The 57671-nt window shown below is 42.9% G+C and carries 57 protein-coding genes and 2 tRNA genes (1 of these 59 running past the window's edge); 39 read left to right on the top strand and 20 right to left on the bottom strand.

The window, feature by feature from the left end:
• The 4 genes in view from glgB to E2R65_RS16085 are tightly spaced (at most 59 nt apart) and all read left to right on the top strand, a layout consistent with a single transcriptional unit that may run on beyond the window.
• Positions 1–683: the final stretch of a 1,4-alpha-glucan branching protein GlgB gene (gene glgB, locus E2R65_RS16100; protein ID WP_134337518.1), read on the top strand. It extends 1480 nt beyond the left edge of the window; the window shows 683 of its 2163 coding nt (coding positions 1481–2163); the start codon falls outside the window, past its left edge; the stop codon is at positions 681–683.
• A 1-nt stretch (position 684) separates the two neighbouring features.
• Entirely contained in the window at positions 685–876 is a 192-nt protein-coding gene (locus E2R65_RS16095) for a hypothetical protein (protein WP_134337517.1), read from the top strand.
• A 59-nt stretch (positions 877–935) separates the two neighbouring features.
• Positions 936–1835: an AraC family transcriptional regulator gene (locus E2R65_RS16090; RefSeq protein WP_134337516.1), complete on the top strand. Its 900-nt coding sequence runs from the start codon at positions 936–938 to the stop codon at positions 1833–1835.
• Between the two features lie 51 nt (positions 1836–1886).
• The gene (locus E2R65_RS16085; protein WP_134337515.1) at positions 1887–2609 is read left to right on the top strand and encodes an SDR family oxidoreductase; all 723 of its coding nucleotides are present in this window, start codon (positions 1887–1889) and stop codon (positions 2607–2609) included.
• 107 nt (positions 2610–2716) lie between these two features.
• Here the strand turns inward: E2R65_RS16085 and E2R65_RS16080 are convergent, their stop codons facing one another.
• On the bottom strand, positions 2717–3595 hold the full coding sequence (locus E2R65_RS16080) for a polyphosphate kinase 2 family protein (RefSeq protein WP_134337514.1): 879 nt from the start codon (positions 3593–3595) through the stop codon (positions 2717–2719).
• A 173-nt stretch (positions 3596–3768) separates the two neighbouring features.
• Positions 3769–3842 (bottom strand) — tRNA-Arg (locus tag E2R65_RS16075).
• Positions 3843–4309: 467 nt separating this feature from the next.
• Here E2R65_RS16075 and E2R65_RS16070 point away from each other — a divergent pair.
• Positions 4310–5170 carry an N-acetylglucosamine kinase gene (locus tag E2R65_RS16070; RefSeq protein ID WP_134337513.1) on the top strand — a complete coding sequence of 287 codons (861 nt, stop codon included), beginning with the start codon at positions 4310–4312 and terminating at the stop codon, positions 5168–5170.
• A 134-nt stretch (positions 5171–5304) separates the two neighbouring features.
• On the top strand, positions 5305–7044 hold the full coding sequence (locus tag E2R65_RS16065; RefSeq protein ID WP_134337512.1) for a glycoside hydrolase family 13 protein: 1740 nt from the start codon (positions 5305–5307) through the stop codon (positions 7042–7044).
• An 88-nt stretch (positions 7045–7132) separates the two neighbouring features.
• On the opposite strand, the gene E2R65_RS16060 is transcribed toward E2R65_RS16065, so the two are convergent.
• Positions 7133–7828, bottom strand: coding sequence for an NUDIX hydrolase (locus E2R65_RS16060; protein WP_134337511.1), 696 nt, complete (start codon positions 7826–7828; stop codon positions 7133–7135).
• Positions 7829–7960: 132 nt separating this feature from the next.
• Here E2R65_RS16060 and pfkA point away from each other — a divergent pair, with 132 nt between their 5' ends.
• From pfkA to E2R65_RS15995, 13 genes are all read left to right on the top strand, one after another.
• A complete protein-coding gene (gene pfkA / locus E2R65_RS16055) occupies positions 7961–8947 on the top strand; it encodes a 6-phosphofructokinase (RefSeq protein WP_183500398.1) in 987 nt (328 codons plus the stop codon).
• Entirely contained in the window at positions 8947–9795 is an 849-nt protein-coding gene (locus E2R65_RS16050) for a hypothetical protein (protein ID WP_134337509.1), read from the top strand. Before pfkA ends, E2R65_RS16050 begins: the two co-directional genes overlap by 1 nt.
• Before the next feature lie 5 nt (positions 9796–9800).
• Positions 9801–10796, top strand: coding sequence for a type I glyceraldehyde-3-phosphate dehydrogenase (gene gap / locus E2R65_RS16045; protein ID WP_134337508.1), 996 nt, complete (start codon positions 9801–9803; stop codon positions 10794–10796).
• Positions 10797–11070: 274 nt separating this feature from the next.
• Complete coding sequence (locus E2R65_RS16040; protein WP_134337507.1) at positions 11071–13476, top strand: GumC family protein; 2406 nt, start codon at positions 11071–11073, stop codon at positions 13474–13476.
• Positions 13477–13488: 12 nt separating this feature from the next.
• A complete protein-coding gene (locus E2R65_RS16035) occupies positions 13489–14844 on the top strand; it encodes a lipopolysaccharide biosynthesis protein (RefSeq protein ID WP_134337506.1) in 1356 nt (451 codons plus the stop codon).
• A gap of 3 nt (positions 14845–14847) precedes the next feature.
• A complete protein-coding gene (locus tag E2R65_RS19965; RefSeq protein ID WP_308472303.1) occupies positions 14848–15540 on the top strand; it encodes a CatB-related O-acetyltransferase in 693 nt (230 codons plus the stop codon).
• A 6-nt stretch (positions 15541–15546) separates the two neighbouring features.
• Positions 15547–16197 carry an acyltransferase gene (locus tag E2R65_RS16025; protein ID WP_134337505.1) on the top strand — a complete coding sequence of 217 codons (651 nt, stop codon included), beginning with the start codon at positions 15547–15549 and terminating at the stop codon, positions 16195–16197.
• 23 nt (positions 16198–16220) lie between these two features.
• Positions 16221–17453 carry a hypothetical protein gene (locus tag E2R65_RS16020; RefSeq protein WP_134337504.1) on the top strand — a complete coding sequence of 411 codons (1233 nt, stop codon included), beginning with the start codon at positions 16221–16223 and terminating at the stop codon, positions 17451–17453.
• Positions 17454–17467: 14 nt separating this feature from the next.
• Positions 17468–18238, top strand: coding sequence for a glycosyltransferase family 2 protein (locus tag E2R65_RS16015; RefSeq protein WP_134337503.1), 771 nt, complete (start codon positions 17468–17470; stop codon positions 18236–18238).
• 4 nt (positions 18239–18242) lie between these two features.
• The gene (locus tag E2R65_RS16010; protein WP_134337502.1) at positions 18243–19547 is read left to right on the top strand and encodes a glycosyltransferase; all 1305 of its coding nucleotides are present in this window, start codon (positions 18243–18245) and stop codon (positions 19545–19547) included.
• A 1-nt stretch (position 19548) separates the two neighbouring features.
• Entirely contained in the window at positions 19549–20697 is a 1149-nt protein-coding gene (locus tag E2R65_RS16005; protein WP_134337501.1) for a glycosyltransferase family 4 protein, read from the top strand.
• Positions 20666–21385, top strand: a complete 720-nt coding sequence (locus tag E2R65_RS16000) for an acyltransferase (RefSeq protein ID WP_134337500.1) — start codon at positions 20666–20668, stop codon at positions 21383–21385. Before E2R65_RS16005 ends, E2R65_RS16000 begins: the two co-directional genes overlap by 32 nt.
• On the top strand, positions 21382–21924 hold the full coding sequence (locus tag E2R65_RS15995; RefSeq protein WP_134337499.1) for an acyltransferase: 543 nt from the start codon (positions 21382–21384) through the stop codon (positions 21922–21924). Before E2R65_RS16000 ends, E2R65_RS15995 begins: the two co-directional genes overlap by 4 nt.
• 1 nt (position 21925) lies before the next feature.
• Here E2R65_RS15995 and E2R65_RS15990 read toward each other — a convergent pair whose 3' ends face one another.
• A complete protein-coding gene (locus E2R65_RS15990) occupies positions 21926–22591 on the bottom strand; it encodes an acyltransferase (RefSeq protein ID WP_134337498.1) in 666 nt (221 codons plus the stop codon).
• Positions 22592–22943: 352 nt separating this feature from the next.
• On the opposite strand from E2R65_RS15990, the gene E2R65_RS15985 reads away from it, so the two are divergent.
• From E2R65_RS15985 to E2R65_RS15975, 3 genes are all read left to right on the top strand, one after another.
• Positions 22944–24101: a DUF1972 domain-containing protein gene (locus E2R65_RS15985; protein ID WP_134337497.1), complete on the top strand. Its 1158-nt coding sequence runs from the start codon at positions 22944–22946 to the stop codon at positions 24099–24101.
• Positions 24102–24902, top strand: a complete 801-nt coding sequence (locus E2R65_RS15980; protein WP_134337496.1) for a polysaccharide biosynthesis/export family protein — start codon at positions 24102–24104, stop codon at positions 24900–24902. It begins immediately after the preceding gene.
• Positions 24903–25055: 153 nt separating this feature from the next.
• Positions 25056–26441, top strand: coding sequence for an undecaprenyl-phosphate glucose phosphotransferase (locus E2R65_RS15975; protein WP_134337495.1), 1386 nt, complete (start codon positions 25056–25058; stop codon positions 26439–26441).
• A gap of 70 nt (positions 26442–26511) precedes the next feature.
• On the opposite strand, the gene E2R65_RS15970 is transcribed toward E2R65_RS15975, so the two are convergent.
• The 6 genes from E2R65_RS15970 to E2R65_RS15945 form a co-directional block, all read right to left on the bottom strand.
• Positions 26512–26599 (bottom strand) — tRNA-Ser (locus E2R65_RS15970).
• An 87-nt stretch (positions 26600–26686) separates the two neighbouring features.
• The gene (locus E2R65_RS15965) at positions 26687–27667 is read right to left on the bottom strand and encodes a YihY/virulence factor BrkB family protein (RefSeq protein WP_134337494.1); all 981 of its coding nucleotides are present in this window, start codon (positions 27665–27667) and stop codon (positions 26687–26689) included.
• Between the two features lie 11 nt (positions 27668–27678).
• On the bottom strand, positions 27679–28086 hold the full coding sequence (locus tag E2R65_RS15960; RefSeq protein WP_134337493.1) for an acyl-CoA thioesterase: 408 nt from the start codon (positions 28084–28086) through the stop codon (positions 27679–27681).
• On the bottom strand, positions 28086–29105 hold the full coding sequence (gene mltG, locus E2R65_RS15955; protein WP_134337492.1) for an endolytic transglycosylase MltG: 1020 nt from the start codon (positions 29103–29105) through the stop codon (positions 28086–28088). Before mltG ends, E2R65_RS15960 begins: the two co-directional genes overlap by 1 nt.
• A 21-nt stretch (positions 29106–29126) precedes the next feature.
• Positions 29127–29435: a rhodanese-like domain-containing protein gene (locus E2R65_RS15950; protein WP_134337491.1), complete on the bottom strand. Its 309-nt coding sequence runs from the start codon at positions 29433–29435 to the stop codon at positions 29127–29129.
• Complete coding sequence (locus E2R65_RS15945) at positions 29419–30213, bottom strand: PASTA domain-containing protein (protein ID WP_134337490.1); 795 nt, start codon at positions 30211–30213, stop codon at positions 29419–29421. Before E2R65_RS15945 ends, E2R65_RS15950 begins: the two co-directional genes overlap by 17 nt.
• Positions 30214–30550: 337 nt before the next feature.
• Between E2R65_RS15945 and E2R65_RS15940 the strand changes: the two genes are divergently transcribed.
• Positions 30551–32923 (top strand): ABC transporter permease, encoded by a 2373-nt coding sequence (locus E2R65_RS15940; RefSeq protein WP_134337489.1) that lies wholly within the window; start codon positions 30551–30553, stop codon positions 32921–32923.
• Positions 32924–33009: 86 nt separating this feature from the next.
• Here the strand turns inward: E2R65_RS15940 and E2R65_RS15935 are convergent, their stop codons facing one another.
• Positions 33010–33903: a helix-turn-helix domain-containing protein gene (locus E2R65_RS15935; RefSeq protein ID WP_134337488.1), complete on the bottom strand. Its 894-nt coding sequence runs from the start codon at positions 33901–33903 to the stop codon at positions 33010–33012.
• 139 nt (positions 33904–34042) lie between these two features.
• Between E2R65_RS15935 and E2R65_RS15930 the strand changes: the two genes are divergently transcribed.
• The 9 genes from E2R65_RS15930 (at position 34043) to E2R65_RS15890 (ending at position 42134) form a co-directional block, all read left to right on the top strand.
• Entirely contained in the window at positions 34043–34894 is an 852-nt protein-coding gene (locus E2R65_RS15930; protein ID WP_229704680.1) for an aldo/keto reductase, read from the top strand.
• Between the two features lie 20 nt (positions 34895–34914).
• Positions 34915–35376: a cupin domain-containing protein gene (locus E2R65_RS15925; RefSeq protein ID WP_134337487.1), complete on the top strand. Its 462-nt coding sequence runs from the start codon at positions 34915–34917 to the stop codon at positions 35374–35376.
• A 22-nt stretch (positions 35377–35398) separates the two neighbouring features.
• Positions 35399–35908, top strand: coding sequence for a nuclear transport factor 2 family protein (locus E2R65_RS15920; RefSeq protein WP_134337486.1), 510 nt, complete (start codon positions 35399–35401; stop codon positions 35906–35908).
• Positions 35909–36271: 363 nt separating this feature from the next.
• Positions 36272–37261 carry a D-alanine--D-alanine ligase gene (locus E2R65_RS15915; RefSeq protein ID WP_134337485.1) on the top strand — a complete coding sequence of 330 codons (990 nt, stop codon included), beginning with the start codon at positions 36272–36274 and terminating at the stop codon, positions 37259–37261.
• A 77-nt stretch (positions 37262–37338) separates the two neighbouring features.
• Positions 37339–37974, top strand: coding sequence for an MgtC/SapB family protein (locus tag E2R65_RS15910; RefSeq protein ID WP_134337484.1), 636 nt, complete (start codon positions 37339–37341; stop codon positions 37972–37974).
• A gap of 88 nt (positions 37975–38062) precedes the next feature.
• Complete coding sequence (locus E2R65_RS15905) at positions 38063–39106, top strand: NAD(P)-dependent alcohol dehydrogenase (protein WP_134337483.1); 1044 nt, start codon at positions 38063–38065, stop codon at positions 39104–39106.
• A 99-nt stretch (positions 39107–39205) separates the two neighbouring features.
• Entirely contained in the window at positions 39206–39793 is a 588-nt protein-coding gene (locus E2R65_RS15900; RefSeq protein WP_134337482.1) for a C40 family peptidase, read from the top strand.
• A gap of 107 nt (positions 39794–39900) precedes the next feature.
• The gene (locus E2R65_RS15895) at positions 39901–41721 is read left to right on the top strand and encodes a PAS domain-containing sensor histidine kinase (protein WP_134337481.1); all 1821 of its coding nucleotides are present in this window, start codon (positions 39901–39903) and stop codon (positions 41719–41721) included.
• A gap of 44 nt (positions 41722–41765) precedes the next feature.
• Positions 41766–42134, top strand: a complete 369-nt coding sequence (locus E2R65_RS15890; protein ID WP_134337480.1) for a DUF1304 domain-containing protein — start codon at positions 41766–41768, stop codon at positions 42132–42134.
• A 15-nt stretch (positions 42135–42149) separates the two neighbouring features.
• On the opposite strand, the gene E2R65_RS15885 is transcribed toward E2R65_RS15890, so the two are convergent.
• Positions 42150–43328: a GAF domain-containing sensor histidine kinase gene (locus E2R65_RS15885; protein WP_134337479.1), complete on the bottom strand. Its 1179-nt coding sequence runs from the start codon at positions 43326–43328 to the stop codon at positions 42150–42152.
• 173 nt (positions 43329–43501) lie between these two features.
• On the opposite strand from E2R65_RS15885, the gene E2R65_RS15880 reads away from it, so the two are divergent.
• Positions 43502–43951: a KTSC domain-containing protein gene (locus tag E2R65_RS15880; RefSeq protein WP_134337478.1), complete on the top strand. Its 450-nt coding sequence runs from the start codon at positions 43502–43504 to the stop codon at positions 43949–43951.
• A gap of 81 nt (positions 43952–44032) precedes the next feature.
• Positions 44033–44683 carry an START domain-containing protein gene (locus E2R65_RS15875; RefSeq protein WP_134337477.1) on the top strand — a complete coding sequence of 217 codons (651 nt, stop codon included), beginning with the start codon at positions 44033–44035 and terminating at the stop codon, positions 44681–44683.
• An 81-nt stretch (positions 44684–44764) separates the two neighbouring features.
• On the opposite strand, the gene E2R65_RS15870 is transcribed toward E2R65_RS15875, so the two are convergent.
• The 3 genes from E2R65_RS15870 to E2R65_RS15860 all read right to left on the bottom strand — a co-directional run bounded on the left by E2R65_RS15870 (position 44765) and on the right by E2R65_RS15860 (position 48788).
• Positions 44765–47623 carry a M16 family metallopeptidase gene (locus tag E2R65_RS15870; protein ID WP_134337476.1) on the bottom strand — a complete coding sequence of 953 codons (2859 nt, stop codon included), beginning with the start codon at positions 47621–47623 and terminating at the stop codon, positions 44765–44767.
• A gap of 136 nt (positions 47624–47759) precedes the next feature.
• Positions 47760–48344 carry a sugar O-acetyltransferase gene (locus tag E2R65_RS15865; RefSeq protein WP_134337475.1) on the bottom strand — a complete coding sequence of 195 codons (585 nt, stop codon included), beginning with the start codon at positions 48342–48344 and terminating at the stop codon, positions 47760–47762.
• A gap of 33 nt (positions 48345–48377) precedes the next feature.
• On the bottom strand, positions 48378–48788 hold the full coding sequence (locus E2R65_RS15860) for an acyl-CoA thioesterase (protein WP_134337474.1): 411 nt from the start codon (positions 48786–48788) through the stop codon (positions 48378–48380).
• Between the two features lie 132 nt (positions 48789–48920).
• Between E2R65_RS15860 and E2R65_RS15855 the strand changes: the two genes are divergently transcribed.
• Positions 48921–50723: a M61 family metallopeptidase gene (locus tag E2R65_RS15855; protein WP_134337473.1), complete on the top strand. Its 1803-nt coding sequence runs from the start codon at positions 48921–48923 to the stop codon at positions 50721–50723.
• A gap of 21 nt (positions 50724–50744) precedes the next feature.
• Here E2R65_RS15855 and E2R65_RS15850 read toward each other — a convergent pair whose 3' ends face one another.
• Together E2R65_RS15850 and E2R65_RS15845 are read right to left on the bottom strand one after the other, a co-directional pair.
• Positions 50745–51026, bottom strand: a complete 282-nt coding sequence (locus tag E2R65_RS15850; protein ID WP_134337472.1) for a type II toxin-antitoxin system YafQ family toxin — start codon at positions 51024–51026, stop codon at positions 50745–50747.
• Between the two features lie 3 nt (positions 51027–51029).
• Entirely contained in the window at positions 51030–51230 is a 201-nt protein-coding gene (locus E2R65_RS15845) for a hypothetical protein (protein ID WP_134337471.1), read from the bottom strand.
• Between the two features lie 161 nt (positions 51231–51391).
• On the opposite strand from E2R65_RS15845, the gene rpsO reads away from it, so the two are divergent.
• The 3 genes from rpsO (at position 51392) to E2R65_RS15830 (ending at position 54369) form a co-directional block, all read left to right on the top strand.
• Positions 51392–51670 carry a 30S ribosomal protein S15 gene (rpsO, locus tag E2R65_RS15840; RefSeq protein ID WP_134337470.1) on the top strand — a complete coding sequence of 93 codons (279 nt, stop codon included), beginning with the start codon at positions 51392–51394 and terminating at the stop codon, positions 51668–51670.
• A gap of 129 nt (positions 51671–51799) precedes the next feature.
• Entirely contained in the window at positions 51800–53941 is a 2142-nt protein-coding gene (pnp, locus tag E2R65_RS15835; RefSeq protein WP_134337469.1) for a polyribonucleotide nucleotidyltransferase, read from the top strand.
• A 158-nt stretch (positions 53942–54099) separates the two neighbouring features.
• On the top strand, positions 54100–54369 hold the full coding sequence (locus E2R65_RS15830) for a hypothetical protein (protein ID WP_067062801.1): 270 nt from the start codon (positions 54100–54102) through the stop codon (positions 54367–54369).
• A gap of 65 nt (positions 54370–54434) precedes the next feature.
• On the opposite strand, the gene E2R65_RS15825 is transcribed toward E2R65_RS15830, so the two are convergent.
• From E2R65_RS15825 to E2R65_RS15815, 3 genes are read right to left on the bottom strand one after another with little or no spacing between them, the layout of a single operon-like run.
• Entirely contained in the window at positions 54435–55070 is a 636-nt protein-coding gene (locus E2R65_RS15825) for a uridine kinase family protein (protein WP_134337468.1), read from the bottom strand.
• Positions 55063–56076: a LysM peptidoglycan-binding domain-containing protein gene (locus E2R65_RS15820; RefSeq protein ID WP_134337467.1), complete on the bottom strand. Its 1014-nt coding sequence runs from the start codon at positions 56074–56076 to the stop codon at positions 55063–55065. Before E2R65_RS15820 ends, E2R65_RS15825 begins: the two co-directional genes overlap by 8 nt.
• 21 nt (positions 56077–56097) lie before the next feature.
• Positions 56098–56859, bottom strand: a complete 762-nt coding sequence (locus E2R65_RS15815; RefSeq protein WP_134337466.1) for a DUF4905 domain-containing protein — start codon at positions 56857–56859, stop codon at positions 56098–56100.
• Positions 56860–56993: 134 nt separating this feature from the next.
• On the opposite strand from E2R65_RS15815, the gene E2R65_RS15810 reads away from it, so the two are divergent.
• On the top strand, positions 56994–57473 hold the full coding sequence (locus E2R65_RS15810) for a Dps family protein (protein ID WP_134337465.1): 480 nt from the start codon (positions 56994–56996) through the stop codon (positions 57471–57473).
• Positions 57474–57671 lie beyond the last annotated feature (198 nt).

Below are 57671 nucleotides of genomic sequence, written 5' to 3'. Positions count from 1 at the left end.
TATATGCCTTTACAGAAAACTTTATGCTGCCTTTCTCGCACGATGAGGTAGTTTATGGTAAAGGTTCGATGCTGAACAAGATGCCCGGAGACGACTGGCAAAAATTTGCCAATCTGCGTTTGCTATACAGCTTTATGTACACGCACCCCGGTACCAAATTGTTGTTTATGGGCAGCGAATTTGGCCAGGTTGCCGAATGGAATTACAAACAATCTTTAGATTGGCATTTGCTGGAGCATGCCAGCCACCAGGGTTTAAAAGAGGCTGTTAAAGCAATTAATTATTTGTATAAAAATGAGCCTGCATTGTATGAAAAAAGCTTTGACTGGACAGGCTTTGAATGGATAGATGCCGGCAACCTTGATGATTCTATCCTGATTTATACCCGTAAAGGGGTAGCGCGAGAGAACGAGCTGGTTATTGTGCTGAATATGACGCCTGTTCCGCATTATAACTATCGTGTGGGTGTGCCCGCAGCCGGCGAATGGCAGGAAATATTTAATTCTGATAGCGAAAAATTCTGGGGCAGCGGTATCATTAATTTTGATGCAATAGCCAGCGAGCCTACCGCGTGGCATGGCAGGGATAATTCTATAGCCGTTACAACGCCGCCGCTTGGTGCCGCAATATTTAAAAAAGTAATCGCAAAGCAGGCTGTTAAAAAAACAAAAAAGCTTAAATAACATGGCCGGGAAATTTTTTTATTTATACCTGGTTGGTGGCACGGTTGCCCTGGCCTTATTGATCTACAGCATCATAGCAGCTTACCCGGATTTTAACGGACAGGGGGCATTTTTTTATGTGATACCAACACTGCTGCTTTATTACATGGCCTACAAAACCTGGCATGTAAAGAATGATAGCGAGTTGATGTAGAAAATAGGCTGCCGCAAGCGTTGCGTTTGTGGCAGCGATAGATTTAATACATTTGTACTATGTCCGTATTAACAGCGCCCGAAAACCATACTATTAAAAGCTACCCGTTAGTAACCGTTGATGGCGGTAAACCCACCATGATAGAGGTGCACCAAGCTAACGGCATCGACGTGATCATCGAGGATGCTTTTTTGCTTCCCCATCGTAAAGATTACTACTTTTTTGCCTTCGTAGAACAGGGCGACAGTCGCCATTGGATAGATTTCACATCGTACACCGTAAAGCCGGGGCATTTTTATTTCACGGTACCACAGCAGATTCATTTAAAGGAAGAAAGTAAGCCTGTAAAAGGATACATCGCCGGTTTTACAGAGGAGTTTTTACTGCTCGAAGAAAACCGAATGCTGCGCCAGTTACCTATTATCCAAAACCCCGCAGACGCGCATGAGATCTTTTTGAGCACTGATGAGATCGAATACATAGAAGATGTTATGCGCAAAATGACGCATGAATACAAAACCGGAGGTGCCTGGCAAAACCAAATGCTGGCATCGTGGCTGCGGGTGCTTATTATTTATCTCAGCAGGATCTACACCGAACAGTTTGGCGAGAGTAAGATAACCCACAATCACCGCCTGTTAAAAAGTTTCCAGGAGTTAATAGGGGAGAACCATACCCATTTGCATGATGTTGCGGGTTATGCCAATTTATTAAACCTGTCGCCGGGATATTTGAATGATATGGTGAAACAGCAAAGCGGCAAAACAGCCATCAGCCATATACATAACCGGTTGGTAGTAGAGGCTAAACGTAAACTATTACACACCGATCTGTCTGTTAAGCAAATAGCTGATGAATTGGGCTTTGAAGATGCCGCGTATTTTAACCGTTTCTTTAAACGCCTTGCCGAGAGCACCCCGATAGCCTACCGCCAGCAAATCCGCGAAATGTACAGTTAATGCCCTGCTATGTGCAGTGATATTGAGCTTGTGTTGCTGTAATTTTGCTTTATGGAAAAACAGACAGTATTAATAACCGGTGCTAATAAAGGTATTGGCCTGGAAACCGCCCGCCAACTGGCAAATGCAGGCTACCATGTATTTTTGGGCTGCCGCGATAAACAACGGGGCGACGAAGCTGTATCGCTGCTGCACAGCGAAGGTTTAAAAGATGTTGAATTGGTGCTGATAGATGTAGTGGACGATCAATCGGTACAGCAAGCCTATGATGCTCTGGCCAAACGCATCGATCATTTAGATGTGCTGATCAACAATGCAGGTATCCCGGGCAGTATCCCTCAGCCGGTTTTAGAAACCCCCATAGAGACTTACAAAAAAGTATATGAGGTAAACGTTTTTGGGGTTGCCCGTGTAACAAAAACATTCGTTCCGCTGATGCAAAGTTCACCCAATCCCAGGATAGTTAACGTTACATCAGACCTTGGTTCGCTTGGCCTGCACACCGACCCAGCCTGGAGGCATTATGAGGTTAAAACCGCAGCTTACGGCCCATCAAAAAGTGCTTTAAATGGTTACACGATCGCTTTAGCTTACGAACTGAAAAACTTTAGGGTAAACGCTGTAAACCCCGGCTACACCGCAACGGATTTTAACAATAATCAGGGTTATAAAACAGTAGCAGAGGGCGCAGCACCAATTGTTAAGTATGCCATGATCGACAAAGACGGCCCAACCGCCGGTTACTTTAGCGATTACGGTGTAACACCATGGTAAGTAAATAACACGTTGTTGTGAGCGTAGCAATCCCCGATAGAACAGCCGGCGACAAGCATGCCGGGGATTGCCACGTTGCTATGGCTTACAGTAATGCCGATAGCAAATTATTCTTTCTCTAATATCCTTTTGGTTTCTGTTAATTTCTCCATTTCTTCCTTAGGCAGTACCGGGTATTCCAGTTTCATGTCCTTAAGTGTTTGCAGGATAATGGTAGATATGGCTATCCGTGTAAACCATTTTTTATCAGCAGGCACCACATACCAGGGGCTATCTGCTGTACTGGTTTCTTTGATGGCCGTTTCATAGGCCTCCATATAATCATTCCACAAGGCGCGTTCTTTAATATCGCCGGATGCAAACTTCCAGTTCTTTTCCGGGTCGGCAATGCGTTTTAAAAAGCGTTTTTTCTGCTCTTCTTTAGATAGATGAAGAAAGAATTTAACAATTACCGTCCCGTTAGCGGTTTGATGTTTCTCAAAATCTCGAATACTCTCATACCGTTGTTCCCAAAATTTTTTATCGATATCTTTTACCTTATTAATGCCTGGAATGTTCTCCTTCAGGATAAATTCCGGATGTACTTTGGTCACCAGCACGTTTTCGTAATGCGAGCGGTTGTGGATGCCGATGCGGCCACGCTCTGGCAGGGCTTTATAATGCCGCCACAAAAAGTCGTGCTCATAATCTTCGGACGTCGGCTGCTTAAAACTATATACCTGGCATCCCTGCGGGTTTAAGCCCGACATGGTATGCGCTATGGCGCTATCCTTACCTGCCGCATCCATCGCCTGGAAAATAATGAGCAGCGACTTACTGTTAGCGGCATAAAGTTCTGTTTGTAATTTAGCGGTTTCTTTTATCAGATCGGCCAGCAGTTCTTCGGCACTTTCTTTTTCATAGCCGGCGGTGTCATCAGTATCGTATTTTTTTAAAGAGAAGTTTTTGTGATCACTGATCTTGAAGCGGGTAAGGATACTTTTCATAAACGATATTATAAGTAACAAAGCAGGGGAGGCACCGAAAGGTTTTAAAATCAGGTTAAATTTTAAAATTTAGCTGATTTGTAATGAACCTGGGAATTGATGCGGATAGAAACAGCATCTCCTGAAAGAAAATGAGGTATTTGAAATTAATTTCTCTTCGGAAAAAGAGATTGTGATCCCATCAGGATTCGAACCTGAGACCTACTGATTAGAAATCAGTTGCTCTATCCAGCTGAGCTATGGGACCATCTGCGATTTTTTTCGCGGTGCAAATATGCAAAAATTGCTTTAAACAGGCAATAGGTATCTAAGCAAACTTTTTTATAGTGAATTTTGCTTGCATAATTAACACCATTTTAAATGCTAAATGCCATTCATTCAACTCCAAACGGCATTTTTAACTAATATTATGGTGTATAAAAAACACTCATAATATTTAATTGTTAAAAAATTACATATAATTGCATATAATTATAAACCGGCACCAATTATATGGTGCTTTATATGTAAAACAGACAATTAAAAACCAATTGCATAACTTATTAAATGGATAAATCGGTGTTAAAATAATTGAGGTGGTAGAAGTTGCTTTTAAGCATGTAAACATAGATTTAACCTCTGCTAAACCTTAATTTTACTTTTTAAAATATCGAAGTGTTTTTTTTACAATAAGTTAATCATACTTTTAACCCAATTTTTTAAAAAAACTTATTTATGATCATAATTGCTGACGGTGGCTCCACCAAAACTAACTGGTGTTTGGTTACCGAAGAAGGTAAAAAGGTGTACTTTAACACTGAGGGCTATAATCCATACTTTTCTGGGACTGATTACATTATTAAATCGTTGACTGAAAGCCTGCCTACCGATCTGGAGAAGGATAAAATTACGGAGGTTAATTATTATGGTGCGGGTTGTTCTACACCAGAGATGAGAAAGGTTGTAGAGGATGCCATGCAAGTAGTTTTTTCAAAATCCAAAGTTAATATTGGGCACGATCTGCTTGCCGCCGCGCGTGCCCTGCTGGGTAACAACGAAGGTTTTGCTGCTATTTTGGGCACAGGTACCAACACCTGCCTTTACAATGGTAAAGAGGTAACCAATAACATAGATTCGGGCGCATATATCCTGGGTGATGAAGGCAGCGGCTGCCACATAGGTAAAAAGCTGTTGGTAGATTATTTACGTGGCTACATGCCAGAAGCCGTACGCCAAAACTTTTGGGATACCTTTAAGCTTACGCCCGATGATATTAACGAGATTGTTTATACACAGCCGCGTGCCAACCGTTTTTGTGCCAGCTTCAGCAAGTTTGTTTATGATAATATTGTAAACATCGAATACTCGCGCAACCTGGTGCGTACTTCGTTCGAAGATTTTTTCCGTAACCTGGTTACGCATTATCCTGATTATCAAAAATATACCTTTAATTGCATAGGCTCTGTAGGTTACAATTTTCGTAACGTACTGGAAGAGGTTTGTATAGAAAACGGCATGACTGTTGGTAACATCATTCGCTCACCTATAGATAACCTGGTAAAATACCACCTGGAACTTGCGCCAAGCCAGTTGTAAGCAAAATAAGATTAGGAAGCCAAAATACAATAATCAAAACTTTACAAAATAAACAAGCCGCATCGTGATCGATGCGGCTTGTTTATTTGCCCTGATGCCTTTTTTAATTATCTTTAATAACCAATATTACTTTAATGCCTATCCATAAATTATTAAGTATTTGCGCCGCAGGCTGTTTGCTGCTCGCCAATTGTAAACAGGCTGATGATAAGCCGAAAAATATACAAAAAAACAACCCCGGCGAACAGCAATGGTGGAAAGAAGCCGTTGTTTATCAGATTTATCCCCGCAGTTTTAAAGATAGCGATGGTGATGGCATCGGCGACCTGAAGGGCATTACATCTGAATTGGATTACATCAAAAGCCTTGGGGTTAATACCGTTTGGTTAAACCCGGTTTACAGTTCGCCAAATGATGATAATGGATACGATGTGAGTGATTACCGTAACATCATGAAAGATTTTGGCACCATTCAGGATTTTGACGCCTTGCTTAAAGGCATGCACAGCCGTGGTATTAAACTGGTGATGGACCTGGTGGTAAACCACAGCAGCGACGAGCATGAATGGTTTAAACAAAGTAAAAGCTCGCGCGATAACCCTTATCGCAACTACTATCACTGGTGGAACGAGGAGCAGGGCAAGCCTGCATACCGGTATAGCTTGTTTGATATTAACCACGATGCCTGGCGGTACGATTCGCTCACCCGGTCATATTACCTGCACTATTTTTCGCGCAAGCAGCCCGATCTGAACTGGGAAAATCCTAAATTGAGAAAAGAGATCTATGATATTATGCGTTTTTGGGCGGATAAAGGTATAGATGGTTTCAGGCTGGATGCTTTTCAGTTTGCTGCTAAAGACACCACCTTCCCGGCCTTCCCTAAACATTTCGAGAAAAATTTTAACCAGTACTACGGCGTACAAGGTAACCTGCACGGCTATCTGCAGGAAATGAATAAAGAGGTTTTGAGCAAATACAACGTGATGAGCGTTGCAGAAGGATCTGGCAATACCCTGGAAGATGCACACAACATGGTTGATGCCGACAGGCACGAGCTAAATATGGCCTATGCTTTTGAAGGCGTAAGTATAGCACAACCCAACGGTTACAGTTTGCTGCATTTTAAAGATGTTTTTACCAAATGGGATAGCGCCTTTGCGCAAAAGGGCTGGCTTTCTATCTTCCTGGCCAATCATGATCAGGCCCGCCTGGTAAGCCGGTTTGGGAATGATAACCCGCAATACAGGGAGGTATCATCAAAAATGCTCACCACATTTTTAATGAGTATGCGCGGTACACCATATTATTACAACGGCGATGAACTGGGCATGACTAACGCCGGCTTTACTAAAATTGAGGATTACAAGGATATGCCTACCCTTAACGAATATAAGCACTTAAAACAAACCGGCGGCGATATCCCTGCATTTTTAAAACGCCAGCAGTTTGAATGCCGGGACAATGGCCGCACCCCGTTCCAGTGGGATAACACAGCCAACGCAGGCTTTACAAAGGGGGCGCCCTGGTTAAAAGTTAATGCCAATTACACTGCCATTAATAAAGCCGCGCAAGAGAAAGACCCTAACAGCTGCCTTAACTATTTCCGTAAAATGGTAAAGTTGCGTAATGATAACAAAGTACTGGTTTATGGCAAATACACCCTGCTTGATAAAGCAAACCCCGATGTTTACGCTTACACGCGCGAAACGGGTGGCACAAAAATGCTGGTTTTGTTAAACTTTAAAAACAAGCCGGCTACGGCAAATACAGGCATCAACCTAAGCAAGGCAAAACTATTGATCAGCAACTACGCCAAGGCGGGCGGCACCACGCTGCAACCTTACGAAGCTGCAGTTTACCAGCTAAATTAAGCACAATAAGAAAGGCGCATCGGTAAGGATGCGCCTTTCTTATATTTTGTATCTTGATTCTTAACGCTAATAATTTTTACGTTCTGCTTTATTTATCAAGGTTAAGGTCATTCTGGAAAATTTTGGTGTACTTGCGGCGGTCGAATTTATAAAGCTTGGCAGCACGGTAGGATACCCCTTTTTGCTTCTCATCCAATTCTTTCAAAAAGCCGTAACTCAGCATTTTTTTACGGAAGTTACGCTTATCCAGCTTTTTGTTCAACACGGCCTCGTAAAGCGATTGCAGCTGGGTGAGGGTGAATTTTTCTGGCAGTAATTCAAATGCAATGGGCTGGTAATTGAGCCTGCGGCGAATTTTATTGAAACCCGTTTCAAAGATCTCGCTATGGTCAAACGCCAGCTTGGGCAACTCGTTAACCGGGTGCCAGAAAGCGCTTTTAGCATATTGTGTAACCGGTTTTACTTCTTTTTGCCCGTTTATACGTATCAGCGCATAATAGGCAACGGTAATTACACGCCCCTGGGGGTGGCGGTTAACTTCGCCAAAGGTATGAAACTGCTGCATATGCAGGTCGCGCAGGCCCGTTAATTCATATAAAATACGTTCTGCAGCATCGTCAATACTCTCGTCCTGCTCCACAATATATCCGGGTAATGCAAGCCAGTCTTTAAAAGGCTCTTCATTACGTTCTATTAGTAATATTTTCAGTTCTCCGGCTTCGAAGCCAAAAATGACACAGTCAATAGAAAAAACTGAGTTAAATGTAGGTAACTTTACTTCCAAGGGATTAGAATGTATTTAGGTTAATTGTGCTTAAATATATCGCTTAATTTTTAATCTAAAAATAAATAAATAAATTTAATGGTGTAAATTTGACACACTATATTCGCACCCATAAATTTACTTCTGTAAATAATGCAAAAAATCAAAAAAATAGCAGTTCTTACTTCAGGCGGTGATGCCCCGGGCATGAATCCCTGTATAAGGGCTGTTGTACGTACCGCTATTTATAACGGCCTGCAGGTTGCAGGTATCCGCCAGGGCTATCAGGGGCTTATCGATAATAACATGTATGATATGAACACCCGGTCGGTAAGTAATATCTTAAACCTGGGTGGTACCATCTTAAAAACCGCCAGGTGTTTGCCGTTTCGTACCGATGAAGGTATGGAGATAGCCTATCAAAACCTTAAAGCAAGTGGTATAGACGGCATTGTGGTAATTGGCGGTGACGGTACTTTTACCGGCGCGCTCCGTTTCTCCAGAAAATACCCGGATATTGCTGTAATTGGGGTACCCGGTACTATAGATAATGATTTGTATGGTTCAACCTATACTTTAGGTTTTGATACGGCCACCAATACCGTTATCGAGGCTATTGACAAGATCCGCGATACGGCTGATGCACACGACCGTTTATTTTTTATAGAAGTGATGGGACGCGATTCGGGCGCGATTGCCTTACGGGCAGGCATATCCTGCGGTGCAGAGGCAATTTTACTGCCCGAGCGGGATACCGCTATTGATCACCTGATAGAAAACCTGAAGGCCGGCCAGTATAACAAAAAGTCATCCAGCATCGTGATTGTGGCTGAGGGAGATAAGTGCGGCGGCGCCTATGATCTGGCCGAAGCAGTTAAAAAACAAATCAAGTTTTACGATATAAAAGTTACTATATTAGGCCACTTGCAGCGCGGCGGCAGCCCATCGGCATTTGACAGGATACTGGGCAGCCGTTTGGGTTTTGCAGCAGTAAACGCCATGATAAATGGCGCAACACAAATGATGGTAGGGCTTGAAGCCAACCACATAAAATTAACAAGCCTTGAAGAGGCCTTAACCCAGCATCAGTTTAAGTTAGAAGATGACCTGATGCAGATGGCAGATATATTATCAATTTAATGATTGCAGTTGTTTATAGTGGATCTAACAATGCCGGCTGGCGATTAGCCGATAAGGGACGAACGATAGCCTCGTTCAATACCAATGCTATTAATCCCTATTTTAACGACGAAAAGTATATCGTTCAGCTCTTTAACAAAAATATCAACCTGATACATCACGCCGAAGAAATAAAACGGATTTACTTTTTTGGCGCCGGCGCCTCTTCAGATGAGTTGAAGCAGATCGTACATAATGCATTTGCAGCATTTTTTAAATTTGCTAAAATTACCGTTGGGCACGATATAGAGGCTGCTGCCATTGCCTGCTGCCGTAACGCACCCGGTATTGTTAGCATTTGCGGCAGCGGCAGCAACGCCGCCTGGTACGATGGCAAAAAGGTAAAACCAAATAATTATGGTTTAGGTTATATACTGGCCGACGAAGGATCTGGCAACTGGCTGGGCAGGCAGCTGATAAAAGGTTTTATGAGCGAGACCCTGCCGCAAAACATTCGTAAAAAGTTTGTACAGCGCTATGATGCAGACCGTAAAACCTTGCTGGAAAAGGTTTATCGGCAAAAACAACCGGCCTTGTTCCTGAGTTCTTTCAGCGATTTTTTTGTGGATAACAAGCAGGACGCATATATTAAAAACATGATCACAACCGGCTTTGATAAGCTGGTAAAAACCTACCTGGTACCGCTGAATGAACAGCATCCCGGGGCTTCTGTACATTTTGCAGGCACAGTTGCAGCCAACTTTCAGGATTATTTAAAAGAAGCTGCAATGGCCAATGGTATCACCATTACGGATATTATAAAAGAACCCATAAACCATTTATTGACATATTATTCTAATAAAAATTAAAAATCATGAAAATAGGAATTAACGGCTTTGGCCGTATCGGCCGTTTAGCTTTCAGGGCCGCAATTGAAAGAGAAGGCGTTGAAGTTGTAGGTATTAATGACCTTGTTGAGCCTGATTACATGGCTTACATGTTAAAATATGATTCTACCCACGGCCCTTTCAAAGGCACTATCGCTGTAGAAGGCGGCCATTTGGTGGTTAACGGTAAAACTATCCGTGTAACTGCCGAAAAAGACCCTGCAAACCTTAAATGGAATGAAGTAGGTGCAGAAGTGATCATCGAGTCTACCGGGTTATTCTTAACCATAGATACTGCACAAAAACATATTGATGCCGGCGCTAAAAAAGTGGTTATGAGCGCACCAGCAAAAGATGATACCCCTACATTTGTAATGGGTGTAAATCATAAATTGCTAAAACCAGAGCAAACTATCGTATCAAATGCATCATGTACTACTAACTGTTTAGCGCCGATTGCTAAGGTTTTAGATGATAAATTTGGTATCGAAGAAGGCTTGATGACCACTGTACACGCGGTAACAGCTACCCAAAAAACAGTTGACGGCCCATCGGCAAAAGACTGGAGAGGCGGCCGTGGCGCTTACCAGAACATTATCCCTTCATCTACCGGTGCTGCCAAAGCAGTGGGTTTAGTATTACCGCAATTAAAAGGTAAATTAACCGGTATGTCGTTCCGTGTTCCGGTTGCCGACGTTTCTGTTGTTGATTTGGTTGTGCGTTTAAAAACCCCAACTTCATACGAAGGTATCAAAGCCGCTATGAAAGAAGCTTCAGAAGGTGAATTGAAAGGTATTTTAGGTTACACCGAAGATGAAGTTGTATCTGAAGATTTTAAAGGTGATGCACGCACATCAATTTTTGATGCAAAAGCAGGTATCGCACTTAACGATAACTTTGTTAAAGTTGTATCATGGTACGATAACGAGTGGGGTTACTCGAACAAACTGATTGACCTTGTTCAGGAAATTGGCAAACTGTAAGTTTAGCCAACCTTCAAATATCAAACGCCCTGCGATTTTATCGCGGGGCGTTTTGTTTATGTGCTTTTTTAATGAGTTTTTGAGTGGCATACTACCTGCCGATATTTATTTTGTTCATTCGTTATATAGCTGTTCAGTTTGTTCAACAAGCCTTAAATTGATAATAAAGGCGTTTTACTGATTAACTTTCCAAAACGGAAACAAGGGATAGCCAAAAAGGCTCTGCAACACCACTCCGCCGGGTATTTATCATCTAACGTTATATAATAGGCTTATGAATAAAGTGGACATCTTAGCAGATAAGCTTGACTTTACTTACAAAAAAGCAGAAAGCGGCGGCGATTTAAGAAGTATAATTGCCATTGGCCTTAATTATTGGTATGTATTTGTAATAAGCGTGGCAATTTGCCTTTTTGCCACATTTATTTACGTACAGCGTTTACCCAATAAGTGGAATGTTGTAAGTAAAATTATAGTAGAGGATGACAAAAACAGCCCGGCAAAATCCTTAACCGGTGGTAGTAACGGCGATCTGGCTTCGCTGTTAAGCATTAAAAGCAACGCCGATAATGAGGTGAAGATCTTAAAATCAAGCAGTTTGCTTAAAAAGGTTATCGCCGCCTTGCAGCTTAACGTTCATCTATATAAGCATACCGGTTATAAAGATGTGGAGATTTATAACAATGCGCCATTCACCGCTTTTATAAGTAACAAACAGGATTCTGTAGCATCTGGCAATTTTAAAATAACTATTCTGAATGATAAGGCTTATCATTTGCAGGAAAAAAAGGGCGACCTGGAGTTAGACGGCGTTTTTGGCCGGCCTGTAAAACTGGATGGTTACACGCTTACACTTAATAAAACACCGTGGTTTAAATCGTCGGGAGATTTTGAGCTGGCAGTTGAAACAATAAAAAAAGCCGAGCGCACCTTGTCAGAAAATTATAACGTACTGCTGGATGATAAGCAGGCTACCGTTATAGACCTGCAATTGAGCTATAATAACCCTAAAAAAGGCGAACAGATCTTGCAGAAGATGATGGAGATCTACCTCGCGGATAATCTTACCAAAAAGATCCGTATTGCAGACAGCACCATGAAGTTTATAGACAATCGCCTGGTTGTTGTAGGCTCTGAGTTGAATAAGGTAGAGAAAAGCCTGGAACAGTATAAAGTTAAAAATAAAATTTCGGATATAGGGGCACAGGCCAAGGCATTGGTTGCCGGGGCCGAAGATTACCAGGATAAGCTAAATGCCAACCAGGTACAGCTGGATGTAGTGAACAACCTGTATAGATATGTTAACGATGGCAATAACCCCCAGGTGGTGCCTACATCGCTGGTTATAAAGGATGTGTCTTTTGGTACCGCTATTAACGCCTATAATGAAATGTTGCTGCGTAAAGAGCAACTAAAGTTAACGTTGCTGGAAACAAGCCCCGTTATTCAGAATCTGGATGAGCAAATAAAATTGAGCCGTAAATCGCTGCTTACAGGTTTAAAAAACTATCGTAACAGCTTGCAGGTTTCTCAGTCGGCCTTTAAAAGGCAAAATTCAGTAATAGCCGGCAACATGTCCGAAGCGCCGGTTAAAGAGCGCATTTACCTGGATTATTCGCGCCAGCAAAGCCTTAAGCAGGAGTTGTATCTTTTCCTTTTGCAAAAGCGGGAAGAAACCGCCATTGCGCAAACGGCTACCATATCTAATTGCAGCATACTGGATAACGCCGAAAGTGATGAGGCGCCCTATACGCCTAAAATACCTACCCTATACTTAATTGGCAGCTTTATAGGGTTGTTTATTGCCGTTACAGGGCTTTGCATCAAAGAGATGCTCAATATCCGGATAAATACAAAATCAGATATAGTGAGGCATACGGATGTGCCGCTGTTAGGCGAAATAAGCCGTGGTTTGCATAACAATAGCCGCAAGCTGCTGTCTAACAACGATGCGCATTCTATTATTTTAGAAGAGATCCGCGCCCTGCGCACCGGTTTAAGATATGTAACAGATAAAGGCAAATCAAACGTTATCCTGTTCACCTCCAGCATGAGCGGGGAGGGCAAATCATTTATATCGTTAAACCTGGGCAATTCTATCGCATTATCAGGCAAAAAGGTAGTACTGCTGGAGCTTGATCTGCGTAAGCCTAAATTAATGGATAACCTGGGTTTGGATGAGGAGTATGGCTTTACCAACTTTGTGATCTCGCAGGATAAGGATTGCATAGATACCCTTATCAAGCCATCTACTTTTAATGATAACTTCTTTTTCATCTCTTCGGGGCCAATCCCGCCAAACCCGGCAGAACTGCTGATGAGCGATCGCCTTAAAACGCTGATAGAGGAGTTAAGAAACAGATTTGACTATGTAATTATTGATTCGGCACCGGTAGGTTTGGCCTCTGATGCGCTGCTGATAGAGGAGTATGCGGATATCACCTGCTATGTGGTAAGGCAAAATTATACCTATAAATCGCAGTTGGGCATTGTTAACGATCTGTATAAAGAGAAAAAAGTTAAGCAGCTGTACCTGATAGTTAACGGTATAGAAACAAGCAAGAATAACATTACCGGCTATGGGCATGGCTACGAAAGCTATGGCTACGCTATGGAAGAGAACCGTAACAATAACGTGTTTTCATCCGTGTTAAATAAATTAAGGCCGGGTACCCGATAATTGTGAACTGCTATGATACAAGCTATACAAAGCAATATTTATAATTTTTTAAACCGGGGGCATCAGCGGTCCGTCAGGCTGAAGAAGAATATTATTTTTTCGGTGTTTTTAAAAGGCGGCAGTGTGGTGATATCGCTTGTTTTAATACCGCTTACCATTGGGTATGTAAACCCTACGCAATATGGTATTTGGTTAACCCTTAGTTCGGTAATAGCATGGGCGGCATTTTTTGATATAGGCCTGGGTAACGGGCTTAAGAACAAGCTGGCCGCCGCCATAGCCATGGGCGACTATACCCGTGCACGCAGTTACGTTAGCACAACCTATGTTTTGCTGGGTGGTATAGCGGTGATACTATTTGCAGTTTTTTACCTGCTAAACCCCTATATTAACTGGCAGCAAATATTAAACGCACCGCAAACCGCAGGGCTTAACCGGTTAGCATTAATGATGTTCGGCTTTTTTTGCCTGCAATTTGTAGTGCAGCTTATTAATATAGTTTTAACGGCCAATCAGCAACCGGCTATCAGTTCGTTACTGAATGTTGTGGGGCAGGCCCTTATGCTGCTGGCTATTTTTGTTTTAACCCGGGTAACGCAAGGGTCGCTTATCAACCTGTTGCTGGTAATGGCAGGCATGCCTTTAATAGTTTTAGCCGTGGCCAGTTTGTGGTTATATAAAGCCAGTTACAAGCTAATGGCCCCTTCATTAGCCCTTGTTAACCTTAAATACACCCGGGAAATGTTAGGTTCGGGCAGTGCTTTTCTGGTGATACAACTGGGGGCGCTGGTACTTTTCGAAACGGATAATATTGTTATTACGCAGCTTTTTGGCCCGCAGGAAGTAACAACCTTTAACATCGCATATAAGTTATTTTCGGTGATACTGATGCTGTTCACTATTATTATTACACCATTTTGGAGTGCATTTACCGAAGCTTACACCAAGCAGGATTACAGCTGGATAAAAACCACTATGCAAAAGATCCATAAAGTTTGGGTAGCCCTAAGCTGCGTAACCTTACTGATGCTGGCGCTTTCCCCTTTATTGTACAACCTTTGGCTGGGCCACAAAGTAAGCGTTCCGTTAAGCCTTTCTGTTAGCATGTGTGTATATATCATTGCTTCCCTCTGGCAAATCATCCATGTTTACCTGCTAAACGGTGTTGGTAAGATAAGGCTGCAGCTGTACCTGGTTTTGGGCAGTGCGCTCATCAATATCCCGCTGGCTGTTTTTTTAGGTAAACAGATAGGTTTAGCAGGGGTAACCTTATCTAACGCGCTGCTTTTTATAGTGATGGGCGCAATTTTCAGCATCCAAACCAAAAAAATAATAAACGGTACAGCTAAGGGCATTTTTAATACTTAAAGTATGAAAGCTTACGTAGATAGGTCGCTGTTTAAAAACCCTTTGGGCGAGTATTTAAGCTGGCTGAAATTAAAATGTGGCTTGCAGCTGCAGTACTGGGGCAGGCACTTGCGCATAGGCTATTTAAGTGTGATCAATAATTGTGTGTTTGGAAAGTACAACTGGATAGGCGAGCACTGTGTAATTATCAACTCCCAGCTTGGCGATTTTAGTTACATCAACAGCTACACCTACATTATGCATACTAAAATGGGTAAATATTGCTCGGTAGGCCCTCATGTTAAAATAGCGCCGGGCATGCATCCAACCTCAAAATTTGTAAGTACGCACCCGGTAACCTTTAACAACCAGGGTAATTTTGTAAGGAACTTTACCGATAGGGCAGTTTTTAAAAACTATAAACAGGTAACCATAGGTAACGATGTTTGGATAGGCGCCAACGCCATTATTATTGATGGTGTTAAAATTGCCGATGGGGCCATTATTGCAGCCAACGCGGTAGTGGTAAAGGATGTAGGGCTTTATGAAATAGTGGGCGGCAACCCGGCTAAAGTAATTAAAAAGCGGTTTAACGACGACCAGATAGATTACCTGCTTTATTTTAGATGGTGGGAAAAAGACCCGGAATGGATAACGCAAAATATATCGCGTTTTTGGGATATTGAGGATTTTGTTGAATACGAACACAGTAATTAACAGCTTATGCATCTCGTCAGGAAATTATATAAAATATTAAGGGGGGCTTTTTACCGGGTGGCGCGCAGCTATTCGTGGATGATCACTTGCCTTAAATTTAACCTGAACGGCGTGCAGTATAACAACGATTTTATTTGCTATGGCATACCGGTAGTTAATGTTGACCTGCAGGGGAGCTTTACAATTGGAAAGCGCTTTAGCTTTAACAGCGGTAAGTATTTTAATATGATTGGCAGGCAGCAGCCCTGCTTTTTTATTGTGGCCAAAAATGCAGCGCTTTTTATTGATGATAATGTGGGCCTCAGCGCAACGGCTATTGTTTGCCACAACCATATTAGCATAGGTAAAAATGTAAAAATAGGGGGTAACACGGTAATTTATGATACCGATTTTCACTCGCTTGATCCACAGTTTCGCAACAGTTATCCCGAAAGCCTGGCTGGTGTTAAAACGCGGCCGGTGATCATTAAGGATGGTGCCTTTATTGGGGCGCATTGCACCATTTTAAAGGGTGTAACTATTGGCGAGAACGCCATAGTAGGAGCCGGCTCTGTAGTGAGCCAGAGTATCCCCGGCGGGCAGATCTGGACAGGCAACCCCGCCCGCTATATAAAAGATAGCTACACAAAACCCGCAGAACAAATTTTTCAGGCATGATCATATCCGGCAGATACCCTATAATGCTTTTAGTGCTTGTTTTAGCATCGTTTTTTCACGTGCAGGTGGTTGTGCTGGCTGTTGTAGTAATTATTATTGCAATGCCGCTTCAGCAGCATTTTAGCGCCATCAGGCTGGTAGGGCTTTTTACCCTTTTGCTTGTGCCGGCCGTGCTGGGTTTAGTTGTGGGTTATCGTAACGAAAACTACAACATCCTGAAGGATCTTTACTATTTTTCGTTACCGGTGCTGTTTATATTGTGCGGTATTGTTTTGGCCTGCCGTGTAGAGATTGATGAATTTATAAGAACAATGGTGCTGGCCGGCATAATCACTTCAGTTATGGTTGCGGCTGTATCTATTTACTTTGTAGGCTTAAGTGCACTTATCGATCCATATTCTGCGCATTACGCCATTGGTATTGTGGGCACTCCTGCCCCGCCGCTTGCGCTGGCTTTGCTGTTACTTAGCCGTAAGTTTAACATCACCCTGTACAGCCGCAATTGGTTCAATATTTTCACCGCTGTAAATTTGTTTGGTGTTTACATGTTTGCATCGCGTACGTATTTGGTTATTACCTGCTGCTTTGTTTTTTTACTGCTTGCCGATAAACTAAAAAAACTATGGATAGCGCCTGCATTATTTCTCTGCTTCTTTTTATTCAGTATTATTCCTGCTGATGCATTCAAGGTGGATTCGTCCAGCACATTCATGGCCAAGATCATCAGTTCGTTTTCAGAGATAAGCATAAACGAATATAAAACCGAGCAGGATATAAACATCCGCTACCGCGGATACGAATCTTTTATGGCCCTGCGCGGGTACCTAAGCGGTACCACTCCGGAATGGATCTTTGGCGGCCTGGGTAAACTGATAGATCTGAAGGTTTTTATCCGTTTAGGGAAAGATACCGAATTTCAATACATTCCGGTGCTGCACAATGGCTGGTTATATATATTGGTAAAAACGGGTTTAACCGGGGTGCTTGTATATCTGCTTGTTTTCTTCGGCCTTATTATAACCAACTGGAAAAACTATATAAGCGCCGGCAGTAAACCTATCATCAGGTTTTTTTCGGCAATATCCATTGGCTGCATCTTAAGCCTGTTGTTTACAAATTACGTGGTTAGCGCATTTTTTAGTGTAGAGATGAGCATTATTATGATAACGCTTGGCTACAGCTACCTCAATTTCAGGTCGCTTGTTTATAAAGTAAAGCAGCAAGAAGCGCATCATACGCAGGCCGTGCCTGTATAATAACTTGATATTTTATGGAAACATTTTACAACCTGCCTGCTAAAGTCACCATTGTTACCACTGTGTATAATGCAGTAGATACTATCGAAACCACTATTCTTAGTGTTATCAATCAAACCTATCCGAATATCGAATATGTGATTGTTGACGGCGGATCTACAGATGGTACTTTAAATATTATTAACAAATACCGTGATCAGATTGCCTGGCATATCAGCGAGCCGGATAAAGGCATTGCCGATGGTTTTAACAAAGGTATTGCCAGGGCGACAGGCGAATGGATAGGAATGATAAACGGCGACGACTGGTACACGCTCAATGCCGTTGAGCTGATGATGGAACGTGTTTCCACGGCCGATAACATCTGTTGTGGTAATATTATGCTGATGGGCGGTAATGGCCATCAGCGCATTAAAAAAAGTAAGGTAAGCTGGCTCAACTTCGGCATGTTTGTAATGCACCCAACCTGCTTTGTGCGGCGCGAAGTTTACCGGCAAATTGGCCAGTATGATACCTTTTTTAAAATAGCGATGGATTTTGATATGTTTTTAAGGATGAAACAGCGCGGGTATAAAATTAAATACATAAATGAACTGGTGGTTTATATGCGCACCGGTGGCGCCAGTGCCGATGTAAATAAGATGCATAAAGAGGAAATGGCCGTAATGCGCAGGCATTTAGCCTATCCCGCGTACCTGATATCACTGTTATTTAAACAACTTGATATTATCCGCTGGAAATATTTTTACAGGGATGTATTTAACACACCGGGGCAAATACAATAAGTGAATGAGGAAAAAGATCTTAATATCGGCCTATGCCATTTCTCCTTATAAAGGATCGGAATATGCGGCAGCATGGAATACCGTTAAATACCTGGCCACAAGCCACGATGTTTGGGTGCTGTATGGCATGTCCGACGATCATATGGGCGATACGCATACGCTGCGCAAGTATATCAGCGAAAACCCTAACCCGGCTATTAAATTTATTGAGGTGGATGGGGGCCGGGCGGCAAAAGCTATTAACCTGCTTAATAAAGCGGGTGCGGGGTGGTTTTTTTATTTTGCATATTACCTGTGGCAAAGGCGGGCATTGCGCGCGGCAAAAATGCTTTTAGAAACCGTGGATATTGATGTTGTGCATCAGTTAGGCCCCATCGGGTTTAGAGAGCCCGGTTTTTTATGGCAGCTGAATAAACCTTTTGTTTGGGGGCCAATAGGTGGCATGATGATGGTAGACAAGCGGTTAATGCAGGGCCAGCCGGTAGCAGCCCAATTTAAGTTTGCCTTAAAAAACGCTATTAATTACTTACAGCTAAACTACTCGGTAAGAATTAAGAAGGCATTTAGGCAGGCCGGTGTTTTGGTTGCAGCAACCACCTATGCGCAAGCCGTTATTCAAGAAAAAATGGGCAAACCAAGCATCCATTTGCCCGAAACCTGGCTGGTACCCGATGCCCGCTTTGCCGAAGAAAAATTTGATGGCGTTAACAGGCAAGTGCGCCTGATATGGTGCGGCACACATAACAACCGTAAAAATTTACAGCTTTGTTTACAGGCATTGGCCCTGGTAAAGCAAAAAAACTGGGTGATACATATTTTAGGAAGCGGGCCCTTAACCCAATCGCTTAAAAAATTAGCAATTGAACTGGGCATTGCATCCAATATTGTTTGGAACGGCCAGGTAAGCAGGGCAGCATCATTTAAAATTATGCAAATGTCTCATCTGCATATCATAACCAGCATAGCAGAGGATAACCCCAATGTTTTGTATGAAGCAATAAGTTATGGCGTTCCCACACTTTCTATAGATCATTTTGGGATGGCCGATGCCATTTGTAATTGCAGCGGTATAAAAATAGCGATAGATGAAAATACCCTGATGGCCAATAAAATGGCAGCTGTAATAAACCACTTATTAGCCAACCCCGATGTTTTAAAGGTTATGGCACACAACACTTTGTTAAGTGCCGGCAAATTTGAATGGCATAAAAAGCTTGCAAAGCTAAACGGTATTTATAACCTCGCGATAGAACGGCATCAGGAGCACAGGATCCGGAAAGTGTTAACGCAAATTGCAACCGCGGTGTAATATGGAAAAGCAGCCAATAAAATTGGGGATTGACGCCAAGTGGTATTTTGACGGGCCACCAAGCGGCAATATGGTTGTTAAAAATCTGGTTAACCAAATGGTTAAACATCATGCAGGTTTTGATCTGTACCTTGTATTTGCCAATAAGCATAAACAGCAGGCATTAAATTATTTCCCTGCCCATGTTAAAACCATGTTTTTGCCTTCGGTGCCAAATATTTTGTCCAATATGTTTCTGGTGCCATTTGCGGCCCGAAAGTATGGTTTGGATGCCATGCTCTTTCAAAACTTTACCAGTTTGTGGCCGAAAAAACTATTTAAAGTAGCCTATATCCACGATATGCTTTTTTTGGATTATCCGCAGTATTATACCAATACCGAGCGGCGGTATTTTAAGTATATGAAAAGCACAGCCGCCCGGGCTAACCTTATCATCACCATATCTAAAAGTGAGCAAAAGCGATTGATAGATAATTTTGTTGCTCAAAAAAAAAATATAGCGATCGTGCATCACGGCATCAGCGAGAATTTTAAGCCGCTGGCACATTATCCAAAAGAACATGCCGAAGCGTTGATGTATCGGTACCACCTGCCAAAAAAGTATTTGCTTTTTGTGGGCCGCATTAATATTCGCAAAAATTTATTAACGCTGATCAAGGCAATAAGCCTGATAGATGATCAGGACATCAAGTTGATCATTGTGGGCGAATCAAGTGCGTTAAATGGTGAATTGCGGGCGATTATTGGTGATTATGGCCTGCGTGATCGTATCGTTTTTACCGGGTATGTACCAGAGGCCGACCTGTACCTTATTTATGCCAACGCAAAAGTTTTTTGTTTCCCGTCATACGCAGAAGGGTTTGGCTTGCCGCCTTTAGAAGCTATGCAATGCGGTGTACCGGTGGTTGTATCTAACCGTACCGCCATGCCCGAGGTTTGCGGCGATGCCGCCGTTTATGCAGATCCGGAAGACCCGCAAGATATTGCAAAAAAGATCAATTTGTTATTAAACAACGGTTTGTACTATATGAAAAAGGTTGTAGACGGAATAGATCATAGTAAAAATTTTAACTGGCAAAGGTCTGCCGCAGAGATACTTACCTTAATTGCTAAAGCTTATGATACTTGCAAAAATTATAGCAAAGCTTAAAGGCGATCCCGCTTATGAATGGGAAAGCCGTTACAGTTTCAGGGATGTTGCTGTAATGGCTTTGGGAAGAATGATGCAATTATTACGGGGCTTATGGAAAAGGCCTTTTTTTAAAAGCACGCATGGATTGTTGTTTGTAGGGCATAATGTGGTTGTTAAACATGCCTACCTGTTTAGTGCCGGCAAAAACCTGATACTGGAGGATAACATATACATTAATGCCTTGTCTGATAAGGGCATTGTGGTTAAAAACAATGTTTCTATAGCGCGCAATTGTATTCTTATTTGCACAGGTGTTATTGCGCAAAAAGGTACCGGTATTATCATAGGTAATAATACCGGCATCAATTGCAATGGTTACCTGGCAGGGCAGGGTGGTATCGAAATAGGGGATAATGTGATAATAGGGCCAGGGGTTAAGATCTTTTCTGAAAACCACAATTACGACGATATCGATATCGCCATTAAACATCAGGGCGTATCACGGAAACCTGTCATCATTAAAAACGGCTGCTGGATAGGGGCCGGGGTAACCATTTTAGCAGGTGTTACTATTGGCGAAGGGTGTGTAGTGGCCGCTGGTAGTGTGGTTACAAAACCGGTGCCGGCCAATATGGTTGTTGGCGGCATCCCCGCCCGGATAATAAAAAGCAGGGGCACATTTTTAACCCATGGCATGGCATCATGACAAAACAAAGCGATAAAATAATAGGCGCCTGCTACTATATACTTTGCAGGTTTATTGGCAAACTGCCATTTCATACGATCCGGATTTTATTATTACGGGTGCTAAAAGCAAATATTGGCAAGGGCTCGGGTTTGTACCGCGGGTTTGAGGTACGCCGGCCATCGCAGCTTGTTATAGGTAATAGCACGGTCATAGGCCATAATGCTTTGCTGGATGCGCGAATGGGCTTAACCATCGGTAACAATGTAAATCTTAGTAATGAAGTAATGATCTGGACGCTTCATCATGATTATAACGACGCCGGGTTTGCATCAGTTGGCAGCCCCGTGGTTATTCATGATTATGTGTGGTTATGCTCGCGCACTATTATATTACCGGGTGTAACGATAGGTGAAGGCGCAGTAGTAGCAGCGGGGGCAGTAGTTGCAAAAGATGTGTTGCCTTACACGGTGGTAGGCGGCGTACCCGCTAAAAAAATTGCCGACAGGAACCGCAATCTTACCTATAACCTGGCAGATGCCATATTGCCAATTATTTAAATCAGTATTTCCAGGTAATATTGTTTTTAAGCACCTGGATAGGATTGCCGCCAAAGATGCTTTTTTCGCCCACCAGTTTTTTAGTTACCAGCGAGCCTGCAGCAACGATACTTCCGTTGGGGATAATAGCGCCTTTTAAAACGGTACACCTGCAGCCTACCCACACATTGTCGCCAATAATAACTTCTTTGGGGTAATTGAATTTTTGGCCGCTTTCATCAAAAATGTGATGAAAATCGGTATCCATTACCAGGCTCTCCCAGGATATGCCGCTATTATTGCCAATAGTTATACTTTTTTCGGCAACGATGGCGCATTCGGTGCTCATGTTAAAATCTGCTCCAAAAGAAAGCCGGGCGTTTTCCCCTACATTTAGTTTGCAGCCATGCATAATAAAGGCCCGTCCGTTAAAAACAACATCGCCATAAACTTCCCAAACGGCGCGCGATCGTTTAAAATCAGATATGCCAATTTTACCATAGCCGATCTGCACCAGTGCGGTTGTAACAGGGCCGTTTATAGTTACACGCCCTTTTAACCGGTGTAAAAAAACATTATTAGATATTAAAACCGGCAACTTAATCGCCGTTTTAAAAGGGAAATATTTAAAGTTGAAAATAATGGTTTTAAAATTCACCCTCCGGAGAAGTTTTAACGCTTTGCTCATATATAAGGTATGTGTATAAATATAACCATTGTAAGCCAAAATTATCGTGAAATATCATTGCAACGCGGTAATACTTGAGATTTGAACCAGGACGGCAATAAAAGCATAACCTGTTTTAAGATCAAACCCCTGATGCTGTAATATCGAAAAATGAACTGTTCATTTTCATTCACAAAACCGTTCCTTTTGTTCTCTTTGTTCACTGCTGTTCAGTCTGTTCAATACCACTCAAAACCTTTCATCAGGGCCATCTTATGCCTAATTTACATGTATTATAAAAGGCTGGTATTAAAAAGCTTAAACAGCCATTTGCCGGGTAAGCAATGTTTAAAATCACTTAATTCTTATCATCATGCGAATAGCCATTATCGGGACCAGGGGAATTCCAAATCACTACGGCGGCTTTGAGCAGTGCGCCGAATATTTAGCAGTAGGGTTAGTTAAAAAAGGGCATCAGGTATTGGTTTATAATTCGCACACACACCCTTATCAGGATATTAACTGGCGCGGGGTAGAGATCTGCCATCAGTTTGACCCTGAAGATAAAATTGGTGCGGCAGGCCAATTTATATATGATTTAAATTGTATCCGCGATTTAAGGAACAGGCATGTGGATGTTGTGCTTCAGTTGGGTTATTGCAGCAGCTCGGTATGGGGATGGCTGATGCCCAAAAATGCGGTTGTTACTACAAATATGGATGGATTGGAGTGGAAACGCACTAAATATTCTAAACTGGTGCAGCAGTTTTTAAGATTTGCAGAGCGCCTTGCCGTTAAACATAGTGACCACCTGATAGCAGATTCGCCCGAGATAAAACGATATCTGGAAATTAAGTATAATAAACCTGCTAATTATATCCCATACGGGGCAGAGGTTTTTAAAAATCCCCGCCCCCAGATGCTTGATAGTTATCAGTTGGAGGCCTATCAATATGATATGCTGATTGCCCGGATGGAACCCGAAAATAGTATAGAAATGATATTGGATGGGGTTGTTAAAGCCGCTTTGAACCGCCCGTTCTTAGTGATAGGCTGCGCCGAAAATGCCTTTACTGCTTATCTGAAAAATAAGTTTCAAAACAACAGCCAGATAAGGTTTTATAAAGGCATTTATAATATGGATGAACTGAGTAACTTAAGATATTATGCCAACCTGTACTTTCATGGGCATACTGTTGGCGGCACAAACCCATCCCTGCTGGAAGCCATGGCATGCAACACGTTAATATGTTCGCATCAAAATAAATTCAATTCGGCCGTGCTGGGCGATGACGCCCTTTACTTTTCATCAACAGATGATGTAACGCACCACTTACTTAACGCAAACAAAAGCAGTGGCAGGTATGATCAGTTTTTTTTAAACAATTATACCAAGATCAAAGAAATTTACACGGTTGATAACATTGTAAATGCCTACGCCTGCCACTTTGAGGCCATCGTTCGCCAAAGGCAGCAGTCTCAAAGTTTCCGTTTAACCAAACCTCAGGTATCACTTCAAAAAATTGTATAAATGATTAGAAGAGCCATCCTTAGCATAAATAGAGTTTTATTGGGTTTAAGTATCCTGTCGGCATTATTCTGCGCCTGCTCCTATAAACAGAACCAGGTTTTATTTGAGGGAAATACTGTTAAGAACGATAGCTTATCCGGCAGAGTTAACACAGTGGATTATAAAATTCAGCCACAGGACATTTTACAGGTACGTAACCTACAGAATATGAAATACATTGTAGATGATGCGGCAGGCAGCGGCAGTACAGCCCAAGCCACAGCGGCAGAAACGGCTGCAGGGCAGGGCTATCAGGTTCAACGGAATGGTACAGTTGCCCTGCCTATGTTGGGGAGAGTATCCGTAGGCGGCTTAACCCGTGAAGAGGCTGCTGCAAAAATTGAAACCCTTTATCGTAAAAGCATTATCAAAGATCCTATTATAGAAGTAAAGCTTATAAACCTTAAAGTAACCGTTTTTGGGGAAGTGCGCTCACCGGGTAATTATCAGTTAGTGAACGACCGCACTTCGCTGGTAGAAATATTGGGCCAGGCCGGCGGGCTAACCGATAAAGCTAATGAACAACAAATAAAAATAGTGCGCGGTAGCAACACAGGCCCGCAAACTTATGTAATAAACCTAAGGGAGGTGTCATCATTAACCAATCCGGTTACTGTGTTGCAAAATCATGATATTATATACGTGGGTCAAAACAAGCGGGCCATACGGAATGATAAGCTGCAGAATATAACAACCTTAATGCAACCGGCACTGCTGCTTATGAATACGGCCCTTATTATATATACTCTATCAAACAAATAAGTAAATAAGGGCACCGGATGGTAAAAAGTATTGATAAATAAGCGCGACTTATCAGGTTTAAAACAGGCTATACAGGCAATAAACTTAACCTGCTTATGCTGTATGTGCCATCATCGGATCTGTAGATTGAATACATAAAAGTGAATAGCATTTATGGAAACACGTTACTTTTACCTATTACGTTTAACCATTGCCCTTGGCGATCTGGTGCTGCTTAATGTTGCTTTTTTTGTAAGTATTATGCTATCCGGCAAGTACGTGATGAATTTTGATCAGGATGTTTACCGGCATAACGTTATTATGTGTAATGTAATTTGGTTAGTATCAGCCTCTGTTTTTGGCTTGTATTCAGAAAACACACTGCATAAATTAGAGTCGGTTTATAAGGCAACCTGGCGAAGTACAGTATCTCATGCTTTTTTAATGCTTGCCTATTTGTTTTTCAGCAACTCTCTTAACTATCCAAAGTATTTATTTATCTGTTTTTATGGCCTGCTTATCTTTGGTTTTTTAGCCAGCCGGTTTATAGGCACTGCATTCCGTGCCGTTCTGCATAAAAATTTTCATCTGCGTAAAGCTGTGGCTGTTTTAGGAATGAACAGCGGGGGGATAAAGCTTGCAGCGTATTTAGAACAGCAAAGCAGCTTGAATTTTGTAGGTTTTTTAAAAGACGGTTATTCCAGTGTGAATGAAGCCGGGGAACTGATTGCCGTGACACCGGCCCAGCAGATCAGATCTGCGGTTGAATCCGGCGCGGACGAGGTTTTTGTATGCATGGATACGGATAAGATGGGCGAGATGACAGAATTAATAAAAGAGGGCGAAAAGCAATGTGTACGCTTAAAATTTGTACCCAACTTTACAGAGCTGGAAGGTAACATGAAGTTTGATAAACGAGGCAATTTCCTGGTATTGTATGCCCGGAATGAACCCCTGGAAACCATTGAAAATCGTTTTAAGAAACGGTTGTTTGATATAATTGTTAGTTTAGGTGTCATCGTATTTATTTTTAGCTGGCTTTACCCAATACTTGCCCTTATTATAAAGATCCAAAGCCCCGGGCCGGTTATTTTTAAACAACAGCGGTCGGGCAGAGATAATAAAACTTTTTGGTGTTATAAGTTTCGCAGCATGTACCAAACTAACCAAAACCAGCAAGAACAGGCAAGGGTAAATGATGCACGTGTTACGCCTATTGGCAAATTTATGCGCAAAACAAGTATAGATGAATTACCGCAATTTTTTAATGTTTTGCTTGGCTACATGAGCATTATTGGGCCACGGCCGCACATGCTGTCGCACACGCAGCAGTACAGCAAAATAATTGATAAGTACATGGTGCGCCAGTTTCTAAAACCTGGCATAAGCGGATGGGCCCAGATCAATGGTTACCGGGGCGAAACTAAAAACAATTTGCTGATGCAAAAAAGGGTGGAGCACGATATTTGGTACATGGAAAACTGGTCGTTAATGCTTGATGTAAAAATTATGTTCCTCACCATCATCAATATCTTTAAAGGCGAAGAGAACGCCTATTGAATTTTTCACGGATAGAAAATTATGCATAAAAAAAGCCTTTAGATACATTATCTAAAGGCTTTTAGCATTTTGGCGGAGAGCTAGGGATTCGAACCCCAGGACCTGTTACAGTCAACAGTTTTCAAGACTGCCGCAATCGACCACTCTGCCAGCTCTCCGGGGACAAAAGTACAAATCCGGGGCGAATTGCCAAACTTGATATTAACTTTTTTTTAATTAATTATAACCAATTGGTAATCATTGGTTTATTTGATGAAACTATCTGTTTTTTTGCTTCGGAAAGTGTTGTAGCGTGGTTTTTCTATCCTTATTGTACGCTTGGAAAGGTCAACACTGGCGTTTAATTCAAACCCGATGAGTAAGATCATCGAATTCAGGTACAGGTATATCATCACCACTATTAATGTACCGATAGCACCATAAACTGTATTGTATGACGAGAAATTATTAGTGTAGTAGGTAAAGCCGATAGATGTTAAAATAGCCAGTGAGGTAGCCAGGATAGAGCCGGGATTGATAAATTTCCATTTACGCTTGTTTGAGGGCCCGTAGCGATACAGGATGCAAATGCTGATAAAGAAGATCACCAGGATAACCAACCAGCGTGAGAAGGCTATCAGCCAGAACCAGAACCTGGCATCGCTGTTAAATGTGTGTTGTATATATCGTATAACCGATTGCCCCGCTATCATAATTACAATGGCTATCATCAGGGCGATACTTATCATCACGGTTAGTAATAAGGCGATGAGCCGCCTTTTTAACCAGGTACGCGTTTCCAGTATCAATGATGATTTATTAAACGCCTGCATTAAATTACTTACACCGTTGGTTGCAAAGTACAAAGCCGTTAAAAACCCTATAGATAGTAACTTGCCGTTTTGATGCTTAATAATATCTACAATGGTGCTTTTAAAGGCTATATAAGCGTTTGTAGGCATTATCAGCGCAAAAAGGATCAGCAGGTTATCCTGAAAGTTTTTGATGGGGATATAGGCTATCAGCGTAAATAAAAAAATTATAGCCGGGAACAGCGCCAGCATAAAATTGTATGCCAAAGCAGCCGCGCGGTTTGCCAGCGACGTTTTTTGGATCTCCATGATAAAAAATACAACAACGGTGTACAGTGGCAGCGGCCTGAAACCCGGGATGTAAACCGTTTTAGCCCAGTCGGTAAGGTATTGATAAAACTTAAAGTGCAGTAAAAATTTATGAGCCCATTTCATTCAGGCTAAAATTACTCAAAAAAAGGCTTTAGTTTTTCAATAAATTCAGTTGGGGGCAAGCAGGGGCGGTTGGTTTTCATGTTGATGAAGGCCAGCAGCGTTTCACCAATATGGATCAGGTCTTCACGCTCGTTAAATAATTCGTACCTGAAATGGATCTTTACGCCCGGCATCTTATCCATGATAACGTTAATGGTGATCTCCTCGTCGTAACGGGCGGGTTTAAGGTATTTACATTTCAATTCCAGCACGGGCATCATAATGCCGGATGCCTCCATGCCGGCGTAAGTGAGGCCCAGGCTGCGCAGCATCTCTACACGGCCCACCTCAAAAAATTCGGCGTAATTGCCATAGTACATGTAGCCCATCTGGTCGGTTTCGCCGTAGCGCACCCTAAGCTTGGTAGCGTTTTGAAACATTAGCGCTTAATATTCCTGTCGTTAAGGGCCTGTTGAAATGCCCTGGCATTAACTTTATGATCTGTTTCATTAGTGGCGAAAGCATGGTTGCCGCTAAAATCTGCCTTGGCGCACATGTATAAATAATCGGTTTTTTTATAATCCAATACCGAATTTATCGCATTAACCGATGGCATCATGATAGGGCCCGGCGGCAAACCTTTGTACATGTAAGTATTGTACGGCGAATTAGTAATTAAGTCGCGATTGAGCACGCGTTTAATGGTAAAATCATTTACTGCAAAGATCACGGTAGGGTCGGACTGTAACTTCATGCCTTTGTTAAGGCGGTTAAGGTAAAGGCCGGCAATGATAGGCATTTCATCGTCATGCAAAGCCTCGGCATCTACAATAGATGCTAAAACAGATACCTCCTGCGGCGTAAGTTTAAGGTCGGCAGCTTTTTGTTTACGCTCCGGCGTCCAGAATTTCTCATAATTGGCATACATCTTTTTAAAGAATTTCTCGGGCGATGTATTCCAGTAAAGCTGATACGAGTTGGGGATAAAAACGGTATAGATATTATCTGTATTAAAGCCGTATTGTTCAGCAAATTTAGCAGAATCCAGCAGGCGCAGTATCGAAACAGAATCAGGCTCTATCCTTTTAGACACAAAGCCGGCAAACTGCTCTTTTAACCGGATGTTATGAAAGGCGAGTGTTACCGGTTCCTGGTTACCGGCTTTTAGCATATTAATAAAGGTACGGTTACTCATGCCGCTTTTAAGGCGGTATTTACCGGGTTTAACCCTTAAAAACTTCATGCTATGTGCCGATTGTAAAAACGAAGTGGTATCTTTTACAATGCCCTGTTGCTGAATGGTCTTAAAAACATCATCCAGGTTTGAGCCGGTTTTGATGTACAGATATTCCTGCTTATCGGTTACGTTTGGCCCAAAAAAGCGCAGATAATAAAAGATGCCGGTGCCTGCCAATGATAATACAATGATGACCACCAGCGCTATCCAAAATTTTTTCATATATATACTACGGAAGATATTTTACTTGTTGTTTAATTTTTGCAGGCTTTTAAGGCCGCCTTTTAGGTTTACAATATGCGCGAAACCATTTTCGGTTAAAATGGCCTGCGCAGTTTCGCTCCTGATACCTGCACTGCAAATAACGATTATCTCATCTGTTTTGTTGCAGTTAATGCTGTTGATGTGCTGTTTAAGTTTACCCACAGGTATATTTTGCCCGCCAATGTTAAAAGTATGATATTCTATCACCTCCCTAACATCCAGCAGGTTCAGGCTTTCACCGCTTTGCAGGCGCTGCTGTAAGGTGGCGGCATCAATTTGCAGGGACATCGCTTGCCTTGCCTTGTGATACCGTTAAATTAATGCGTGTGCCAATGCTGGTTTTACTTAACGAATCGCTGCGCATGGGCGATTGTGAAACCACTATTACGTTGGTAGAATCGGTTATGCTGCCTTCGTAGGTAATGGTGCCGATGGTTAATTTAGCACCACGGATGGCAAATTTAGCTGCATCCAGGTCAAGGTTCAGCAATTCGGGGATATCTACTTCGCTTGCGCCTTCGCCGTTACCCAGTACCAGGTCAAGTTTAGATCCTTTAGGGATCTTGGTACCCGGTTTGATGACCTGGCCGCCAAAGCGAACCTCCAGCACGCGGTCGCGGGCTATGTCAGACACATAGGTGGTATCGCCAACTTTTAAACCATAGTTAGATAGCAGCGCAACAGCTTCGCGGTAAATGCTTTGTTCGGTTATCAGATCGGGCAGGGACACATTAGGTGCCAGTTGGGTAACCATAGTAAGGTATATGGTGCGGTTCTCTTTAACGTTTGTACCGGCGTCGGGGTCCTGCTCCACAATGGTGCCGGGGGCCTGGTCGGGCACGTAAACCGAATCTATTTTAAAGTTAAACCCTTGCTCTTTCAGCAGTTGCATAGCTTTGTCTACATTAAGGCCTTTAAGTTTTGGAACAGGGATGCCCTGCCCGTGGCGTGTGTATGAACCAAGGCTGAAAAAAGCGATCAGAACGATGCCAATAGTGGTGGCTACAATCAATAATATCGTGTTTCTGAATTGCCTGGTTTTTAAATAAGCCCAAAAATTACTCATGTTTTTCTATAGGAAAATTAACACCAAACATAGTGATTTGATTTCGAATGCAGAATTTTGAATTTGTACTACTTAGGGGTAATCAAATTCAAAACCGCCAAAGATTGCGTTTCTATGTGGCTGGATTATAACAAAGGTGCAGGCTTCGCGTCTTAGTAATAACACCGGTATTTGCGTATTTAACAGCATTATTACAAAAACGAACGCCTGATGTAACGTTTCCGAACGTTGAATATAAAATTAATTATATAAGTTACTGTTATACAAATAATTATATTATTGGCACAGATTTTAAACAAACTATTTAGATTTAACCGTCCGTTTAAAATTTAAAGCCATGTTTAAAACATACTTAAAGCTTGCCTACCGTAATATCACTAAGGATAAAGCCTACGCTATCATCAATATAACCGGCCTGGCTATTGGCCTGGCATCAAGCATACTGATATTGCTTTGGGTACAGAATGAATTGAGTTACGACAAGTTTCATAAAAACGCCGGTCAAATTTATCGCATAAGTAATAATCTTGATGGCTCTAAAACAACAGGGAGCCCTGCCGGCTTACCAGCTGCGATACGTATGCAAATGCCGGCAATAAAAAGTACGGTTCGTTTGCTTTCGGGTTACCCTTCTGTACTGTTAGAATCCGGTAACAATAAATTCGAAGAAAAGCGTGCTTTTTATGCCGACCCTGCGTTTATGGATGTGTTTTCTTACACGCTGTTAAAAGGTGATAAGGCTACGGCTTTGAAACAGACTGATGGGGTGTTAATAACCCAAGCCACGGCTCTAAAGTATTTTGGCAATCAGGATCCTATGGGTAAGGTTATGCGTAAGGATAACAAAGATAACGTTGTAGTGACAGGCGTTTTAGCCGATGTGCCTGCTAACTCAGATCTGCAATTCGATTTAATTTTTCCGTTGGCTGCTTTGGCAAAAACCAATAACGATTTGCTGCGGAGCAATATATGGGGTAATTTTAGTTTTTACACTTATGTGCTCCTCAATAAAAGCTTTAATGCTTCTCCTGCAAATTTAACCGGCTTAGAAAAGCAAATAGATCAGATCTTTCATCAGAATAACCCCGAAATGAAGGCATCATTCCAATTGCAGCCTTTAACCAAAATACACCTGGCACCGGCAATGCTGGGCGAATTACCAGGCCACGGCAATGCGCAATATGTAAGCGTGTTTTTTATTGTGGCAATTTTAATACTGATTGTAGCCTGTATCAATTTTATGAACCTGGCTACAGCACGGTCGGCGCGCAGGGCAAAAGAGATTGGGCTGCGCAAAACTGCAGGCGCTTTGCGCGGGCAGCTAATTATTCAGTTTTTAACCGAATCTATATTTATTTCCTTCCTGTCATTATTATTTGCTGTTGGGGTAGTTTATTTGTTTTTGCCGGCATTTAATGAATTGGCCAACCGAAAGCTTAGTATAAACATTGGCGATATAAGGTTATGGTTCAGCTTATTTGGTATCGCTCTTTTTACGGGGCTTGTTTCGGGCAGTTACCCTGCGTTTTTCTTGTCGGGCTTTAATCCGGTTAAAGTGCTAAAAGGCAATGTGAAATCAATGGGCGGTAATTTATTATTTCGCAATACATTGGTTGTAATTCAGTTTATGGTTTCCATTATACTACTGGTGGGTACAGTGGTGATATATGATCAGCTTAAGTTTATTAAAGAGCGTAACCCGGGGTTTGAGAAAGCTAATTTGCTTTATGTGCCCATGACAGGTGAGATGTGGAATAAGCAGCAGGCTTTAAAGGATGAATTAGGGCAAAACCCATTAACAAACAATTTTGCCGTTATTACAGATTTGCCAACTAATTTGGGTGGATGGACAACAGATGCCCGTTGGGACGGCCAGGATTTGCATAAACAAACTGCCATACCCATTATGGGGGTTAATGAAGATTTTATCCGCACATTCGGAATTCAAATAATTGCCGGCCGTAGTTTTTCAAATGCTTTTAAAACCGATTCTGCCGGTTACATGATCAATGAGAAAATGGCCCTGATGATGGGTTTAAATGCTAAAACGGCTTTAGGTAAATCGTTAACGATGTGGGGCAGCAAGGGTACCATTGTTGGGGTGGTGAAAGATTTTAATTTTAAGCCCGTTCAGCAAAGCATAGAGCCATTGATTATGCCGTTTAATAAAATAGGAGGTTATGTAGTGGTAAAAACATTGCCCGGCAAAACTAATGCTACCATACAAGCTTTAACAAAAATAAGCAAGGGCCTTAACCCGGCTTATCCGTTTAAGTATGATTTTCTGGACCAGGAATTATCTAACCTGTATAAAGGCGAACAGCAGATGGGTAACATATTTAACCTTTTTGCTGCACTGGGTGTTTTTATATCCTGCCTGGGTTTATACGGCCTGTCGGCTTTTATGGCCGAGCAACGCACTAAGGAGATAGGTGTGCGTAAAGTATTAGGCGCATCTGTGCTAAACTTGGTTTATTTATTATCATCCGGCATTACCCGGTTAATACTCATCGCTATTGTGATAGCCATTCCGATATCCTGGTATGCGGTAAACAGCTGGCTTGCTGATTTTGCCTATCATATCAATGTTAGCTGGCTGGTATTTTTTACAGCCTCTGTTGCTGCCCTTGGTATAGCCTGGTTAACTGTAAGCTACGAATCTGTAAAAGCGGCAGTCGTTAACCCAATAAAAAGTTTAAGAACGGAGTGATAGTTGTATGGAACCGTAGAGGCGCGATACTTCGCGTCTCTTGCGGGATATTACAATGTAGAGGCGCAATACTTCCCATCTTCAATCTAATTCATAGACCGGTACTCTAAAGGGGAATAACCAACCTTTTGTTTAAATAACCGTGCAAAATGCTGTGGGTATTTAAAGCCGAGTTCATAAGCTATCTGGCTTACGTTCTTATCCAGGTTAAATATTCGTTCTTTGGCAACGTCAATCAATTTAAACTGAATATATTCAGAAGCCGATTTACCGGTTTCTTTTTTAACCAGATCGCCAAAGTAATTTGCAGAAAGGTTTAATTCTTCAGCACAGTAGGCAACCGTGGGTAATCCTATGGTTTGAGATTTTTCCGACTCAAAATATTCATTTAGCAGGTTTTCAAACCTTTCGATAACACCTTGGTAAACATGGTTACGGGTAATAAATTGCCTGTCGTAAAAACGGGTGCAGTAGTCTAAAAACAGTTCGATATTTGATATGATAATACGTTTGCTATGTTTATCTATACCGCGTTCCAGTTCATAATCAATTTTTGTAAAACAATCCAATACAATGCTTCGCTCCCTTTCAGATAAATGAAGCGCTTCTTTTGATTGGTAGCCAAAAAAAGTGTACTCTTTAATAAACCTGCCCAGCGAAGTGCCGTGTATCAGATCGGGATGAAACATCAATCCGTAACCTTTTGGCTGATAAATTTCTTTACTGTTGGCGCCTGCTATTTGCCCCGGGGCAACAAACACTAAAGTGCCCTCCTGATAATCATAAGTGTTTTTTCCATAGATCAGGTCTCCGCATTTAACTTCTTTTAAAAAGATAGCATAAAACCCAAAGTTTGCCATAAAATATTGCCTTGGATTTGCCTTAGAGAAATCAACTACGGTAACTAACGGGTGCTTAGTTTCGGTGTTGTTAAATATATTATACTCACCAATGGTATCAAACCGCAGCAGATTATTCATAACAGTTTTATTTATTTCGAAATTAAATAATTAAGTCATTTTTTAATTGCAAATACATGCTTATCAGTAATAATGGTACAAACAACCGTAATCCGTATCCGGTTTAACTAAACAAAACAACAGACTTTTGTAGTATAATATGATGAAAACAGTAAAGTTAAATAACGGCGTAACAATGCCCATGCTTGGTTTTGGAGTATTCCAGGTAACAGATGCGGCAGAATGTGAAAGAAGTGTTACGGATGCCATTGAAACCGGCTACCGGTTAATTGATACTGCGCAATCTTATCTTAACGAAGAAGCTGTTGGTAAAGCCATAAAACATAGTGGTATAGCAAGGGAAGAACTTTTTATTACAACAAAGCTATGGATACAAGCTAACGGCTACGAGGCGACTAAAAAGGCTTTCGGGAACTCGCTGAGAAAATTGCAGCTGGATTATCTTGATCTTTACCTTATCCACCAGCCCTATGGTGATGTATATGGCGAATGGCGGGCCATGGAAGAACTTTATAAAGAAGGTAAGATAAGGGCTATAGGGGTGAGTAATTTCCATCCGGACAGGCTTATGGACCTTATTGTTAATAACGAGGTGGTTCCGGCTGTTAACCAGGTTGAAACGCACCCTTTTCATCAGCAGCATCAAGCACAGCAATTCATGGTGGACAATAACGTACAGATAGAATCGTGGGGGCCTTTTGCCGAAGGGAAAAATGGTATGTTTCACAATGAACTATTACGCTCAATAGCAGAAAAGTATAACAGATCTATTGCCCAGGTAATACTGCGCTGGCTTACTCAGCGGGGTGTAGCAGCAATTTCAAAATCTACACGTAAAGAACGTATGGCAGAAAACTTTAATAGCCTTGATTTTGAATTGGATACCCAGGATATGGAAACGATTAAAACAATGGATACCAGATCCAGCAGTTTTTTTGATCACCGCGACCCTGCCATGGTAAAATGGCTTGGCGAAAGAAAATTAAGTTAACAACCAACAAATTATAAAAAATGAAAAAGGTATTTTTTTTAATGATTTTATTCGCAGTTATCATATCTGCAAGCGTGTTTGCACAAACATCCGCCATTTTTGACAGGGGCGAATTATCTAAAACAAATAATCATACGGGTAATGTTTGGCTAACAGAACTGAATAAGGCCGATAGCGTTATAGACTGTAACATTGCTACTGCAACGTTTGCACCCGGTGCCAAGCTGGATTGGCACATCCATCCTGCCGGGCAAATTCTGATGATAACAGAAGGTACGGGTTATTACCAGGAGAAAGGTAAGGCTATCCAAATAGTAAATAAAGGAGATGTGATCAAATGTATTCCCGGCGTACCGCACTGGCATGGCGCATCGCCCAAAGCTACGTTCACATACATTGCAGTAAGCACCAACGGTGCAAAAAATAAAACGGTATGGTTGCAAAGGGTCACTAATGCCGAATACAACAGCGCAAACAAATAAACCTAATAATAAACTTTAAATAATGAAAAAAGCACTTATAGTAATCTTGCTGTGTGTAGGCACAGCAGCGCTATCGCATGCACAGGCTAAATTGCCTGGTTCGGCAGCAGCCGGTATTACCAAAGAAGAGCAGGAAATACTTGATCTCTCTAAAACAAAGTGGGCATGGATGGCAGAAAAAAATACAGATGCCTTAAACGGCTTTTTTGATGAGAAATGCGTATTTGTGCACATGGGCGGAAGCTGGGGAAAAGCACAGGAACTAAATGTTATTAAAGGCGGCGGCATCTGGTATAAAAAGGCAGAGGTTTATTCGGCTTCGGTAAACCTGTTCGGTAACACGGCTATCCTTTTAAATGATATTGATTTGCTGGCTGTAGTAGGTGGAAATGAAGTTACGCATGCTTTTATGGTAACCGAGGTTTATATAAAAGAGAACGGCAAGTGGAAGATGGGCTCGCTTACCTTTTCTACATTACTAAGGCCGGTTAAAATGAAAAATAATAACATCCAGCAGCAGCCACAACACTAATTCTTTATATATAAGAACCGTCGTGATCTATTAAAAACGGGCTTAACATTAGCCGGAAGTTCATTACTGGCTTCTAATGCAAACACCGGTATTTCAACATCTAAAGAAACAAACATCCTGGAAAATACTACTCCCGGTCGCCGAAAGCTTGGTGGCAAACTGGAGGTTTCAAATATTGACCTTGGTGTGCAAAATATGCACCGTACCTATCAAACAACAGGCAACGCTATATTATTATTGTAGAGGCGCGATACTTCGCGCCTCTTTGCAGAATAGCAAGATGCGTAATGTTGAAGCAGGTGATTGATTAAATCCCAAATCGAATATCCTCACATTCAAAATCAAAAACTATCTTTGGCTATCATGAAAACCATAAACGTAGCCCTTTTGGCCGGTGGCTTTACCGGCGAGTACGAAGTATCTATCAACAGCGCTAAAAATATTGCCGCCAGTTTAGATACCAGCAAATACAAGGTTTATACCATATTGATAAACCGCCGCAACTGGGTTTACGAAACCGATGGGCAGGCCGTTGATATTGATAAGAACGACTTTAGCCTTATCCTTAACGGCGAAAAAATAACATTCGATTTCGCATTTATCACCGTGCACGGCACCCCCGGCGAGGATGGTAAACTGCAAAGCTACTTCGACCTGGTAGGCATCCCTTACAATACCTGCGATGCCACCACATCTGCCATTACCATGAACAAGGCTTACACCAAAGCCATTGTAAACGGCATACACGGGTTGCATGCCGCCAAATCTATCCAGCTGCATCAAAGGGATGAACATGATATTGCTACAATCGCTTCATCGCTTAAATTTCCGCTGTTTATCAAGCCAAACAATGGTGGCAGCAGCGTAGGCATGAGCAAGGTTTACAACGTGGGCGGCCTGCACGAAGCTATCGAAAAGGCTTTTAAAGAAGATAACCAGATCCTGATAGAAGAATTTATAAAAGGCCGCGAATTTAGCATCGGTATAGCCAGGCTGAATGGTAAGATAGTAGTGTTGCCGGCTACAGAGATTATCAGTTCTAAAGATTTTTTTGATTATGAGGCTAAATATACCCCCGGCGTGTCCGAAGAAATTACGCCTGCCGATCTGCCGGAAGCAAAGAATCACGAGATCGCCGATATTGTTACCCAGATTTACCTGCGTTTAAACTGCCGCGGTATGGTACGGGTAGATTTTATTTTGCTGGAAGGCGCACAAGAGTTTTATTTTATTGAAGTGAACACCACCCCAGGCCAAAGTGCAAACAGCCTGATACCACAACAGGTGAGGGCGGCAGGGATGAGCGTTACCGACTTTTATGGTAAACTGATAGAAGGTACCTTGCAGCATTAACTTATTTAATAACATAGCTGTTTAAGGCTGCTTGGCTACTGCACGAACAACCCGCTGCTTTTTGTGTTGCTGTAATTATGGATTTTTCAATACAACTGGGGGATATCATCAGCATGGTGATGTCGGTTATCTGCGGGGGCATCATCGGTTTCGAGCGGGAATACAAAAATAAATCAACCGGATTCAGAACGATCGTACTGATCACCCTGGGGTCAACTATTTTCACCATTGTATCCAGGCATGGCGCCGGTGCGGACGACCGTATTTCGGCTAATATTATCACCGGGATAGGCTTTATTGGGGCCGGGGTGATATTTAAGGATAGAATGTCGGTTATGGGTTTAACTACCGCCGCAGTTATCTGGACGGCTGCCGCAATCGGCATGACAACCGGCATAGGCTACCATTCGCTGGCATTTGTTTTTACCATTATCACGCTGGCTATTTTGGTTTTGGTGGAAAAGGTAGAAGCCCGGATAGGGAACATGAAACGGAATAAGATCTATAGCGTAAACTTTAACAGTTCTGATATAACGCAGCTTAACACCCTGGAAGAGATCATCGGCAAGCATGGTTTAAAAAGTAAACGCCTGGAACTCTATAAATCGCCCGATGGTTTGAGTGTGATACTGCAAATAACGGGTGTCAAAAAAAATGTCGACCAGTTAAGCGAAGAAATGGTGAACATGCGGCATATTAAAGATTTTCATTAATACGATAATGATTATTACAGTGCTATTACACGATAAGTTGTAGTTCTGCCCATCTTCGTAAAACTAAAAACTAACAAAAAAATTAAGCATGATACAAGTAAAAGGATATGCGGCCCAAAACCCGCAAACCGACCTTGCCCCCTGGGATTTTGAACGCCGGGAGGTTGGCCCGCACGATGTGCAGTTTGAAATTCTGTTTTGCGGCGTTTGCCACTCAGATCTGCACCAGATCAAAAACGATTGGTTCCCGGGGATCTTCCCGATGGTGCCCGGCCACGAAATTGTAGGCCGTGTTACTAAAGTAGGTAACCATGTAAAAAACTTTAAAGTAGGCGATCTGGCCGGCACCGGCTGCATGGTAGATTCTTGCCAGGTTTGTGAAAACTGCAAGCAGGATCTGGAGCAGTACTGCATGGAAGGCAGCACCCAAACCTACAACAGTATGGAGCGCGATGGCTCATCGCCAACGTATGGTGGTTACAGCAATAGCATTGTAGTGCGCGAAGAGTTTGTACTGCATATTTCAGAAAAGCTGGACCTTGCCGCTACCGCGCCGCTATTATGTGCCGGTATCACTACCTACTCGCCCTTAAGGCACTGGAAGGTGGGCAAAGGCCATAAACTGGCAGTATTGGGTTTAGGCGGCCTTGGCCACATGGCTGTTAAATTTGGTGTTGCTTTTGGTGCCGAGGTTACGGTATTAAGCACTTCGCCAAAGAAAGAAGCCGATGCTAAAAAGTTAGGTGCACACCACTTTGTGGTAACGTCTGATCCTGAGCAGATCAAAGCGGCAGCCGGTACGTTTGATTTTATATTGGATACCGTATCTGCCGAGCACGATTTTAACATGTATTTAGGTTTATTACGCACCAACGGTACTATGATCTGCGTGGGTGTACCACCAAAACCTGCAGAAATTGCTGCATTCAGTTTATTAGCGGGCCGTAAAAGCCTGGCCGGTTCGGGCATAGGCGGTATTGCCGAAACTCAGGAGATGCTGGATTTTTGCGCCGAGCACAACATTGTTTCAGATATCGAGATGATCAATATCAAAGATATAACCACAGCTTACGAACGGATGCAGAAAGGCGATGTGCGTTACCGTTTTGTAATTGATATTGCAACATTGTAAGTAGCTATAAATTAGTATTTTTAAGGCGGATGATCTGAAAAGATCATCCGCCTTTTTGTTGGAGTAAAAACTTAATACCCAATACAATGTAGTATATCCATGCGCTACATTCCGGTACTTTTGATATCAGTTATCATATTCTCTTGTTCAGATGCCCGTAAACCTACCTATGTCATCACGGGTAAAGGCGATACGGTTATGGTAGCCAAACAGGATACCCTGCCGCCACCAGCGCCGGATAGTGCAGGCTTATTCACTAAGATCAATACAGGTAATACTACACCGGTGCAACTGCTGGCCTTTGCTAATACATTAAAAGGTATTCCCTATAAGTATGCCTCTACAGACCCGGCCAAAGGGTTTGATTGCTCGGGCTTTATCACCTATGTATTCAATCATTTTAAGATAGCTGTGCCACGGCGGTCGGTTGATTTTACTTACGTAAAAACGCCCTTAAATATCAGCGATGCCAAACCAGGCGACCTGATCCTTTTTACCGGTACCGATAGCACTATCAGGGTAGTTGGGCACATGGGCATTATCAGCAATTTGCCCGGGCAGCAATTAAGCTTTATCCACTCCACATCGGGCAAGGCCAACGGCGTTACCGAAACCCCTTTTAACAGTTATTACAAGGGCCGGTACCTAAAAACTATCCGGATATTTCTGCAAAACAGCAGTAAATAAACTTTTGGGAAATACGTTATGCCGTAATTTTATTGTTAATACCGGCTTAAGTATGCTAAAGTTTTATATTTTTGAGTTGGGCAATTTATTTAATCAGGAATAAACTTTTGGATCCGTTAGAAAGCACTTTCCGCGATATTGTTGAGCTATCGCCTTTCCCTGTATATGTATGCACCGGTGATGACATGATCATTACTGTAGCCAATAGCGCTACGCTTAAAGCCTGGGACAGGGACTCATCCGTTATTGGTAAACCCTTTTTTGATGCCCTGCCCGAACTGGAGGACCAGCCCTTTTTAGGCTACCTGCAAAGTGTTTACCGCACCGGTAAGCCCTTTTACAGCGGCAGCGAGCGGGTAGATCTTTTAGTTGGCGGTAAGCTGCAAACATTTTACTATAAATTCACCTATCAGCCTATCCATAACACCGATGGTAAGGTATATGGCGTGGCCGCTTATAATACAGATGTTACCGAGCTGGAACGGGCCAAGCAATCTGTTGAGGAAAGCGAAATGGCGCTTTATAACCTGGTTAGGCAGGCCCCCGTAGGTATCTGCATCATAAGGGCCGGCGACCTGATGATAGAGGTAGTGAACGACTCTTACCTGGAACTGGTTGGCCGGCAGCGCAAACATCTGGAAAACCGCACGATATGGGATGCCATACCCGAAGCGGCAGCATCATACGCCCCGGTAATGAACAATGTAATTACAACCGGCGAGGCGTTTATTGCTAAAGAAGCTGAGTTAACATTGATGCGGAATGGTAAGCCCGAAGTTGTTTTTGTTGATTTTGTGTATGAGCCGGTTCGCCATTTCGATGGTAACATCAACGCTGTTATGGTAATAGCTATTGATGTTACCGATAAGGTGATCGCTCGCCGTAATATTGAAGATGCCGAAGAACGCGGCAGGCTGGCTATCGAGGCTGCCGAAATTGGCACGTTTGACCTTGACCTGCTTACCCAGGTTATGGTACCTTCTGGCAGGTTTAATAAAATTTTTGGCTTTAATTCGCCGGTGAGCAGGGGCCGTTTAATCGATACCATATATCACGAAGACCTTACCCTGCGTGACAAAGCGCATGAAGAGGCCATAAAAACCGGCAGGCTTTTTTACGAGGCCCGTATTACCCATCCCGATGGATCTATCCACTGGATCCGTACACAGGCAAAGGTTTATTATGACAGTGATGACAGAGCGGTGCGTATGCTGGGTACCGTGCTTGATATTACCGAATTTAAACGCCTGCAGCAGCAAAAAGATGATTTTATAAGCGTTGCCAGCCACGAGCTTAAAACACCTATGACATCGCTTAAGGCATCTATTCAGATCTTAGATAAGCTGATCAAAACAAACGGCGATACCGGGAAAGTAGCCCAATTTATAGATAAGGCCAACATCAGCCTTAATAAAATGCAGCACCTGATAGAGAGCCTGCTGAATGTATCAAAAATTAATGCCGGGCAACTTGCGCTTAATAAAACCCGATTTAAAGCCGGCGAAATGATAGCCGAGGGCTGCGAGCATATTACCCTGTCTGGTAATCATGACCTGATCATAAACGGCGATACCGGGTTGGAGATCTATGCCGACCGGAGCAAAATAGAGCAGGTGATTATTAACCTGGTAAATAATGCGGTAAAGTATGCGCCCGAATCGCACAGGATCATTATCGATGTAACTTGCCGTGCTAAAACAGTAAAAATATCTGTGCAGGATTTTGGAGAGGGGATTGCCTATGATAAGATCCCTCATCTGTTCGAACGCTATTACCGGGTAGATTCTACCGGCCTGCAATATTCCGGCCTGGGGCTGGGCCTGTACATCAGCGCCGAAATTGTTGAACGGCATGGCGGCAAAATAGGGGTGAACAGCCAGGCCGGTAAAGGCAGCATATTTTGGTTCACCCTGCCTGTAACCGAATAATTTTTTGTTAGGAATTTAGATACATTTATCCAAACCCGCACACCATGAAAGTTTTTGCCCAGATCATGATCGCTTTGGTAGCAGTGGAGCATTTATATATTTTATGGATAGAAATGTTTGCCTGGACAACCAAAGGCAAGGCAACCTTTAAAACTTTACCGCCACATCTTTTTGAGCAAACCACCACGCTGGCAGCCAACCAGGGCCTTTATAATGGTTTTTTAGCGGCAGGCCTGATCTGGTCATTACTCATCAGCGACCCGCTATGGGCAAAAAATGTAGCCTTATTTTTCCTGGCATGCGTGGTAGTTGCCGGTTTATATGGCGGGCTTACGGCGGGCAAATCCATTATTATTAAACAAGCATTGCCAGCCCTTATTGCATTAGCATTAGTGCTGGTAACTTTTAACTGATGTAAGCGCGGCCTGCTACCGGCAGCCCGCCGGCATAGTGTAGGTAAATATAGTTTTTTCACTGTCAGACTGTACCTCCAGTGTACCACCATGTGCCCTGGCAACTTCTGAAGCGATGAACAAACCAAGGCCAAGGCCTTGCTGGCCAGGTTCAAGCTCGCCCCGCGAAAAAGGCCGGAAAAGTTTTTCCTTCACATTATCGGGTATCTGTTTACCGGCATTGGTTACCGATATGGTAAAAGTATCGTTCATACAGGTAACATCCACATCAACCGGCTGGCCGGCGGCGCCATGTATCAGCGCATTGCCTAACAGGTTGGATAGCACCTGCGATACCCGTTTGCCATCGCAATTTACCGCCTGGCATAAATTAAAATTGGTATGGATGGTTTTGTCGGGCCAAAGAATGGTTAATTCCGTAATCACATGATTAAGGATCTCTTCAACCGGCTCATTATCGTTCCTGTTTAGTATGATGCCTTCGCCTAAGCGGCCCCTGGCAAAATCAAGAATGTTTTCTATCAGGGCCTTCATTCTATAGGATGAATTTTGCAGAATAATGGCCAGGCGCCTGGTACGTCCGTCTAAGGGCATGCGCAGCATCAGCTGCGATACATTAAGCACAGCCCCTACGGGGTTACCCAGGTCATGCCCCAAAATAGCGATGAACTGGTCGCGCAGTTCTGCGGTCTTTTTTTCTTTGGTAAGCAGTAATTCCGATTTTTCAAGTTTATCCTGGGCATCTAAATGGAAAGCTATCAGTTCGGCAAACAGCTTAAACATCCCCATGATCTGGGTGTCCTTTAAATGCTTTGGGTTAGGGTCGATAGCGCAAAGCGTGCCAAAAAAGCTTCCGTTTTTAAGTTTAATTGGGTAAGATATATAGCTTTGAAAGCCATACATGGCCGGGGTATGGTGGCTGGCAAAAGCTTCATCATTTGCAACATGGTCTATCACCACCGGCTGATGGTGCTGCCTTATTTCATTACAAATAGTTGTTTCGAGTTTTAATTCGCTTCCGGGTGTCAGCCCAAAATCAATTTCATCACGTACGGCGCAGGTTATCCATTTATCATCGGTAACACGTGCAACGGCGGCAAAGCCCATGTGGGTAGTGCGGCAAACTACTTCTAAAATAGAAGTTACTGCCTCTATACGGCTGACGGCATCAATATCGGCCTCAAAATTTTCCAAACTTTTGCTTGTTATGCTTTTAATTTAACACAAAATAAAATCTTTTTATCGCATCTGCAAAGGTTTATTTAATTTGAAGATAAGTTTACCGGGATGGCTAATAAAGCGTACCTTTGCAGCTTTATTTTCTTTGGATAAACTTTTCATCGACAATAAATTAGAATACGCATAGCATGAAAAAAATTGTCGATTACCGTAAGCTTTTAGGCGTTACCGAAGCAGCAGAGTTACAGGAATTAAAAAGCACCTACCGCAGCCTGATGAAAGCCTGGCACCCCGATAAATTCCAGGAGAGTGAAGAAAGTAAACTGGAAGCCGAAGAAAAAAGTAAAACCATTATCGAAGCTTATCACTTTTTGGTAAGTATTGCACCCGAAACCCGTGCACAATCTTTAGCCGAATATACAGCCACAACTACCATAGCCGCCATTGCCGATTTTGAATACAAATCGCAGGTGTTGCGCGTAGATTTTACCGACGGTAACTCTTACGAGTATTTTGATGTGCCGCGGGCAGTTTATGTAAAACTGGTAAATGCCGATTCGCCGGGCAGGTTTGCGCGCAGGCATATTTACAACGAGTTTGTTTACCGCAGCACAAGCAAGCTGGTAGCTACTGCTTAAGTATTTTTATTTGTGTTGTATGGATGACATGCAGTACAAAGCGGATAATTAAATTTGCCGGGTTTAATTCCGGGTTAATTTATGTTTAAGAAATTACTTTTTTCTTTGCCGCTTTTTCTGATCTTGTCTTTCACGGCATCTGCACAGTATAACTGGGTGCTTAAGAGCAATAAAGAAGGTATAAAGATCTATACCAGCGAGGTTGCTAATTCAAAGTTTAAAGCGCTTAGGATAGAATGCAATTATGCATCTACCTTAACACAAATGGTGGCCACGCTGCTTGATCTGAAGATAAGGCCCGAGTGGATCTATCATACCAAATCTATCCGCCTGGTTAAGCAGGTATCACCATCTGAGTTGTTTTATTATTCAGAGATCAGCCTGCCATGGCCTGCTCAAAACCGCGATTTTATAGCGCACCTGGTAACCTCGCAAGATCCGGAAACCAAAGTAGTAACCATGGATGGCCCTGTTGCCCCAACGATGGTGCCCGAAAAGGATGGCATTGTACGCATCAGGCATTCCTTAAGCAAGTGGCTAATTTACCCCGTTAATAAAAAAGAAGTAAAGGTAGAGTACACCATACAGCTTGACCCCGGTGGCGCCATACCTGCCTGGTTAAGCAATATGTTTGCAACCGACGGGCCAACACAAAGTTTTAAGGCGCTTGGGGCGCAGCTAAAAAAGCCTGCTTATGTAAATGCAGAATTGCCCTTCATCAAAAATTATTAATAGTTTAAATAGCCGATAAATTAAACACAAAGCCCTCTCAACATAATGTTAAGAGGGCTTTGTGATATAACAGATTTTTGATTATTGCTTCGGTTTGCCGTCGCTGTCTAATTCAACTATCGGGTAACCTAATTTTTGCAGGCCCGGCAATATCCTGGCCTTGTCACCTACAACCAGTATCACCATTTTATCCGTATCCAGATACTTAGCCGATAGCTTATTCAGCTCGGCCGGGGTAATGGTAGATAAGATACGGTTTTGCTCGTCTACATAAGTTGGTTTCAGGTTATACTCCTGGATGCGCGATAGGAACGCTGCTTTTTGTGCGTTGGTTTCATACCTGCGGGCATCGCTTTGGCCAATAGATGTTTGGGTAAACTTCAGTTCATCTGGTGTGATGCCTGTTTTTTGATAATCTTTTATCTCTTTGATAAATTCATATACCGAGCTATCTGTAGCCGTGGCCAATACACCTGCTGATGCGGTAAAATCGCCGCCGTATTTGCCCGAGTTAAAGCCCGAGCGTGCGCCGTAGGTCCAGCCTTTTTTCTCGCGCAGGTTTAAGTTGATATGGCTGTTGAATGCGCCGCCCAAAATATAGTTGGCTATACCCAGTTTATAATAATCGCCGGTGGCATCATAATTTAATTTATCCAGGTAACCTATTCGGATCTCTGATTGCGCAGCACCCGGTACATCAACCAGGTATAGGGTGGTTTTATCAAACGTTTTCCCTGCTGCCGGGGTTGGGATAGTTACTTTTTTATCGGCCCAGTTATTCAGGAAGGCCAGGCTGCCCCTTGCTGTGCCCTGGTTAACATCGCCTACAACAACAATGCTGGTTTGCGATGGCGTAAAGTATTTATCATAATAATCCTGCACATCCTGCAGGGTGATAGCTGCCACCGTTTCTTCGTTACCACCGGTTGAGTAGGTGCGTACATTATCTTGCCCGTAAAGTATTTTATTATACACGGCTGAAGCTACGCCAGCGGGCTGTGTTTTAGCCTGCTTTAAACCTTCAATGGTTTGTTTTTTGATCCGGTCTAAAGCATCCTGGGTAAATTTGGGGTTTAACAATTTCTCCTGTAACAGGGTCATCGTTTTCGGCAGATTTTTAGTTAAGGAATTTATGCTTACATAAATAGCTTCGCTGCCGGCATACACACTGATGCCGCTGCCCAGTTTATCCAACTCGGAGTTGAACTGCTCTGCCGTGTAGTTTTTGCTGTCCTCATTCATCATGCGTGCAACAACGCCTGCCAGGCCGGCCTTTGATGGGTTGTTAACCGCATATAAACCGCCTCCTTTAATAGTCATGGAGATAGATACCGTTGGGATCTCGCTGTTTTGCGTACCAATGATATTGATGCCATTTTGCGTGGTAGCGCTCCAGATGGTTGGCACTTTTATAGCAGGGTTTGCACCTATGCCCGGTTTGGCAGAGCGGTTAAAATTATCTGTTGCCTTTTTGTAGGTCAGGCCATTATAACCATAGTCTGGCGCCTTATAACCCGCTGTGTTTACGGTATAATTATTTGGTGCAACTGCGGCTACATCGCCCGTTTTTGGAAGTACGCTTAATATTACAGCCGGCTTACCTTTAATGTATTTGTTATATACCCGCATCACATCTTCTTTGGTAACTGCCCGTATATCGGCCAGTTCGCGGGCTATCTGGTTAGGGTTGCCTGTAAGGTACTGCGCCTGCGCCAGTTCTGTTACTTTACCGCTAACGCTTGATAAACTGTTGATGTAATTAGCTTCGGCACTTGCTTTAAACCGCAACAGGGCATCATCACTTACGCCTGTTTTTTCAAACTCGGCCAGCGACTCATCCACCAGTTTCTTAGCATCTGCCAGCGTTTGGCCCGGGAAAGGTATCACACTCAGGGTTATCTCCCCCGCCAGTTCGGTATTTGACGAGCTCATGGATGCCTGCGCCGCCTTCCGTGTTTTCACAAAGTTTTTATAGAAGATAGAATTACGCCCCTGGCCGATAATTTCTGACAGGGCATCCAATGCCGACATATCTTTATCATAGATCTTTACCCCCGGATAGGTGATAGACATCAACGGTAGTTTGGCATAATTATCTGTGTAGGATATGTACCTGTCTGCAGTAAGTACGGGCATCGGGAACGATGCATTTTTAACAACCGGGCCACGCGGGATGCTGCCGAAGTATTTACTAACCCAGGCCAGGGTTTGTTTTGGGTTAAGGTCGCCGCCAATGGTGATGGTAGCATTGTTTGGGCCATACCATCTTAAAAAGAAGTTCTTAAGATCGTTAACACCAACTTTATTTAACTCTTCGATGTAGCCGATAGTTAACCACGAGTACGGGTGGCCGTATGGATACAGGTTTTTAGACGTGTATTCGCCGGCTAAACCGTAAGGGCGGTTATCGTAGTTCTGGCCGCGCTCGTTTTTAACGGTTGCGCGCTGTACCTCAAATTTTTGCTGGGTTACGGCATCCAGTAAAAAGCCCATGCGGTCGCTCTCCAGCCAAAGCATTTTTTCGAGCTGATTAGCAGGCACGGTTTCGTAGTAATTGGTGCGGTCGCGGTTAGTAGAGCCGTTTAGCGTACCGCCAGCCTCGGTAATGATCTTAAAGTGGTCGCCATTGGCCACATGGTCGCTTCCCTGGAACATCATGTGCTCAAAGAAGTGGGCAAAGCCCGATTTACCGATCTCCTCGCGGGCCGATCCTACGTGGTAAGTTACATCTACATGCACCAAAGGGTCTGAATGGTCTTCGGCTAAAATTACGGTTAAACCGTTCGGAAGCACGTACTTTTCATAAGGGATAACCAGTTCGGTACCCTTACGGGTAACCTTTTCTACCAGTTTGGGCTGTGCAGCCGTTTGGGCGTTGGCCGTTAGGGCCATCATCGCAATAGACGGTGCCAGTAATGCACATTTTAAAGTTTTGTTCATAAAAGATAAATGTTAGTCGGTATCGTTATAGCTACAGCCGGTTTCACCAGCTTGCAGAAAAGCATAATATTAAGAAAATAAGCCATCATTAAGGCGGGCAGCTATATATTTTTAAACCTTTGTAACTAATTTGTGACTACAGGTTGATCTCCATTCTTTCGTTATCATGGTTCAGCTTTCTGATCACTACTGCCGGGTTACCTACCGCTAAACAATCATCCGGAATATTTTTGGTAACAACTGCACCTGCGCCAACAACGCAGCGGCTGCCTATGGTTACGCCGGGGCATATTACAGCCCCGCCGCCTATCCAGCAATCATCGCCAATAGTAACCGGTTTGGCGTTTTCCTTACTGCGCCGCAGTACGGCATCCAGGGGATGCGTAGCGGTATAGATTTGCACGGCAGGGGCGCAAAAAACGTTGCTGCCTATCTTTACCTCCATCACATCCAGCACTACGCAGTTAACGTTAAAATACACGTTCTCTCCGCAGGTAATATTGTAACCATAATCGCAGTGAAAGGGCGGTTCGATATAAAGGCTTTTTGGCGCGTTAGGGATCAGCTTTTGCAAAACGGCGGCAGTGCCATCGCCCACTACATATTCATCAACGTTTAATTGTTTTAAAAGCTGCTTGCAGTATTTACGCTCGGCGGCAAGGGTTTCGTCGCCGGCAAGATAGTATTCGCCGGTAAGCATTTTTTCTTTTTCTGTTTTCATCAGGTAATTATGCTGGTGTGATTGTATATATTACTACACCTGATAATGCGCAATTACATCATCGGGCACTTTAGCGCCGCGGCCGGTGGCCATATCTATCATCACGTAATCAAAATAGCCGTCGCAGCAGATTTTTTTGGTGGCTTTGTTGGTTAGGGTAAAGGCTACGCGGCAGCCCTTATCGTTAATGGTTTCGATGCCGGTTTGCACGATGAAGTAGTCGCCCATGGTAAGGGCACGTTTATAGTCAACATGTGCGGTGCGCACTACCCAGCCAAAGCCGCGTTCCATAAATTTTTCCATGGCCATGCCGTAGCAGCGTTCCATCTGGTCGTAACGGGCGGCCAGCACATAATCAAAGTACTTGCTGTTGTGCACATGCTGAAACATGTCTATATCATCGGGGCGTACCCGCAGTTCGGTTTCAAAGGTAGCGTAGGGCATGGGCGTAAAGTTAAAAGTAGAAAGTTAAAAGTAGGAAGTTAAAACGGATATATTGTTTCGGGCTGTCACAAAACTGTTATCTGTCGGGCTTCCAATTTTTATTATCTTAGGGGGACTAACTATGTTACTATAATGAAAAAACTTTACAAGCTGTTATTGCCTGCATTAATAAGCCTTAGCGCTGTTGCAAACGCACAGCAAAAGCAAGCAAACATGCAATACGCCGTAAGTATGGAAAAAGCGGCAGAACACCTATGTCATGTAGAGCTAAACAGCAAAGCACCGGGCAAAACACCCCGGTATAAAATGAGCGTGTGGACACCGGGCTATTACCAGCTGATAGATTTTGCTGCGGCAGTACAAAACTTTACCGTTACAGATGCCAAAGGCAATCCGTTAAAATGGGAGCAACCTATAAAAAGTGCCTGGGTGGTTGCAAACCCAACAGAAGGCGATATTAAAATTACGTATGATGTTAAGGCTACCGTACCATTCGTGGGCAATGTATATCTGGACGAAACCCGTGGCTACATTACGCCCGGCGGCCTTTTCTTGTATATGGATAAAGAGCTTAGGAACCCGGTAACCATACAAATGACACCTTACAGCAAGTGGAGCAAGCTGGTGGCAACAGGCTTGGATACCATCCCCGGTAAATATCATACCTATTTGGCTAATGATTTTGATGTGTTGTACGATAGCCCCTTTTTAATGGGCGAACTGGAGGTATTACCACCATTTATGGTTGATAACAAGCCACATAATTTTGTTGGGTATAAACTACCGGCTTTTGACAGGCAGGGCTTTATGAACGATCTGCAAAAGATCGTTAAAACCGGGAGCGATATTATTGGCGAAGTGCCTTACACGCATTATACCTTTTTATCTATAGGCGAAGGCGGCGGCGGGATAGAACATTTAAACTCATCATCATTAAGCTTTAGCGGTGGCGAGGGTTTTAACACACCCGAAGCCAGGAAAAAACTATACAACTTTATAGCACATGAGTATTTTCATCATTATAACGTAAAGCGCATCAGGCCGGTAGAGCTTGGCCCGTTTGATTACTCCAAAGAGAACCACACCAATATGCTTTGGGTAAGCGAAGGGTTTACCGTTTATTACGAATACCTCATAACCCGTCGCGCCGGCATCATGACGCCCGAGGATATGTTTGGCGATCTGCAGCAAAACCTGAAAAACTACGAGAACAAACCCGGCCACCTGTATCAATCGGCCACGCAGGCCAGTTACTATACCTGGGGCGACGGCCCTAACGGCCGCGTGAACGATGATTTTAACAAAACGATATCTTATTATGATAAAGGCCCCATTTTGGGCTTGATGCTCGATTTTAACATTCGCCACATTACTAAAAATAAAAAAACGCTGGATGATGTAATGCGCCTGCTTTACTATAAGTATTACAAAAAGCTAAACCGCGGCTTTACCGAGCAGGAGTTTAGGGACGAATGCGAAAAAATGGCCGGTACAAAAATGCCCGAACTGTTTAATTATGCATCAACCGTTACGCCGCCTAATTATCCTAAATACTTTGCTTACGGCGGTTTAAATATTGATACCACTACCACCATGATATCTACAGTTTGGGATGGCTTAAATGTGAGGCAACAAAAAGATACCCTGCGCATCACCACAGTAGATTATCAATCACCCGCGTGGAAGATGGGTGTACGCGGCCGCACTAAAATTTTAACGATAAACGGCGCCCCTGCTACCAGAGACCTGTTATTTAAAACTTACGAAACCCACAACGCCGGCGATACCATTACCCTTGGTTTAGAAAAACACGGCGTTAAAAAGGATGTGACCATAACGCTTGCTAAAAAATACGAGAAAAGCTTTAAAATAACACCACTGAAAAACCCGGATGCCCTGCAAGCAGCAATTTACAAAAGCTGGGTAGGGAAGTAGGGGATGGTGAGTGGATCCCTGTTAAAATAAATCGGAATGAGTACCGGTACGTACTAATTCTAACAGATTTATTTGCTCATGCTCTGCCCAGATAAGCAATAAGTCGGGTTTTACATGGCATTCCCAATAGCCGCTGTAATTTCCGCTGAGTTTATGCGGTTTATGTTTTTTATTTAAGCCTGTATGCCCTTTTTCTGCCAGTAGAGTAATAACTTGCTGAAGTAGTTGAAAATCTTTTACAGAACGCTTTTTAAGTAATTTTAAGTCTTTTAAAAATTTGGCGGAAGTAACAATTTGAAACATATTTTATTTGATGCTATCAAATAGTTCTTCTACAGTTCCAAATTTTTCTCCGTTGCCTGCCTTTAGTTCATTCATCGCTTTAAGGGTATCGGCATTAGGAATGTTCTTTTGCTTTTTTACCTTAACAGGGATCTGCAATTCTTTTAAAAATTGTTTAACCTGGTTGGTTTTATTATCCGGCACCTGTATTTCGAGCGTTAGCATACCAATGTTTTTATATACAAATTTACTTATTTAATACTATATCAACAATATCGCATCCGTCTCATTAAATTGTACTTGTTAAACGCTTGTGCAATTAAAACCATAACCGTATCTTTGCGCCACAATTAATTAAATATTCACGCTTTAATATTATTCACGTAATGTATTTAGGTAAAGAAGCAAAGGCAGAGATCTTTGCAAAACATGGTAAAAGCGCAACCGACACCGGTTCAACCGAAGGACAGGTAGCATTATTTACCACCCGTATCGCACATTTAACCGGCCACCTGAAAAAAAACAAACATGATTTTTCAACCCAGTTATCTCTGCAAAAATTAGTAGGTAAACGCCGCGGTTTGCTGGCATACCTGTACAAAAAAGACATTGAAAGATATCGTGCTATCATCAAAGCTTTACAGCTTAGGGATATTATCAAATAACTTTTATTATTTTTTAAGAAAAAGCCGTCCGCATTTGCAGGATGGCTTTTTTACTTTTGCAACAAATATACACACACATAAAAACCGGTGCGCTCCGAAAGATGAAAAGCGCATCACAACACAAACAAGATGAGTTTAAACGTAATTAAAAAGGTTATTGATTTAGGTGACGGCCGCACCATTGAGATCGAAACCGGTAAACTGGCCAAACAAGCCGATGGCTCGGTAGTAATTAAAATGGGTGATACCATGTTATTGGCTACGGTAGTATCATCGCCCGATGCAAAAGAAGGAGTTGATTTTTTACCCCTTTCTGTAGATTACCAGGAAAAATATGCTGCTACCGGCCGTATCCCCGGTGGATTTTTACGCCGCGAGGCGCGCCTGTCAGACTATGAGGTTTTGATCTCTCGTTTGGTTGACCGTGCATTGCGCCCAATGTTCCCAGAAGATTATCACGCTGATACCCAGGTTATGATATCATTGATATCTGCCGATAAAGATATTATGCCTGATTGCCTTGCAGGTTTAGCTGCTTCTGCTGCATTATCTGTTTCTGATATCCCTTTTAACGGCCCTATATCTGAGGTGCGTGTTGCCAAAGTTAATGGCCAGCTGGTTATTAACCCAACTTTAACTCAATTGCAAAATGCAACTTTAGAGTTTATTGTTGCCGGTAGCGAGCATGATATTAACATGGTGGAAGGCGAATCTGCAGAGATCCAGGAAGAAGAATTAGTTGAGGCTATTAAATTTGCACATACTGCCATCAAACTACAATGTTTAGCCCAAAAAGAGTTAACAATTGAAGTAGGTAAAACTGAAAAACGTGTTTACAACCACGAACACAGTAACGAAGACCTGAAAAAAGCTATTTACGCTGCTACATACGATCAGGTTTACGCTATTGCCGGCGAAGCGTCTGCTAAAGAAGAGCGTGGTGCTAAATTTAAAGCGGTACGTGATGCTTATATCGAAACCCTTGGCGAGATAGATGATATCACCAAATCATTAGCTAAAAAATACTACCACGATGTAGAGTACGATGCTATCCGTAACCTGGTATTAGACGAAGGTAAACGTTTAGACGGCCGCAGCACTACCCAGATCCGCCCGATATGGAGCGAAGTGGGTTACCTGCCATCTGCACACGGTAGCGCGGTATTTACCCGTGGCGAAACCCAATCATTAACCACCGTTACCTTAGGCGCTAAGGATGATGAGCAAATGATTGATGGTGCGTTCATCAACGGTTACCAAAAATTCCTGTTACACTATAATTTCCCTGGTTTTTCAACCGGCGAGGTTCGCCCTAACAGGGGTGCAGGCCGCCGCGAGATCGGTCACGGTAACCTGGCTATGCGCTCTTTAAAACGCGTATTACCTGCCGAAGACCAAAACCCATACACGATCCGTATCGTTTCTGATATCCTGGAATCAAACGGTTCTTCATCAATGGCTACGGTTTGCGCCGGTACATTGGCTTTGATGGATGCGGGTATCAAGATCAGCAACCCGGTATCCGGTATTGCCATGGGCTTAATCACCAATGAAATGGGTACTAAATACGCTATCCTTTCTGATATCTTGGGTGATGAAGATCACTTGGGTGATATGGACTTTAAAGTAACCGGTACCAAAAACGGTATTGTTGCTGTACAGATGGATCTAAAGATCAACGGATTATCTTACGAGGTATTAACCAACGCGTTAAACCAGGCTAAAGACGGCCGTTTACACATACTGGGCGAAATGGCTAAAACCATGACTGCACCGCGCGAGGACTACAAACCACACGCGCCGCGTATTGTAATGATCAAGATAGATAAAGAATACATTGGCGCCGTAATTGGCCCCGGTGGTAAGATCATCCAGGAGATGCAGCGCGAAACAGGTGCTACCATCTCTATCGAAGAGAAAGACAACCAGGGCTTTGTACAGGTATTTGCCGATAACAAGGCAGCTATCGATGCTGCTTTAGGCCGTATCCGCGCTATTGCTTCTAAACCGGAAGTTGGCGAGATCTACGAAGGTAAAGTAAAATCAATTATGCCGTTTGGTGCATTTGTGGAGATTATGCCGGGTAAAGATGGTTTGTTACACATCTCCGAGATCGATCACCGCCGTATCGAAACCATGGATGGGATCTTTAACGTTGGCGACGAAGTACGTGTAAAACTGCTTGATGTGGATAAGCAAGGTAAATTGAAACTTTCGCGTAAGGCTTTATTGCCACGCCCGGAGAGCAATAAACCTGCTGATAATAACTAAAAACAAATAATTTAAACAGCAAAACCCTCTTTTTGAGGGTTTTGCTGTTTTGTTAAAAAAAATATTAAGAATTTAAAACAATACCTAAACTTTGGTGGTTTGAAATAGTTAAGGATATATAAAAAAGAGAAAACAATCAAGCCGGTACTATTTTGCGAATGACGTCTACTACGAATGATCCTTTAGATTTTCTCAATAACTCTCAAGGGATACAGACCGGTGCACAAACGGATCTGATCCAGAAGCTATTGTACGAGATCATCAGGGTTAAAGAGCTTATTACCTATTATGATTCCATCCCGAATGGGGCAGGGCAGCTCGGCTCGTCAATTTTGAATGAACTGGTTACCGAAGCCTACAACTCCCTGGTCAATTACGATACTGTTTTGATGAAAAAGTATTACGATCTGTTGCTTAATTGCGATTGATACGCCGATAAGCCAAGCTGCCCGCTAAAATTTATTAGAATTTACTGCTGTTGTAAGCGAAGACTTTAGCTTAAAACCTTTTTGCGCAACTCTGCAGAGATCTCATCTGTAATGCGGATAATATCGGCAGCTTCCTGCGTGTTGTTAACAACCACCCTGTCGCATACATCACGGTAGGGCAGCAGGTACTCTTTATAAGCCGGTACAACGTGGTTTACCCATTTATAGTAAGCATCTTCGTTAGAGTAGCCGCGCTCTTCCAGGTCGCGTTTAAGGCGGCGTTTCAGGGCAATGTGTTCATCGGCATCAATAAAGATGGTCATATCCAGCACATCCTTAATTTTACCAAAGTGCATAATGAATAACCCCTCTACAATAATAATAGGTGCCGGTTTGATCTCCAGCATTTTGGGGACTGCATTGGAGTTGTTAAAAGTGTATTCCTGCTTTATAAAGCTTTGGTTATTCAGCAGTTTAAAAATATCACTTTCAAAGTGCTCATGGTCTATGGTTGATGGCAGGTCGAAGTTATACTCTTTATTCTCCTCCTTGGTCATGTTATGGGCCACCGGGAAGTAGTAATCATCCTGCGATACCAAACACACCTCATCGGCGGTAAAGTGTTCTAAAAAGGATTTTAAAAAAAAGGTTTTGCCAGATCCGCTGCCACCGGCAACGCCAATTACATAAGGTTTATTCATTAGGAGTACCGTAGCTGATATTTACCTGAAAACGTTTATCGAGCGCACCCAAAGCAGTGGCAACATTTTTGGTCATCACGATGATAGCATCCCTGGTGCTTTGGCTGTCAGTAAAGCGGCCAACTACTTTGGCAAAGGTTACGTGGCCATTCATGGGGTTGGTAATGCGCATCACCGTACCAATAGGGGCGGTACGATGCAGGATCAATTTTTTATTTGGGTCAAGGCTGGCATCCTCTATCCAGGTAGCCACTCCTTTTTCGTTCTTTTCAAACAGGCCGTACCGGTTGGCGCCGGCTTTATGGTTGGCAATACTATCCGCGGCAGCCACGTAGGTAGAGTCTCGCCGGGCGGTGTCTGTGTGGGCATCGGTTACAACAGCCGCCGGGGCTGGCGCGGGTGCAGCCACACCATTGGGCACCATTAATACCTGGCCGGGTATAAGCGCGGTAGATTTTAGTTTATTTAACTGCGTAAGCGCATCTACGGTTGTATTAAAACGTTTAGCGATAGCATACAGTGTTTCATGTGCCGATACCTTGTATTCTTGCGTGGCAGTGATGGCAGCAGGTGCTTGTACAGCAGGCTTTGTCTCTTCTTTTTGTACCGGCTGCGGTATTACAACAGGCTGTGTTTTAACTGTGGCTTGCTCTGCCGGTTTGGTTTTTACCGGTGTCTGCTCTGCCGGTTTGGCTGGTGTTTGGGCCGGTGGTGTTTGCACAGCAGGCGCCGTGGCAACTGTTTCTACGATGGAGCGCTGAGTAGGCACTTTAATGATCTTGCCAATTTGCATGCTGGCATTATTATTAAACTTTTGGATGATTTTAGGGCTTACCCCGTATTTGCGGCCCAGCGAATAATAATTGTCTTTCGGATCGAGTTTATGCAGGATAACTTTTTTGCCGTCCAGGTTCTCCACCCCGATAGAATCTGGCAGTGCCGATGCAAACAGGGAAGAAGTAAGGGCGGTAAGTATAGTGGATAATAGTAGTATTTTAAATTTCATAATAAATTCTTATTCAGTAATTTATAGTTTTAAAGCCTTTATTTCGGCTTTGTTTTTGATGTAAACCAGTATATTTTTATGTAATACAAACGCCTCGGGCTGTAATTTTTGTATATCCTGGTTCAATAAATCATGATAAATTACCTCATTGTTATTAATTATATACAGGTGCTGCTGCAAGGCCCCGTTTTTAAGGGTGTGCAAAGATACAATTATGTAATTATTATGGTTTAGATAATGCACCATATTTCCATAGGGTTCATCGGGCAGGATGCCGGGCGGCAATTCACCGGCAGTTAACATAGCAGGTGTCCGGATATTATTCTCTAAAGGTTTATCAGTTGCTGCATCAAAGGGGCGTAAGGTTTGGCCGGTAAGTATATCGGCAAGCATTAGCTTTTTAGGCAGCATATTGGTATTGTAAACCACCGGCCCGGCAGCCGCCAGATGATCGAGCGCCAGGCTGTAGTTGCTCCAGCGTTCGGCGCCTGTAGCAGTATCAATAGCAATGATCGCTTTATGCTCGGGGCCGGTTTCTTGCTTGTAATAATGCAGCAGCATTATACCTTGGTAAATACCCTCTATACCGGTAAGCCAGCGCTCGGGCAGGGTGAGGTCGGTAAAATACATTTGCCCGGTTACCAGGTTTAAAGAGGCAAAGCTGGTTTGTTTATCGGCTTCATTCCGCAGCTCGATGCCGAGCAGATCGGTTTGCCCGTCAATTTGCAGGCGCCATACGGTGCTGGGAAAGCTAAGGGCGATATGTGGTCGAAAAATGGTCATTTAAAGTCGCAAATATGGCTATTAATTGTCTCATCAGGGAATTTTTTAACCCCGAAATTTCTGACAAAAACCAAACAAACAATCAGAAACAATGTCTGCTAAACGGATGTTATCACAACAAAAAATAAATTATCATGGACGCTGAAAAAATAAGCTTAGAAGAAAAAAAAGTAAAACCGGTTGTTGATCATCTGAACGATCTGTTGGCAAACTATCATATCCATTACCAAAAATTACGTGGCTGCCATTGGAATGTAAAGGGCAAAAGCTTTTTCACGCTACACGTAAAATTTGAAGAATTATATACCGAGGCCCTTACCACTATTGATGAACTGGCCGAGCGGATACTTACCCTGGGCAAGCCACCGTACAGCACTTTTAACGATTACATTACCACATCAACCATTAAAGAAATTCAAACTATCGGCTTAAAGGATACCGATATGGTGAAAGCTTTGATAGAAGATATGGCCGCCCTGATAGAAATGGAGCGCCAGATATTGGATATTACTGCTGATGCAGGCGATGATGGTACAAACGATATGGTGAACCGCTTTATGCAATTTAAAGAAAAGAACACTTGGATGCTACGTTCATTTGTGAACGAAGATTAATTTTGTAGAGACCAGTGATTAGAGGTTGGAGATCAGTTTCAATTCTGATCGTAACATAAAAAAAGAGGCCGTCTCATAAGTGGGGCAGCCTTTTTGTTATTTAATGCGATTTTGGTAACTTAAAGTCATGGGAGCGAAAGTAGTCTTTAAACCATATGACCCCGACCAATTGACATTTCTGCCGTACAAACTGGAGGA

This window comes from Mucilaginibacter phyllosphaerae, from assembly GCF_004378255.1.
Lineage (GTDB): Bacteria > Bacteroidota > Bacteroidia > Sphingobacteriales > Sphingobacteriaceae > Mucilaginibacter > Mucilaginibacter phyllosphaerae.
This window is presented reverse-complemented; position numbering and strand designations above follow the sequence as displayed.

Coding starts and splice junctions, on each gene's coding strand:
- E2R65_RS15950 (WP_134337491.1), bottom strand. CDS start 29,435: ATGTCCCTGCAAATTGATGCCGCCACCTTACAGCAGCGCCTGCAAAGC.
- E2R65_RS15810 (WP_134337465.1), top strand. CDS start 56,994: ATGGACGCTGAAAAAATAAGCTTAGAAGAAAAAAAAGTAAAACCGGTT.
- E2R65_RS15980 (WP_134337496.1), top strand. CDS start 24,102: ATGATTAGAAGAGCCATCCTTAGCATAAATAGAGTTTTATTGGGTTTA.
- E2R65_RS15830 (WP_067062801.1), top strand. CDS start 54,100: ATGACGTCTACTACGAATGATCCTTTAGATTTTCTCAATAACTCTCAA.
- E2R65_RS15815 (WP_134337466.1), bottom strand. CDS start 56,859: ATGACCATTTTTCGACCACATATCGCCCTTAGCTTTCCCAGCACCGTA.
- E2R65_RS16090 (WP_134337516.1), top strand. CDS start 936: ATGTCCGTATTAACAGCGCCCGAAAACCATACTATTAAAAGCTACCCG.
- E2R65_RS15850 (WP_134337472.1), bottom strand. CDS start 51,026: ATGTTTCAAATTGTTACTTCCGCCAAATTTTTAAAAGACTTAAAATTA.
- E2R65_RS15880 (WP_134337478.1), top strand. CDS start 43,502: ATGAAAAAAATTGTCGATTACCGTAAGCTTTTAGGCGTTACCGAAGCA.
- E2R65_RS16025 (WP_134337505.1), top strand. CDS start 15,547: ATGCATCTCGTCAGGAAATTATATAAAATATTAAGGGGGGCTTTTTAC.
- E2R65_RS15965 (WP_134337494.1), bottom strand. CDS start 27,667: ATGAAATGGGCTCATAAATTTTTACTGCACTTTAAGTTTTATCAATAC.
- E2R65_RS15930 (WP_229704680.1), top strand. CDS start 34,043: ATGATGAAAACAGTAAAGTTAAATAACGGCGTAACAATGCCCATGCTT.
- E2R65_RS15925 (WP_134337487.1), top strand. CDS start 34,915: ATGAAAAAGGTATTTTTTTTAATGATTTTATTCGCAGTTATCATATCT.
- E2R65_RS16000 (WP_134337500.1), top strand. CDS start 20,666: ATGATACTTGCAAAAATTATAGCAAAGCTTAAAGGCGATCCCGCTTAT.
- mltG (WP_134337492.1), bottom strand. CDS start 29,105: ATGAAAAAATTTTGGATAGCGCTGGTGGTCATCATTGTATTATCATTG.
- E2R65_RS15900 (WP_134337482.1), top strand. CDS start 39,206: ATGCGCTACATTCCGGTACTTTTGATATCAGTTATCATATTCTCTTGT.
- E2R65_RS16005 (WP_134337501.1), top strand. CDS start 19,549: ATGGAAAAGCAGCCAATAAAATTGGGGATTGACGCCAAGTGGTATTTT.
- E2R65_RS15890 (WP_134337480.1), top strand. CDS start 41,766: ATGAAAGTTTTTGCCCAGATCATGATCGCTTTGGTAGCAGTGGAGCAT.
- E2R65_RS16065 (WP_134337512.1), top strand. CDS start 5,305: ATGCCTATCCATAAATTATTAAGTATTTGCGCCGCAGGCTGTTTGCTG.
- E2R65_RS16070 (WP_134337513.1), top strand. CDS start 4,310: ATGATCATAATTGCTGACGGTGGCTCCACCAAAACTAACTGGTGTTTG.
- E2R65_RS16020 (WP_134337504.1), top strand. CDS start 16,221: ATGCTTTTAGTGCTTGTTTTAGCATCGTTTTTTCACGTGCAGGTGGTT.
- E2R65_RS15855 (WP_134337473.1), top strand. CDS start 48,921: ATGAAAAAACTTTACAAGCTGTTATTGCCTGCATTAATAAGCCTTAGC.
- E2R65_RS19965 (WP_308472303.1), top strand. CDS start 14,848: ATGAAAGCTTACGTAGATAGGTCGCTGTTTAAAAACCCTTTGGGCGAG.
- rpsO (WP_134337470.1), top strand. CDS start 51,392: ATGTATTTAGGTAAAGAAGCAAAGGCAGAGATCTTTGCAAAACATGGT.
- pfkA (WP_183500398.1), top strand. CDS start 7,961: ATGCAAAAAATCAAAAAAATAGCAGTTCTTACTTCAGGCGGTGATGCC.
- E2R65_RS15910 (WP_134337484.1), top strand. CDS start 37,339: ATGGATTTTTCAATACAACTGGGGGATATCATCAGCATGGTGATGTCG.
- E2R65_RS16035 (WP_134337506.1), top strand. CDS start 13,489: ATGATACAAGCTATACAAAGCAATATTTATAATTTTTTAAACCGGGGG.
- E2R65_RS15935 (WP_134337488.1), bottom strand. CDS start 33,903: ATGAATAATCTGCTGCGGTTTGATACCATTGGTGAGTATAATATATTT.
- E2R65_RS15825 (WP_134337468.1), bottom strand. CDS start 55,070: ATGAATAAACCTTATGTAATTGGCGTTGCCGGTGGCAGCGGATCTGGC.
- pnp (WP_134337469.1), top strand. CDS start 51,800: ATGAGTTTAAACGTAATTAAAAAGGTTATTGATTTAGGTGACGGCCGC.
- E2R65_RS15975 (WP_134337495.1), top strand. CDS start 25,056: ATGGAAACACGTTACTTTTACCTATTACGTTTAACCATTGCCCTTGGC.
- E2R65_RS16080 (WP_134337514.1), bottom strand. CDS start 3,595: ATGAAAAGTATCCTTACCCGCTTCAAGATCAGTGATCACAAAAACTTC.
- E2R65_RS15995 (WP_134337499.1), top strand. CDS start 21,382: ATGACAAAACAAAGCGATAAAATAATAGGCGCCTGCTACTATATACTT.
- E2R65_RS15940 (WP_134337489.1), top strand. CDS start 30,551: ATGTTTAAAACATACTTAAAGCTTGCCTACCGTAATATCACTAAGGAT.
- E2R65_RS16085 (WP_134337515.1), top strand. CDS start 1,887: ATGGAAAAACAGACAGTATTAATAACCGGTGCTAATAAAGGTATTGGC.
- E2R65_RS15870 (WP_134337476.1), bottom strand. CDS start 47,623: ATGAACAAAACTTTAAAATGTGCATTACTGGCACCGTCTATTGCGATG.
- gap (WP_134337508.1), top strand. CDS start 9,801: ATGAAAATAGGAATTAACGGCTTTGGCCGTATCGGCCGTTTAGCTTTC.
- E2R65_RS15865 (WP_134337475.1), bottom strand. CDS start 48,344: ATGAAAACAGAAAAAGAAAAAATGCTTACCGGCGAATACTATCTTGCC.
- E2R65_RS16015 (WP_134337503.1), top strand. CDS start 17,468: ATGGAAACATTTTACAACCTGCCTGCTAAAGTCACCATTGTTACCACT.
- E2R65_RS15960 (WP_134337493.1), bottom strand. CDS start 28,086: ATGTTTCAAAACGCTACCAAGCTTAGGGTGCGCTACGGCGAAACCGAC.
- E2R65_RS15915 (WP_134337485.1), top strand. CDS start 36,272: ATGAAAACCATAAACGTAGCCCTTTTGGCCGGTGGCTTTACCGGCGAG.
- E2R65_RS16050 (WP_134337509.1), top strand. CDS start 8,947: ATGATTGCAGTTGTTTATAGTGGATCTAACAATGCCGGCTGGCGATTA.
- E2R65_RS15990 (WP_134337498.1), bottom strand. CDS start 22,591: ATGAGCAAAGCGTTAAAACTTCTCCGGAGGGTGAATTTTAAAACCATT.
- E2R65_RS15820 (WP_134337467.1), bottom strand. CDS start 56,076: ATGAAATTTAAAATACTACTATTATCCACTATACTTACCGCCCTTACT.
- E2R65_RS16010 (WP_134337502.1), top strand. CDS start 18,243: ATGAGGAAAAAGATCTTAATATCGGCCTATGCCATTTCTCCTTATAAA.
- E2R65_RS15945 (WP_134337490.1), bottom strand. CDS start 30,213: ATGAGTAATTTTTGGGCTTATTTAAAAACCAGGCAATTCAGAAACACG.
- E2R65_RS15860 (WP_134337474.1), bottom strand. CDS start 48,788: ATGCCCTACGCTACCTTTGAAACCGAACTGCGGGTACGCCCCGATGAT.
- E2R65_RS15985 (WP_134337497.1), top strand. CDS start 22,944: ATGCGAATAGCCATTATCGGGACCAGGGGAATTCCAAATCACTACGGC.
- E2R65_RS16095 (WP_134337517.1), top strand. CDS start 685: ATGGCCGGGAAATTTTTTTATTTATACCTGGTTGGTGGCACGGTTGCC.
- E2R65_RS15875 (WP_134337477.1), top strand. CDS start 44,033: ATGTTTAAGAAATTACTTTTTTCTTTGCCGCTTTTTCTGATCTTGTCT.
- E2R65_RS15920 (WP_134337486.1), top strand. CDS start 35,399: ATGAAAAAAGCACTTATAGTAATCTTGCTGTGTGTAGGCACAGCAGCG.
- E2R65_RS15905 (WP_134337483.1), top strand. CDS start 38,063: ATGATACAAGTAAAAGGATATGCGGCCCAAAACCCGCAAACCGACCTT.
- E2R65_RS16040 (WP_134337507.1), top strand. CDS start 11,071: ATGAATAAAGTGGACATCTTAGCAGATAAGCTTGACTTTACTTACAAA.
- E2R65_RS15845 (WP_134337471.1), bottom strand. CDS start 51,230: ATGCTAACGCTCGAAATACAGGTGCCGGATAATAAAACCAACCAGGTT.